This window comes from Pseudomonas sp. m6p (assembly GCF_055760375.1).
On sequence record NZ_CM147084.1, the window covers coordinates 1,305,458 to 1,363,128 of the forward strand.

Annotated in this window: 32 protein-coding genes (1 of these 32 cut by a window edge); 19 read left to right on the forward strand and 13 right to left on the reverse strand. The window is 62.1% G+C overall.

Features of this window, described 5'->3' with window-relative positions; all coding sequences use genetic code 11:
• Both ACYZUM_RS06030 and ACYZUM_RS06035 read left to right on the forward strand, forming a co-directional pair.
• Positions 1-7,626, forward strand: the 3' portion of a protein-coding gene (locus tag ACYZUM_RS06030; RefSeq protein ID WP_473061303.1) for a non-ribosomal peptide synthase/polyketide synthase. It extends 7,371 nt beyond the left edge of the window; the window shows 7,626 of its 14,997 coding nt (coding positions 7,372-14,997); its start codon lies off the left edge, out of view; it ends in the stop codon at positions 7,624-7,626.
• Between the two features lie 67 nt (positions 7,627-7,693).
• Positions 7,694-8,653, forward strand: coding sequence for an alpha/beta hydrolase (locus ACYZUM_RS06035; protein ID WP_108182195.1), 960 nt, complete (start codon positions 7,694-7,696; stop codon positions 8,651-8,653).
• 941 nt (positions 8,654-9,594) lie between these two features.
• Here ACYZUM_RS06035 and ACYZUM_RS06040 read toward each other — a convergent pair.
• From ACYZUM_RS06040 to pvdM, 5 genes are all read right to left on the reverse strand, one after another.
• Positions 9,595-12,057 (reverse strand): TonB-dependent siderophore receptor, encoded by a 2,463-nt coding sequence (locus tag ACYZUM_RS06040; protein WP_108182196.1) that lies wholly within the window; start codon positions 12,055-12,057, stop codon positions 9,595-9,597.
• A 117-nt stretch (positions 12,058-12,174) separates the two neighbouring features.
• Positions 12,175-13,824: a cyclic peptide export ABC transporter gene (locus ACYZUM_RS06045; RefSeq protein WP_108182197.1), complete on the reverse strand. Its 1,650-nt coding sequence runs from the start codon at positions 13,822-13,824 to the stop codon at positions 12,175-12,177.
• A gap of 146 nt (positions 13,825-13,970) precedes the next feature.
• On the reverse strand, positions 13,971-14,879 hold the full coding sequence (gene pvdO / locus ACYZUM_RS06050; RefSeq protein WP_108182198.1) for a dihydropyoverdine dehydrogenase: 909 nt from the start codon (positions 14,877-14,879) through the stop codon (positions 13,971-13,973).
• Between the two features lie 37 nt (positions 14,880-14,916).
• The gene (gene pvdN, locus ACYZUM_RS06055; protein WP_108182199.1) at positions 14,917-16,197 is read right to left on the reverse strand and encodes a pyoverdine-tailoring periplasmic protein PvdN; all 1,281 of its coding nucleotides are present in this window, start codon (positions 16,195-16,197) and stop codon (positions 14,917-14,919) included.
• Positions 16,194-17,564, reverse strand: coding sequence for a pyoverdine-tailoring dipeptidase-like protein PvdM (pvdM, locus tag ACYZUM_RS06060; protein ID WP_108182200.1), 1,371 nt, complete (start codon positions 17,562-17,564; stop codon positions 16,194-16,196). Before pvdM ends, pvdN begins: the two co-directional genes overlap by 4 nt.
• 320 nt (positions 17,565-17,884) lie before the next feature.
• On the opposite strand from pvdM, the gene pvdP reads away from it, so the two are divergent.
• On the forward strand, positions 17,885-19,504 hold the full coding sequence (pvdP, locus tag ACYZUM_RS06065) for a pyoverdine maturation tyrosinase PvdP (RefSeq protein ID WP_108182201.1): 1,620 nt from the start codon (positions 17,885-17,887) through the stop codon (positions 19,502-19,504).
• Between the two features lie 195 nt (positions 19,505-19,699).
• On the opposite strand, the gene ACYZUM_RS06070 is transcribed toward pvdP, so the two are convergent.
• The 3 genes from ACYZUM_RS06070 to ACYZUM_RS06080 are packed head-to-tail and all read right to left on the reverse strand — an operon-like array spanning position 19,700 to position 24,245.
• Positions 19,700-21,091 carry an efflux transporter outer membrane subunit gene (locus ACYZUM_RS06070; protein ID WP_108182202.1) on the reverse strand — a complete coding sequence of 464 codons (1,392 nt, stop codon included), beginning with the start codon at positions 21,089-21,091 and terminating at the stop codon, positions 19,700-19,702.
• Positions 21,092-21,098: 7 nt separating this feature from the next.
• Complete coding sequence (locus ACYZUM_RS06075; protein ID WP_108182203.1) at positions 21,099-23,072, reverse strand: MacB family efflux pump subunit; 1,974 nt, start codon at positions 23,070-23,072, stop codon at positions 21,099-21,101.
• Positions 23,073-24,245, reverse strand: coding sequence for an efflux RND transporter periplasmic adaptor subunit (locus ACYZUM_RS06080; protein WP_108182204.1), 1,173 nt, complete (start codon positions 24,243-24,245; stop codon positions 23,073-23,075).
• Between the two features lie 322 nt (positions 24,246-24,567).
• On the opposite strand from ACYZUM_RS06080, the gene ACYZUM_RS06085 reads away from it, so the two are divergent.
• From ACYZUM_RS06085 to ACYZUM_RS06120, 8 genes are all read left to right on the forward strand, one after another.
• The gene (locus ACYZUM_RS06085) at positions 24,568-25,050 is read left to right on the forward strand and encodes a sigma-70 family RNA polymerase sigma factor (protein WP_047295188.1); all 483 of its coding nucleotides are present in this window, start codon (positions 24,568-24,570) and stop codon (positions 25,048-25,050) included.
• 134 nt (positions 25,051-25,184) lie between these two features.
• Positions 25,185-26,519 (forward strand): lysine N(6)-hydroxylase/L-ornithine N(5)-oxygenase family protein, encoded by a 1,335-nt coding sequence (locus tag ACYZUM_RS06090; protein WP_108182205.1) that lies wholly within the window; start codon positions 25,185-25,187, stop codon positions 26,517-26,519.
• 587 nt (positions 26,520-27,106) lie between these two features.
• Complete coding sequence (gene mgtA / locus ACYZUM_RS06095) at positions 27,107-29,806, forward strand: magnesium-translocating P-type ATPase (RefSeq protein ID WP_108182206.1); 2,700 nt, start codon at positions 27,107-27,109, stop codon at positions 29,804-29,806.
• Positions 29,807-29,992: 186 nt separating this feature from the next.
• Positions 29,993-30,709, forward strand: a complete 717-nt coding sequence (locus ACYZUM_RS06100; protein WP_007968289.1) for an MgtC/SapB family protein — start codon at positions 29,993-29,995, stop codon at positions 30,707-30,709.
• Between the two features lie 343 nt (positions 30,710-31,052).
• The gene (locus ACYZUM_RS06105; protein ID WP_262949524.1) at positions 31,053-32,261 is read left to right on the forward strand and encodes an EAL domain-containing response regulator; all 1,209 of its coding nucleotides are present in this window, start codon (positions 31,053-31,055) and stop codon (positions 32,259-32,261) included.
• A gap of 86 nt (positions 32,262-32,347) precedes the next feature.
• Positions 32,348-32,782: a chemotaxis protein CheY gene (locus tag ACYZUM_RS06110; protein ID WP_108182208.1), complete on the forward strand. Its 435-nt coding sequence runs from the start codon at positions 32,348-32,350 to the stop codon at positions 32,780-32,782.
• A gap of 142 nt (positions 32,783-32,924) precedes the next feature.
• Entirely contained in the window at positions 32,925-33,551 is a 627-nt protein-coding gene (locus ACYZUM_RS06115; RefSeq protein ID WP_108182209.1) for a response regulator transcription factor, read from the forward strand.
• A gap of 8 nt (positions 33,552-33,559) precedes the next feature.
• Positions 33,560-36,778, forward strand: coding sequence for a transporter substrate-binding domain-containing protein (locus tag ACYZUM_RS06120; protein ID WP_108182210.1), 3,219 nt, complete (start codon positions 33,560-33,562; stop codon positions 36,776-36,778).
• Between the two features lie 4 nt (positions 36,779-36,782).
• Here the strand turns inward: ACYZUM_RS06120 and dkgB are convergent, their stop codons facing one another.
• Complete coding sequence (dkgB, locus tag ACYZUM_RS06125; RefSeq protein WP_108182211.1) at positions 36,783-37,586, reverse strand: 2,5-didehydrogluconate reductase DkgB; 804 nt, start codon at positions 37,584-37,586, stop codon at positions 36,783-36,785.
• Positions 37,587-37,909: 323 nt separating this feature from the next.
• Between dkgB and ACYZUM_RS06130 the strand changes: the two genes are divergently transcribed.
• The 3 genes from ACYZUM_RS06130 (at position 37,910) to ACYZUM_RS06140 (ending at position 40,962) form a co-directional block, all read left to right on the forward strand.
• On the forward strand, positions 37,910-38,776 hold the full coding sequence (locus ACYZUM_RS06130) for a pirin family protein (RefSeq protein ID WP_108182212.1): 867 nt from the start codon (positions 37,910-37,912) through the stop codon (positions 38,774-38,776).
• A gap of 205 nt (positions 38,777-38,981) precedes the next feature.
• Positions 38,982-40,424 (forward strand): mechanosensitive ion channel domain-containing protein, encoded by a 1,443-nt coding sequence (locus ACYZUM_RS06135; RefSeq protein WP_041070791.1) that lies wholly within the window; start codon positions 38,982-38,984, stop codon positions 40,422-40,424.
• 97 nt (positions 40,425-40,521) lie between these two features.
• Positions 40,522-40,962 carry a carboxymuconolactone decarboxylase family protein gene (locus tag ACYZUM_RS06140; RefSeq protein WP_047295168.1) on the forward strand — a complete coding sequence of 147 codons (441 nt, stop codon included), beginning with the start codon at positions 40,522-40,524 and terminating at the stop codon, positions 40,960-40,962.
• A gap of 129 nt (positions 40,963-41,091) precedes the next feature.
• On the opposite strand, the gene ACYZUM_RS06145 is transcribed toward ACYZUM_RS06140, so the two are convergent.
• Both ACYZUM_RS06145 and ACYZUM_RS06150 read right to left on the reverse strand, forming a co-directional pair.
• Positions 41,092-42,684, reverse strand: coding sequence for a DHA2 family efflux MFS transporter permease subunit (locus ACYZUM_RS06145; RefSeq protein ID WP_142580025.1), 1,593 nt, complete (start codon positions 42,682-42,684; stop codon positions 41,092-41,094).
• A complete protein-coding gene (locus ACYZUM_RS06150) occupies positions 42,681-43,802 on the reverse strand; it encodes an HlyD family secretion protein (RefSeq protein WP_108182214.1) in 1,122 nt (373 codons plus the stop codon). The genes ACYZUM_RS06145 and ACYZUM_RS06150 overlap by 4 nt, the downstream gene beginning before the upstream one ends.
• 342 nt (positions 43,803-44,144) lie before the next feature.
• Between ACYZUM_RS06150 and ACYZUM_RS06155 the strand changes: the two genes are divergently transcribed.
• Positions 44,145-45,872, forward strand: coding sequence for a ShlB/FhaC/HecB family hemolysin secretion/activation protein (locus ACYZUM_RS06155; protein WP_108182215.1), 1,728 nt, complete (start codon positions 44,145-44,147; stop codon positions 45,870-45,872).
• A 113-nt stretch (positions 45,873-45,985) separates the two neighbouring features.
• On the forward strand, positions 45,986-50,455 hold the full coding sequence (locus tag ACYZUM_RS06160) for a hemagglutinin repeat-containing protein (protein ID WP_108182216.1): 4,470 nt from the start codon (positions 45,986-45,988) through the stop codon (positions 50,453-50,455).
• 138 nt (positions 50,456-50,593) lie between these two features.
• Here the strand turns inward: ACYZUM_RS06160 and nhaA are convergent, their stop codons facing one another.
• Complete coding sequence (gene nhaA, locus ACYZUM_RS06165; RefSeq protein WP_108182217.1) at positions 50,594-51,796, reverse strand: Na+/H+ antiporter NhaA; 1,203 nt, start codon at positions 51,794-51,796, stop codon at positions 50,594-50,596.
• A 214-nt stretch (positions 51,797-52,010) separates the two neighbouring features.
• On the opposite strand from nhaA, the gene ACYZUM_RS06170 reads away from it, so the two are divergent.
• From ACYZUM_RS06170 to ACYZUM_RS06180, 3 genes are all read left to right on the forward strand, one after another.
• Positions 52,011-52,511: a sigma-70 family RNA polymerase sigma factor gene (locus tag ACYZUM_RS06170; protein ID WP_108182218.1), complete on the forward strand. Its 501-nt coding sequence runs from the start codon at positions 52,011-52,013 to the stop codon at positions 52,509-52,511.
• Positions 52,512-52,551: 40 nt separating this feature from the next.
• Entirely contained in the window at positions 52,552-53,535 is a 984-nt protein-coding gene (locus ACYZUM_RS06175) for a FecR family protein (RefSeq protein ID WP_108182219.1), read from the forward strand.
• Positions 53,536-53,633: 98 nt separating this feature from the next.
• On the forward strand, positions 53,634-56,057 hold the full coding sequence (locus ACYZUM_RS06180; RefSeq protein WP_108182220.1) for a TonB-dependent siderophore receptor: 2,424 nt from the start codon (positions 53,634-53,636) through the stop codon (positions 56,055-56,057).
• Positions 56,058-56,110: 53 nt separating this feature from the next.
• Here ACYZUM_RS06180 and ACYZUM_RS06185 read toward each other — a convergent pair whose 3' ends face one another.
• Positions 56,111-57,619: a trypsin-like serine peptidase gene (locus ACYZUM_RS06185; RefSeq protein WP_108182221.1), complete on the reverse strand. Its 1,509-nt coding sequence runs from the start codon at positions 57,617-57,619 to the stop codon at positions 56,111-56,113.
• Positions 57,620-57,671 lie beyond the last annotated feature (52 nt).

The window sequence follows — 57,671 nt, forward strand, 5'->3', positions numbered from 1 at the left end:
GATCTGACCCGCACGGTGGGCTGGTTCACCAGCCTGTTCCCGGTGCGCCTGACACCGGCAGACACGCTTGGCGAGTCGATCAAGCAGATCAAGGAACAACTGCGCTCGATCCCCAACAAGGGCATCGGTTTCGGTGCCTTGCGTTACCTCGGTGATGCCGGAGCGCAGCAGCGCCTGCAGGCCTTGCCGAGCCCGCGCATCACCTTCAACTACCTCGGGCAGTTCGACGGCAGTTTCGCCGGCGATGACGCTGCGCTGTTCGTGCCGTCGCCGGACAACGCCGGCCTTGATCAGAGCCCGGAGGCGCCGCTGGGCAACTGGTTGACCCTCAACGGTCAAGTGTATGGCGGCGAGCTGCGGGTGGGCTGGACGTTCAGCCGCGAGCGTTTTGACAGCGCGGTGATCGAAGCACTGGCCGCAGATTACGCCGCAGAACTCGCAGCGTTGATCGGCCATTGCCTGACCCCGGGCGTCGAAGGCCTGACCCCGTCGGACTTCCCGCTGGCCGGCCTGACGCAGGCGCAGCTCGACCAGTTACCGCTGGCGCCACGCCAGGTCGCCGATGTGTATCCGCTGTCGGCGATGCAGCAGGGCATGTTGTTCCACAGCCTCTACGAGCAGGCCACCGGCGATTACATCAACCAGGTCCGGCTCGATGTCGAAGGCCTCGATCCGCAACGCTTCCAGCACGCCTGGCAAGCAGCAGTGGACAACCACGACATCCTGCGCAGCAGTTTTGTCTGGCAGGGTGAACTGGCGCGTCCGGTGCAGGTGGTGCACAAGCAGCTGGACATGCCGTTCCGCGTGCTCGACTGGCGTGATCGCGACGCTTGCCAGAGCGATCTGAATGCACTGGCGGCTGCCGAACAGGCGCAAGGTTTCGACCTGAGCCAAGGGCCGCTGTTGCGCATGCTCGTGGTGCGTCTGGACGAGCAGCGCTGCCACTTGATCTACACCAACCACCACATCCTGATGGACGGCTGGAGCAACTCGCAGTTGCTCGGCGAAGTCCTGCAACGCTACAGCGGGGTTGCCCAGCCGCCACTGGCCGGGCGTTACCGCGATTACATCGAATGGCTGCAGCGTCAGGACGTGCAGGCCAGCGAACGTTACTGGACCGCGCAACTGGCTGACCTGCAAGCGCCGACCTTGCTCGCGCAAGCGTTGCAGGCGCAGCGCGGCGATGCACCGCGCGACGGCCACGGCGAACATTTCTGCGTGCTCGACGCTGAGCAGACGCGGCGTCTGGGCGAGTTTGCGCGCCAGCAGAAAGTCACCCTCAACACGCTGATTCAGGCGGCATGGCTGCTGCTGTTGCAGCGCCTGACCGGCCAGCCGTGTGTGGCGTTCGGCGCCACGGTGGCGGGGCGTCCGGCCGAGCTCAAAGGGGTCGAGCAGCAGATCGGTCTGTTCATCAACACCTTGCCGGTCATCGCCAGTCCGCATTCGCCATCGAGCGTTGGCGAATGGTTGCAGAGCGTGCAGGCGCAGAACCTGGCCTTGCGCGAGCATGAGCACACCCCGCTGTTCGACATTCAGCGCTGGGCCGAGCGCAACGGTGAGGCGCTGTTCGACAACATTCTGGTGTTCGAGAACTACCCGGTGTCCGAGGCGCTGGCGCAGGGCGCACCGCAAGAATTGCGCTTCGGTGAAATCCACAATCATGAGCAGACCAACTATCCGCTGACGCTGCTGGTGCACTTGAGCGACGAGTTGTCGATGCACTTCAGCTACCAGTGCGAAAGCTTTGCCGCGCACAGCGTGGTGCAACTGGCCGGGTATCTGCAGCGCTTGCTCGGGCAGATGAGCGAGTCGGGGCAGCGTTCGCTTAGCGAGCTGAACCTGATTGAACATAGCCCTCAGGTGAACAGCGATTTCGTCACCGAGCAGTGCATCCATCAGGCCATCGCCCGTCAGGTGGCGGCGACCCCGGATGCCTTGGCGGTGACCTTTGCCAATACGAAGTTGACCTACGCCGAACTGGACGCGCAGGCCAACCGTCTGGCGCACAAACTGCTCGAGCTGGGCGTCGGCCCGGAAGTGCGCGTGGGCGTGGCGATGCCGCGTTCCGAGCAGTTGCTGATTGCCTTGCTTGCGGTGCTCAAGGCTGGCGGTGCGTACGTGCCGCTGGACCCGGATTACCCGGCGGATCGCGTTGCCTACATGCTGGAGGACAGCCGTGCGCGGGTGCTGCTCACCGAACAGGCCGTTGCCGCGATCCTGAGCGTGCCGGGCGATACCCAAGTGCTGCTGTTGGATCAGCTGTCGCTGAGCGACTATTCAGCTGTTGCGCCAAAAACTACGGTGCAACCGGACAACCTGGCCTACGTGATCTACACCTCCGGTTCCACCGGCAAACCAAAAGGCGTGGCGATTGCCCATCGCAACGTCATGGCGCTGATCGACTGGTCGGCCAAGGTCTACCGCCGCGACGACATTCAAGGCGTACTGGCCTCGACGTCGGTGTGCTTCGACCTGTCGGTCTGGGAGCTGTTTGTCACTCTCGCCAACGGCGGTTCGCTGATCATCGCCCGTAATGCCTTGGAGCTGCCGCACCTGCCGGCCCGCGATCAAATTCGTTTGATCAACACGGTGCCGTCGGCAATTGCCGCGCTGCAACGTGCCGGGCAGATTCCGCCAAGCGTGCGCATCATCAATCTGGCGGGTGAACCGCTGAAACAAGCGCTGGTGGAGGCGTTGTATCAGCAGCCGACGGTCGAGCACGTCTACGACCTGTACGGCCCGTCGGAAGACACCACCTATTCGACCTGGACCCGCCGCAGTGCCGGTGGTCAGGCACGGATTGGGCGTGCCCTTGATCACAGCGCCAGCCATCTGCTGGATGCCGATCTGCACGCGGTGCCGCAGGGCGTTTCGGCGGAGCTGTACCTGTCCGGCGCCGGCATCACGCGCGGTTATCTGGGACGTGCGGCGATGACCGCCGAGCGCTTCGTACCGAATCCTTTCGTCGGCAACGGCGAGCGCCTGTACCGCACCGGCGACCTGATTCGTCAGCGCGAGGAGGGCGAGCTGGAGTACATGAGCCGGATCGACCATCAGGTGAAAATTCGTGGCTTGCGTATCGAGCTGGGCGAAATTGAAGCGCGTCTGCTGGCGCATGCCGCCGTGCGTGAAGCGGTGATCGTCGCCAGCGAAGTCTCGGGCAGCCAGCAACTGATTGCCTATCTGGTGCCGAGCGATCCGGCGATCATCGACGCCAACGCCGAACAACAGGCCGCACTGCAGCAAAGCCTCGGCAACTGGCTGGGCGCGACCCTGACGGATTACATGGTGCCGAGCCACCGCCTGTGGCTGGCGCAGCTGCCGCTGACTCCCAACGGCAAGATCGATCGCAAGCGCCTGCCAGCACTGGAGCTGAGTGCCGCGCAGTTGCATGTCGAACCGGTGAATGCCACCGAGCAGGCGTTGGTGGAGATCTGGAAAGAGGTGCTGGGCCTTGAGCAGGTCAGTACCCACGACAGTTTCTTTGCCTTGGGCGGCGATTCGATCATCTCGATTCAAGTGGTCAGTCGCGCCCGTCAGCAAGGGCTGGAGCTGAGCCCGAAAGACCTGTTCCAACAACCGACCATTCAGCAACTGGCCCTGTGCGTGCAGGCTGCCGAAGGGCGTGTGGCGCCGGAGCCGGCGCTGATCGATCTGCCGCTGCACGGCTTGAGCGAGGCGCAAGTGTCGCAGCTGCCATTGCCCACCGGGCAACTCGACGGGCTCTATCGCTTGTCGCCGATGCAGCAGGGCATGCTGTTCCTCGGCCTGAATTCGCCGGAATCGGACCTGTACGTCAACCAGTTGAGCGTTCCGGTGCAGGGCCTTGAGCCGCTGCGTCTGCAAGCCGCGTGGGAAACCGTCAGCCGTCGCCACGACATTCTGCGCACCGGCTTCCTCTGGCAGGACATGGCCGAGCCGCTGCAATTCGTGCTCGCCGATCCGCAGTTGCCGTTCAGTCTGCTTGACTGGCGTGAGCAGGATCATTCGGCCGTAGCCTTGCAAGGTCTGGCGGATGCCGAGCGGGCCAAGGGCTTCGACCTTGACCGGCCACCGCTGCAACGGCTGACGCTGGTGCAAGTCAGCGAGCACAGCTATCAGCTGATCTGGACCTACCATCACATTCTGATCGACGGCTGGAGCAGTTCGCAGTTGATCGGTGAGGTGCTGAGCCAGTATTCCGGACGACCACTGGCCGACGCGGTGCCGTATCGCGGTTACATCAACTGGCTGCAACAGCAGGACGCGAACGCCAGCGAAGGTTTCTGGCGTCAGCACCTGAGCCTGCTCGACGAACCGACCTATCTGGCGGACGCGGTGACGCGCACCGGCAGCGGTCGCGGTCACCAGGCGCTGTACAGCCGTCTGGGCGAGGCCCGCACCGAACAGTTGAAAGCCTTTGCCCAGTCGCAGCAGGTCACCCTCAACACCTTGGTGCAGGGCGCGTGGCTGGTGCTGCTCAGCCGTTACAGCGGCCAGCGTTGCGTGGCGTTCGGCGCCACGGTGGCGGGGCGTCCGGCGAGTCTGCCGGCGTCGGAATCGATCCTCGGCCTGTTCATCAACACCTTGCCGGTGATCAAGGACGTGCCGGCCGAGCAGGCCGTGGGCGCCTGGTTGCGCGAGTTGCAGGATTTCAACCTGGAGATGCGCGAGCGCGAATACACCCCGCTGACCGACGTCCAGCGTTGGGGCGGGCGTGCCGGGCAGTCGCTGTTCGACAGCATCATCGTGTTCGAGAACCACCCGATCGATCAGGCGCTGCGCGAGTGGCGCGATGATTCGCTGAAGTTTGGCGAGATCAATAACTCGGGCCTGACCAACTTCCCGATGGACCTGATGGTCACCCTCGAAGACGGGTTGGTGATCGAGTACATGTTCCTGCGCGAACATTTTGATCTGGCGACCGTGGAAGGCATCCGCAGCAACATGGAAGGCCTGCTCACCGCACTGATTCAGGACGCCGGGCAGGCGCTGGGACGCATCGGTCTGCCGACCGGGCACGTCGCGCCTGCGCCGCACGTTGTCGCGCAAGCGCAGACCACGCTGGTACATCAGCGCATTGCCGAGTGGGCTGCGCAGCGGGCTGAACAAACCGCCGTGATCTTCAATGAGCAAGCCTTCAGCTACGGTCAGATCGACGCGCGGGCCAATCGTCTGGCGCATGCGCTGATCGCCGAAGGTGTCGGTCCGGAAGTGCGGGTCGGTGTAGCCTTGCCACGCAGCGAAAACATGATCGTCGCGCTGTTGGCGGTGCTCAAGGCCGGTGGCGCCTATGTGCCGCTGGACGCGACCTATCCCCGCGAGCGCTTGAGCTATCTGATGCACGATTCGGGCATCGCCTTGCTGCTCAGCGATTCGAGTCTGCGTCAGGTGCTGCCGACCCAGGCCAACCTGCAGGTGCTGGAACTCGATCAGCTGGATCTGCGTGCTCAGCCGGATTCGGCGCCGCAGGTCGCGGTGCAGCCGGGCAACCTGGCCTACGTGATCTACACCTCCGGCTCCACCGGTCAGCCGAAAGGTGTCGGCGTGGCGCACGGGCCGCTGGCGATGCACTGCCAGGCGATCGGTCAGCGTTACGAAATGAGCGCGGCCGATTGCGAATTGCACTTCATGTCGTTCGCCTTCGACGGCGCGCATGAGCGCTGGCTGACCACCCTGACGCACGGCGCTCGTTTGCTGATTCGTGACGACAGCCTGTGGACGGCCGAACAAACCTTCGACGCCCTGCACCAGCACGGCGTGAGCGTGGCCGCGTTCCCGCCGGTGTACCTGCAGCAACTGGCCGAACACGCCGAACAACACGGCAATCCGCCGCCGGTACGGATCTACTGCTTCGGCGGAGATGCGGTGCCGGTGGCAAGTTTCGAACTGGCCAAACGCGCACTGCAACCGCAGTACATCATCAACGGCTATGGCCCGACCGAAACGGTAGTCACGCCGCTGATCTGGAAGGCTGCGGTGGATGATCAATGCGGCGCGGCCTATGCGCCGATCGGCAGCGTGGTCGGCGAGCGCAGCGGTTATGTGCTCGACAGCGATCTCAACCCGCTGCCGGCCGGCATTGCCGGTGAGTTGTACCTGGGTGGCGCGTTGGCGCGCGGTTATCTGGGGCGTGCCGGTGGCACCGCCGAACGGTTCGTCGCCAACCCGTTCAGTGCCGACGGCAGTCGCCTGTACCGCACCGGCGACCTGGTGCGCCAGCGTGCCGACGGCACGGTCGATTACCTTGGGCGGATCGACCATCAGGTGAAAATCCGTGGTTTCCGTATCGAGCTGGGTGAAATCGAAGCGCGCCTCAAACAGCAGCCGGGCGTGCGTGACGCCGCCGTGGTGGCCCGCGAGGGCGTCAGCGGCAAGCAACTGCTCGGCTATGTACTGGCCGCTGCCGAGACGCCGGCCGACGGTTTGGGCGAACGTCTGCGCGAGCAACTCAAGGCCAGCCTGCCGGATTACATGGTGCCGGCACACCTGATGGTGCTTGAGCGCATGCCGTTGACACCGAACGGCAAGCTCGACCGCAAGGCCCTGCCGAATCCGGACGTCGAACAGCGCCTGGCCTACGTCGAACCGCGCACCGAGCTGGAAAAAGCCTTGGCGAAGATCTGGCAGGAAGTGCTGAAAATCGAACGGGTCGGGCTCACCGACAATTTCTTCGAGCTGGGTGGCGACTCGATCCTCAGCCTGCAAGTGGTGGCCCGCAGCCGCGTGCTCAAGGCTCAGGGCCTGAGCCTGAAACTGCGCGATCTGATGCAGAAACCGAGCATCGGCGAACTGGTAGCGAGTGTTCAGGGCACGGCGGAAAAAGCCTCCGGGTTGCTGGCGATGAACGCCGAGGTCAAGGGCGTGGCGCCGCTGTTCTGCCTGCACGCCGGTTTCGGCACGGTGTTCGACTACGAGCCGCTGGCGCGGCGCTTGAGCGGTCAACGCCAGGTGTTGGCGATTCAGTCGCGGATGCTGCTGGATCCGGCGTTCAACGACACCTCGCTGCAGGAGATGGCCAGTGATTACCTGGCGCAGATTCGTCAGAAACAGCCGCAGGGGCCTTACCACCTGCTGGGCTGGTCACTGGGCGGTACGCTGGCGATGTTGATCGCCGCGCAACTGGAGCAGGCCGGGCAACAGGTCAAGTTTGTCGGGCTGGTCGACAGCTTCGTGCCGTCGGCGGCGGTCGACGCCGGGGCTGTCGATGACTGGCAAGCCGACCTGCGCGATTTCCTGCAGGTGACACTGCCGGACGCCGCACCGGGCTTGTCCATCGACGGTGAGGAAACGCCGCACAACCTGCGTGCTCTGTTCAAGCGTGCCATGAGTGCCGAGCGCGGGGCGTCGACTTACGTGGCGCTGGGTGCCGAAGAACTGGCGCATGTGTTCAGTGTGGCGCGCCGGCTCAAGCAGCTGTCGCGCAAGCTTGAGCGCTGTGCGCCGCTGACCGTCAACCCGACGTGCTGGTGGACCTTGGGGCGCGAAGCCGAGGCACTGGAGTTGGCGGCGCAACTGGGCCAGCCGGGCATGGGCGGCGAATGGCTGGATTGCGGGCACTTCCAGATCCCGCGCGATGAAACTTTCCTGTCCGAGGCTGAAGAAATGCTTGGCCAGATCGTTGAATCAGTAGTCATGTCCTGAAACCTGCTGTGAAACCCAAGTAGAACCGATCGGGCGCTGATGGCGCCCGATCGGTTTGGAGATTTGAATGTCATTGAATCCTGATATCGCCGCATTTCTGCAACTGGTCGGCAACGGCCGGGCCACTGGCAAACGCGTCGGCATGCACGAGTTGAGCCCGACCGAGGCCCGTGAACAGTTCGATCAGTCATCGCTGCTAATGGACGCCGGCGGTGAAGAACTGGCCGTGGTGGATGAGCTGCAATTGCCGGTGCGTGACGGCGCACTGTTGCACGCGCGGATCTACAGCAATCATCCGTTGCAGGCGGGCGCCGGCCGTCCGGCACTGTTGTATTTCCATGGCGGCGGCTATGTGGTCGGCAGCCTCGACTCGCATGATTCGCTGTGCCGCGCGCTGGCCTCGCTGGCTGATTGCGTGGTGCTGTCGGTGGCGTACCGACTGGCGCCGGAACATCGCTTTCCGACAGCGGCCGATGATGCCCGCGATGCCTGGGACTGGCTGCTGGCGAGTGCGGCTGATCTGGGCATCGATGCGGCGCGGCTGGCGATTGCTGGTGACAGCGTCGGTGGCAGCCTGGCCACGGTGCTGGCTGCGCAACTGACGGCTGCCGCTGTGCAGCCGCGTTTGCAGGTGCTGATTTATCCCGTTGCAGATGCCAGTCGCAGCACGCCGTCGATCGAGCGTTTTGCCGAAGGCTATCTGCTGGAGAAGGCTTCGCTGCAGTGGTTTTACGCGCACTATCAGCGTGATGCCAGCGATCGTTTCGATCCGCGTTTCTCGCCGTTGCTCGGTGAAGTTCCGGCCGATGTCGCACCGGTGCTGATGGTGTTGGCCGAGTGTGATCCGTTGCATGATGAGGGGGTGGCGTATGCCCGGCATTTGCAGGCGGCGGGGGTTGCTGTGGATTTGCAGGTGTACTCGGGCATGACCCATGACTTCATGCGGATGGGGGCGATTGTTGATGAGGCTGAAGAGGCGCTGGGGTTGATTGCTGGGCGGTTGGTGGAGGTGTTTGCTTTGGCTTGACCGGGGTGGGGGGGAATATCCGTTGCTGCGGTAACGGCCACCTAGGGTTCCGCCCTGACGGCGGGTCACTTTGGCAAACGCCCCAAAGTAACCAAAGGGCTTTACCCTGACGTTCGGCCCTCGCTCAGGCTCGGGTTCCTTCGCTGCGGGATTCATCCGGGGGGGCAGCGCCTACGGTTTGCTTCGCTGCACCTCCTCTCGCTGTGTTTGGCTGCGCCAAACGGTCGCTGCGCTCCCACCCCCGGATAAATCCCTCCACTCAGCCTGCCGACGGGCCCTAAGATCAAAAGCGGTACTCGAGCTAACGCTCATCGTGTTGAGTGGGGCGGCTTCGCCGCATGGGGTGTGCACGAATAAAGTTGTGGGAGCTGGCTTGCCAGCGATGGCGGCCTGACAGTCGACCAATTTCTAACTGAAAACACCCGGTCCCACTGTGGGAGCTGGCTTGCCAGTGATGGCTGCCAGCCAGCCGACCAATTTCTAACTGAAAACACTCAATCCCATGTAGGAACTGCCGAAGGCTGTGATCTTTTGATCTGGCTCTGGCTCTTGATCTGGCTTTTGATCTTCAGCCCCTTCGGCAGGCCGAGCGGAGGTGTCCATCCGGGGGTAGGCGCGCAGCGCCGTGCGGCGAAGCCGCATGCATCGAGAGGAGGTGCAGCGAAGCAAACCGTAGGCGATGCTCCCGGATGGGCACCGTAGCGAGGGAACACTGAGCCTCGGCGAAGTGCCGTACGCCGGGGCAAAGCCTTTTGGGTTACCTTTTCGGCGTCTGGAAAAGGTGACTCGCTGTAAGAGCGAAACCGCCAGCAGCAAAACCCGCAGAAACGGATATTCACCCAAAACCCCAAGAGCCTGGTCGGCCCAAAGGCCGCCAAGCCCCAATCAGCCCGCAAAAAAAACGCCAGCAAATGCCGGCGTTTCATTGAGCGCTAAACGTATTACCAGTTGTAGGTCACGTCAGCAGTCATGGTCCGGCCTTCGCCGTAATAGCAATCGAGGGTACCGTTGCACGCGGCCACGTATTTCTCGTCGGTGAGGTTCTGGAGGTTGGCTTGCAGTTTCACGCCTTTGACATGCAGCGGCGATTTCTCCAGGTCGTAAGAGACCATGGCGTCATACACGGTGTAGGACGGAATCTGGAACGAGTCCGACTCGTAATCCGAACCGTAGCTGCTGCGCACGTAGCGGGCACCCAGGCCCATGCCGAAACCGGCGAGGGCGGTGGAGATGTCGAAGTCGTAGTTGACCCACGCGGAGGCGGTCAGCGGTGGACGCATGGCCAGGGTGCGACCTTCGCGCCCGTCGTTGTCTTTCTCCCACTTGGTCTGGTTACGCGACACTGCCGCCAGCACGCGCAGGTTGCGGGTGACGTTGACCTTGCCTTCCAGCTCGATACCGCGCGAACGCACGGAGCCGCTCTGGGTGCTGAAGCCCGGGTTGTTGAGGTCGGTGGTGAGCATATTGTCCTGGTCGATCTGGTACGCCGACAGCTGAATGAAGCCGTCGATCGACTTCGGCTCGTACTTGACGCCGACTTCGTACTGCTTGCCGGTGGTCGGTTCGAAGGCGCCGCCGCTCATGTCGGTACCGGTTTGCGGCAGGAACGATTCGGCGTAGCTGACGTACGGTGTGATGCCGTTGTCGAACTCGTAGCCGAGGCCGGCACGACCGGTGAACTTCTCGTCCTTCTGGTTGCTGTGGCCGCCGCTCAGCGGTTGCTTGTTGTCGGTTTCAGCGAAGTCATAACGACCGCCGAGGGTCAGGAACCACTGGTTCCAGCGCAGTTGATCCTGAGCGTACAGGCCGGTCTGGGTGATGGTGTTGTCCCACTTGTACGGCTGGCGGAAATTGATCTGGCTGCCATACACCGGGTTGTACAGGTCCAGACCTGGAGCGGTGCGGTCGTACAGGCCGAGGAATTTCGAATTGTAGTGGTAGTAGTCCACACCCAGTAGCACGGTGTGTTCGACATCGGCGGTGTTGAACTTGGCCTGGGCGATGTTATCGATGCCGTAGACCTTGTTGTGCTGCGACCAGTCCACCGCATAACGGCTCTGGTAGCTGCCATCGTTAAGGCCGGTGACCGGGTTGGTCGGGAACGAATAACCGTGCAGCGGCGCCACGTACTGGTCATTGATGTCGGCGTAACGCGCGTTCTGCTTCAGGGTCCAGACGTCGTTGAGTTCGTGGGCGATCTCGTAACCGACCACGAACTGCTCGCGGTGGTACTTGTTCACGTCCGGCTCGCCGAGGAACAGGCTGCGGCTGATGCGCCCGGCCTGGCTGCGATGCACGGTGCCGTTGGCCGGCAGGCCCTGGGCTTCCGGTACATCGTGGTCTTTCTGGTACTGACCGAACACAGTGATGGTGGTCTGGTCGTTGGGCAGCCAGGTCAGGCTAGGCGCCAGCAGCATGCGGTTCTGGCTGGCGTAGTCGATGGCCGAGCCGCTGTCGTTGACCACGCCGGTCAGGCGATAGAGGAATTCGCCCTGATCATCGATCGGGCCGCCGAGGTCGAAGGCGCCGTATTTGCGGTCATAGCTGCCGCCACCGAGCTTCACTTCGTGCAGCGGGGTCGCGGTCGGACGCTTGCTGACCATGTTGACGATACCGCCCGGCTGGTTCTGGCCGTACAGCACCGAGGCCGGACCCTTGAGCACTTCGACGCGCTCCAGGGTGTACGGGTCGATCTGCAGCGAACCGCCGGTGCTGCCGCCGCCGTAAGGCATGTGCAGGCCGTCGAGGTACAACGGAGTAGGTGAGAAGCCCCGGGAGGTCGGTTCGTCGAAGATCTTCACCCGGTCCGAGAAACCGCCGCCGGTCATGCCCGGCGTGTATTGCAGGGCTTCGGTGACGGTCTTCGAGCCGCGCATCTTGATTTCGTCTTGAGTGACGACGTTGATGGTCTGCGGGATTTCCTTGAGCGACGAATCGGTTTTCGAACCGGTGGCGCTGCGCTTGGCGACGATCCCGTCGACCGGGCCCCAGGCCGATTCGGCAGTGGCGGAAATGCTGGTCGGGGCCAGATCGAGGCTGGCGCCACCGCTGCTGCGCGAACGCAAGGCGACGTTGTTGCCCTCGACGCTGTAGGCGATGTTGGTGCCTTGCAGCAGTTGCGCGATGGCGGCGGTCGGTTCCAGGTTGCCACTGACCGTGCTGCTGCGCAGACCGCTGACTTCATCCGGGCTGTACAGCACTTGGAGGTTGGTCTGGCGACCGAATTCCTGCAAGGCGCTCCCCAGCGACTGTGCAGGAATATTGATCGCCACGGCGGCGGCCTGGGCCTGGCCGGCCATCGGCACGGTCAGGGCCATGGCGCAGAACGCGGGCAAGGTGCAACGGAAGGAGCGGCGGATCAGCAGGGCCTTGGCGAGCGGGTGGAGTCCGTGCGGTGCGGGCATTGTTCTTCTACTCTTCAAAGTGTTGACTGAGAACTATTTCTATTAACTGTTAGTAAGACGTTGAGCCTTCCGAAAACCGGAAAGCTCAACGCCATTTTTTTTACAAAATTTTCACAGTCAGGCGGGTTGCAGCTCAGTGACCACTTTGCCGGCGCTCATGCGCACCAGTTGGTCGGCGACATCGAAGTAACGATCGTCGTGGGAAATGACAATGATGGTCTTGCCCAGGCGCTTCAGGTCCGGCAGCAGCTCGGTGTAGAAAATCCGCCGGAAGGTCGGGTCCTGATCGGCGGCCCACTCGTCGAACACCAGCACCGGACGCTCCTCCAGCCAGGCGTTGATCAGGGCCAGACGCTTGCGCTGGCCGGTGGACAGGTCGGTGGTGGTGAACGAGCCGTCACGCACGCTGACCTTGTGCGCAATTTCCAGGCGCTCCAGGTATTGGTTGGCGTCTTCCGGGATATGGGTGTCGCCCTGGACCACGTCGTCGAACAGGTAATAGTCGGCGAAGATCGTGGTGAACAACTGGCGGTAATCGTCGCGGTTGCTGGCGTCGACGAGCTGCTGATTGAGGTGGATTTCGCCTTGCTGTGGCGCGTACAGGCCCAGCAGCAACTTGATCAGCGTGGTCTTGCCGCAGCCGTTTTCGCCGACGATGAAAATGATGTCGCCCTGTTCGATTTTCAGGTTCACCGGCCCCAGCCGGAACGGCTTGGCGCCTTCTACCGTCGGGAAACTGTACGAGACATCGGTCAGTTCCAGGCTGTGCACCGGGGTCTTTTGGTGGCCCTGATCGCTGAGCAACAGGTGCGGTTCGGGCGAGGAAAACTGCTCGGAGAGATCGGCAATCCGGCGGAACGCAATCTGCGCGCGACTGACGATCGGCAAAGTGCCGATGATGTGTTCCAGCGGCCCTTTCATGTACAGCAGCACCAGCACGAAGCCGCTCATGACTGCTTTGTCAGCACTCGGCCACAGCGATTGCAGGCCCAGCGCCAGGCCGATCACCACGAAGAACAGCATCGACCCCAAGGTCTTGGCGACCACGAAAATGTTCACCGAACGCACCTGCGTGTCGCAGATCTTGTCGGCCGTGCCTTCGATGCCCGAGACGAACATGCGATGCCGGCGCGGGCGGTGGATGCGCAGTTCCTTGGCGCCCTCGGCGACAGCGTGGTAGTGCTTCTGCAACTCGTCTTCGTAGTCGCGGGCCTTGAGGAAACCCTGCATGCCGCGCCCGCGTGCGATGTACTGAATGACCGTGCCGATCAGGATCGCCACCGCCATCATCAGGAACATCGGCCACGACAGCATCGCCAGGTAGCCCATGCAACCGAGGGTCACGGTCAGGGAAATCGCCAGCGGCGCAAAGGCGAAAGCGAAGTCGCTGATGGTGTCGACGTCGTGGGTCAGCACCGGAATCAGCCGATGGCTGCGATAGCGCTCGATCTGCTCGATCGGCGCCGAGAGGACTTTCTCGCCCAGCTCTTTGCGCAATGTGGCAATGATGTGCTGGCCGACGAAATTGGTGCCGATGTCGGAAAAGATCGAGCTGGTCAGGGCCAGCAGGCACAAGCCGGCAAACACCGCGACCATGGTGCTGGTCAGTGCGCCCTCGGCGTGCAGCACGTTGTTGATGGTCGCCAGCAGCGCGGTGACGCTCAGGCCACCGACCATGCCGAGCAGGATCGACACGCTGACGATCAGTCGAAAGGGTTTGAGCAGGGCGAACAATTCATTGATCACCCCGCGTGTTGGTTTGCTCATGGAGGTTCCCTGCTTGAAGGAGCGGCGAACACCGGCACTGCGCGTGGGGTTCGCCTGGATGACATAGAGGGCGGTGGGCGCACCATGGAGATCGCGCCCAGTTGTAGAACGACTGGCGAGATGGCTAATTTAGCCGGGCGATGGCCTTACAGATCGCGGGCGACCCGGAAGCCGATCCAGTCGCCACGGGTGTCGGTGTAGGTGGCATTGCGGTTGCCCGAACGCGAGAACACCGGGGCCTCGCCCCAGTCGTTGCCACGGATGCGCCGCACTTCGCACTTGCCGCTCAACCAGGCGCTGCCATCGCTAGGCGCGCCGACGTAGTTCTCGTTGTAGCAATCGGCGGTCCACTCATAAATATTGCCGTGCATGTCGTAGACGCCGAAGGCGTTGGCCGGGAAGCTGCCGGCCGGCGCGGTGAAGTTGTAGCCATCAGCGGCGCCGTAGGTGTTGGCGTGTTTGGCGATGCTGTATACCTTGCCTTCGTCGAACGGGAAGGGGAAGGGCCCCGTGCTGCCGGCGCGGGCGGCGTATTCACGCAGCGATTCGCTGACCAGTCGATAGGGCTGGCCGGTCTTCTTCGACAGCCAGGCCACGTACGCTTCGACCTCCGGGAAATCCATGCACACCGCCGGGTGCTTGTCGGTGTACTGCTTGCGCGGGTCGCTGCCCTGATAATCCGGGATCCCGGCCTTGCACGCGCGACCGGGGCGCGTGTCGCCGTCGGGCATCTTGTAGCCGCTGTCCTTGAGGTAGGCGTCCCACTCGCCGCGCAGAATCTGGAAACGGCTGATCGCCAGCGGTTTGGCAAACGTCACCGGGTGCATCGGCCCTTCATCCGGCTCGCGGCCAACCTCATCCTCCGGGGTGCCCATGGTAAACGTGCCGGTGGGCAGCACGACCATTTCCGGGCAGTCCTTGCAGTCCTTGAACACCTTGCCCGGCGCAGGCGGGGTGGCGGCCTGCGCGGCGCCCGGCAGCAGGCCGGCGGCGAGGGCGGTGAGCATCAGCGCCGGCAGCGCCTTCAAGGAAAATCGACGCAGTTCACTGTTCATTGTGAGTCTCGCTAAAAGGAAAAAGGGAGCGTCCGGGTCAAAGGGCCTGATCGAGCACGGCCAGCAAACGGTCGATTTGCTCTTCGTCGTTGAGCAGCCCCGGCGCGGTGCGAATCACTGGGCCGACGTCGCGGTGCACGGCATCGGCCACCACGCGGTTGGCCATCAGGTGCGCGGCGATCTTGTCGCTGTCCTTGCCCTTGACCCGGAAGAAGGTGAAGCCGGCGGACAGCTCAGGGCTCAGTGGCGTCACCAGTTCGATCTGCGGCCGTTGCTGCAGGCGTTGTTTCAGGTAGCTGTTGAGCGCGTGAATGCGCGCCTCGACCTCGGCCTTGCCCAGCTCAAGATGCAATTTGAACGCTTCGTCCAGCGCCCAGCGGTGTTCGAACGAGTGATAGCCGCCGGGCGTCATGGTGGTGGAAAACGCCGTGGCTTCGGAGAACGTTGGAATGATCGGGGTGACGTACCTGACTTCGGCGAAGCGACTGCAGACGATGCCGGTGCCGCGCGGGCCGAACATCCACTTGTGGGTGCCGGCGATGAAGAAGTCGCAGTTCATTTGCGCAAAGTTCAGGTTGTCCACGCCGAAGCCATGCACCCCGTCGACCACGTAAACGATGCGGTCAGCGTCGCTGCGACCGCGGTTGTGCCGGTCGACGATGGCGCCGATTTCACCGATGGGCAGTTTCATGCCGCTGCCCGAATGCACCCAGCACATGCCCAGCACCCGGGTTTCGGGGCGGATGGCGCCGTCGATGGCAGCGAGGATTTCTGCTTTGCTGGCGCTGTACGAATCCTTGAACAGACGAATTTTGCGCACTCGGGTGCCGTCGCGTTCGCTACGCAGGGCGAGGATGGTGTGGGTCGCGTAGTGCTCGTGCTCGGTGGTGAGGATTTCCTGGTCGGGGCGCACGTGCACGCCGCCGTAAATCATCGCCAGACCTTCGGTGGTGCTGCCGGTCAGGGCGATCTGTTTGGCATCGGCTTGCAGATAGCGACCGGCCCAGACCCGCACGTTCTCTTCGCGCTGTTCGATTACGCCGAGGTCCCAATCCATGGCCAGGCCGGGATTTTTGTCGAGGGCGGCGCGGTGCCGCTCAATCGCCTCGCGCACCGGTTTCGGGTGTGAGGTAATCAGGAAATTGGAGAAGTGCAGATATGCCGGATCCTGGTCGAACAGCTGCTGCAACCGCGTCCACTTGTTGCCGGTCGCGGGCGCGGCGTTCGCGGCGCCGGCGACATTCGGCAGGCTCGCGCCCAGTGGCAACGCCGCCGCGAGAATCCCCGCCTGCTTCAAGAACTCACGACGATTGCTCATGGCTGGGCAGTTCCCGGCGCGGCGGCCAGGGCCGGTTTCGCGGCTTTCTCGACTTGATCCCAGACCCGCAGGAAGTTGCCGCCCCAGAGCTTGGCGATGTCCGCTTCGGAGTAACCACGTGAGATCAGCTCGGCGGTGACGTTACGGATGTCGCCGACGTTCTCGAAGCCTTTGACGCCACCACCTTCGTTGAAGTCGGAGCTGATGCCGACATGGTCGATGCCGATCTTGCGCACCGCGTAATCGATGGCATCGCCCAGATCCTTGAGGCTGGCTTTCGGTTCCTCTTCGAGGATCGCGTACAGGCGACTGGCGTACTGGCCGAACTTCTGCTCCGACCACGCGGCAATGATCGGGTCGCCCGGCATCAACGCCATCGCCAGGTTCGGCAGCGGCGGCAGGTCGAAGTCCTTGCGCATCGCGTTGAGCTTGTCCTGGGTTTGCTGGGTGAGCGGACGCAGGTACTGCGAAAACGCAACGATCTGCACCACGCCGCCGCTGTTTTTGATCAGTTGCATTTCCTTGTCGCTGAGGTTGCGCGGAATGTCGACCATCGCACGTGGCGCCGAATGCGAGGCTACCAGCGGCGTGCGGCTCAGTTGCGCAACTTGTTCGAGGGCTTTGGTCGACATTTGCGAGACGTCGATGATCACGCCCAGATCGTTGAGGCGCTTGACTGCCTGCTTGCCCAGATCCGAGAGACCGTCGAGGGCGTCCGGCGAATCATTGAGAAATGGCAGCGGCCGCGACGAATCCGCCCAGTCGTTGTTGCCGATGTAGCTGAAACCGAACATGCGCATGCCGCGCGCCGTCCACAGGTCCAGCAGGTTGAGGTCGTGGCCCAGCGGATAGGCGTTGAGCATGCTGATGAAAATCGCGAATTTGCCTTCGCCGTGCAAGCGCCGGAAGTCGTCGGGGGTGTAGGCGATGGCCACCTGATTGGGGTAGTCGCGAACCATCCCGGAGATGATCTTGAAGCGGATTTCCTGCTGATTGCGCGCCTCGTCGACGAAGCCGGGGGTTGGCTTGTGCGGGGCGTTCGGGCCGTTCCACATTTCCGGCCAGCCGAAGATGGTCAGGGCGGCGCCGGACAGGCGTCCACGGTTGGCCTTGGCGAGATCGAACTGGCCGTCGCCGTCCTTGTCGGCTTCGTGGCCGTCGGTGCCGAAATTTTGCGTCAGGCTGACATGGCTGTCGAAAGAGAGCATGCGTTCGTGCAGCTCATCGGCCTGCTTCATGACTTTGGCCGGGTAGCCGAGGTCGTCCTTGAACCAGTGATGCCACACGGCAAAGCCTGCGCCGGCGCTGATCGCCAGGGCCAACGGCAGGCCGATGAATAGAGCCTTTTTCGAACGTGGTTTTGTCATTGCCATCTCAGTCAGGTTCGCCATCGAGGTGCAGGCGCGGGGGCCTTCGCTATCTGGGAAGAACGAGTGGATGGCGGCAAAATTTAAGCCTGGCACTGTGGCGAGGGGATTTATCCCCGATCGAGTGCGAAGCGCTCGCAAAGCCTGCGAGCGCTGTCCCTTCTGGTGTCGCCGCCAAGGTCGGATGGGAGTTGCTTCGCAACTCATCGGGGATGAATCCCCTCGCCACGGGTCATCAGCGCCGGGCGCGTTAAATTTGCCGGGGCAACAAACGTTCTAGCTTGGATAAAGCCTGCTTCATGGCTGACACAGGTAGGGCAATGAAGATTTCTCGACGATGGTTCATGGCGGGCCTGGCGCTGACCGGCGCTGCCGTGCCTGCGGCGTATTTCGGGCATCGTGAATGGACGAAGCCGGACCCGACGATCACCCCGGGCGAAGCGTCTTTCGATGTCGCGGATATGGCCGGGCAGCGCCTGGCGAATGCGTTGCGCGGGGTGTGGGATATCCGTTTTGAAGGTGCCGATGCCGGCCTCGAAGGCTTGCAGCCCAAAGGCCTGCAAGTGTTTCTCGACATTGGCCAGAAGGGGCGCGGGGTGTGCGGTTTTCTCGACACGTCCGAGCGCCTGCGTTCCGCTGAAACACCGCGTTACCGGATTCTGGGCGACCTCGCAAAAGCCGATGCGGCGAAACTGAGCTGGCGCCTGATCGGCGCCGACGGCCAGATCAGCTATGAGCTGGAGATGATCCTCGATGAGGTCTGGGCCGACTTCGGCAATGCCGGCAGTGGCACCCTCAGCGGCAAGGCCTTGCGCCTGGATCGCTCGCTGGCCTTGCCGGCGCAGGACAACCGCTTTGTCGCCGTCAAACGGCTGTTTCCCGAAGCCCGCGAGCGCACGCCGCTCAACCCGACGCTGCTGGCGTGGCTGATCTCGCCCGAGCACCGCCTGTTTCACCAGTTGTGGCATGCGACCCGGGACAAGTGGCACAAACTGCCCGAGGACAAACGCGAAGCCTTGCGCGGCATTGGCTGGCAGCCCGGCCCGCGCGACAAGGAGCGCGATGCCCGTGGCCCGCGCAAGGATCGCAATGGCTCGGGTGTGGACTTTTTCTTCATGCACCGGCACATGCTCGGGACGGCGCGCTCGATGCAGGAATTGCCATCCTGGGAGTTTTTCCCGCTGCCGCAGCCGGAGCTGATCCGCGACCGTGTCGGCTTCGCCCGCTATTTCGACAACCACGACGGCTCAGCCTTGCCGCCGACCTGGACGGCGGCGGGCGATGACGAATTCAGTCAGTGGGTCAGCGACATCAAGACTGCCGAGACTTACGAAAGCAACTTTCAGGTCTGGGAGTCGCAGTATCGCGATCCGGCGTATCTGGCCCGGCTCACCCTCGGCGAGTTCGGCTCCGAAGTCGAACTGGGCCTGCACGACTGGCTGCACATGCGCTGGGCCTCCGTGCCGCGCGATCCGTCCAACGGTCAGCCGGTGCCGTTTGCCCGCGATCCGGCGGACTTCGCGGCCCGCTGGTACAACGCCGAAAACGACTTCCTTGGCGATCCGTTTTCTTCCCACGTCAACCCGACGTTCTGGCATTTCCATGGCTGGATCGATGATCGCATCGAGGACTGGTTCCGCGCCCACGAGCGTTTTCACCCGGGCGAAGTCACGCGGCTGCAGGTCAATGGCGTGCCATGGTTTGCCCCGGGGCGCTGGGTGGAAGTCGATGACCCGTGGCTCGGACCGATCACCCATGGCTGCAGCTCCACGCCGGGATTGCAGAAGGGCAAAACGGTGGAGATGGATCCGGAAACCATGAAGCTGGCGCTGCGCATCACCTTTATCACCGACGAGGAAAAACTCGCCGGCCTGTTCCGTCGCGTGCCGCAACGGCCATGGTATGCGCGCAATCTGAAGGCTAAAACCAGCCCGGCTTGAGGGCTGCGTCATCGATCATTCGCGAGCAGGCTCGCTCCCACAGGTTCAGGTGTCAGGCCGAGAGAGCGGCAACATCGTCAATCAATGTGGGAGCTGGCTTGCCAGCGATAGCATCGGGTCAGGCAACGTTGATGTTGGGAGTGCTGGCCTCATCGCTGGCAAGCCAGCTCCCACAGGGTTGTTGTGTTGATTCGATTACAGCGTCTGCCACCCGCCGCCAAGTGCCTTGTACAGCGCAATGCTCGCCTGCACTCGTGACAGCCGTAGTTGTGCATGCTGATCCTGGGCCGCGTACAGCGTGCGCTGGGTTTCCAGCACGGTCAGCAAGTCTTCGGCGCCGGCCTGGTAACGGCTCTGCGCGATGTCGAATGCGGTCTGCGCCTGATTCAGTTCTTCGTTCTGCCACAACCGCTGCTCATCCAGGCGACGAATGCTATTGAGCGCTTTTTCCACATCGGCAAACCCGTTGATGATCGCCCCACGGTAGGTGTCCAGCAGCTCTTGCTGGCGCGCCATGGCCTTGTCGCGTTCAGCACCGAGACGACCGTTATTGAAAATCGGCGCGACCAGTCCGGCGGTCAGGTTGTAGAAAGGGCTGCGAATCAAATCGTCGAACTGATTGGCGCCCGAGCCGAGTTGGGCGGTCAGGGTCAGTGCCGGCAACATGGCCGCGCGAGCGACTTTGACGTCAGCTTCGGCGGCGGCCAGTTGGGCTTCGGCGCGTGCGATGTCCGGACGATGCGTGAGCAACTCGCTGGGCACGCCGGCGTCGATATCTGGCCATTGCAGGTGATCGAAGGACTCCGTCGCCGACAGTTGCTGCACCGGTCGGCCAAGCAGGGCGGCGAGGCTGATCAGCGCGTCCTGGGCTTGCTGTTGCACGCGCGGCAGTTGCCATTGCTGGGCGGCGACCAGGCTCTTCTGTTGCGCCAGTTCCAGCGCGGTGGCTGAGCCTGAATCAAACCGCGTCTGCACCAGTTTCAGCACGCTTTGCGCGTTGGCCAGATTGAGTTCGGCGATGCGGCTCTGCTCGCGTAGCGACAAGGTTTGCGCATACGTGCTGGCAACGCCGCTGAGCAATGTCAGTTCGACCGTCGCCCGGTCGAATTCGCTGGCCTGCAGAGCGAACTGCGCACTGTCGCGCGAGGCGCGTTTGCCGCCCCAGAAATCGATTTCGTAGGTGGCGCTCAGGTTGGTATCGAAATAGTCCACCGCCTTGTTGCTGCTGTTGGCATCGAGTTGGCTGTAGCCATTGCCGCGCAGCAGTTTCTGCCGATTGGCATTCAGGCCGGCTTTGACCTCCGGCAGCTGTGAGCCGCCAGCGATGACGGTGCCCGCCTGCGCCTGACGCACGCGAGCAACGGCAGCCGCGAGGTCGAAACTGCCGACGCGCGCCTGCTCGATCAGACGATCCAGTTCCGGGCTGCCAAATTGCGTCCACCATTGCGGGTTGTTGCGGGCAACGCTGGCGCTATGGGGCGACTGCCAGGCAGCTGGCGTTTGCACGCCACTGTCCGGGCGCTGGACGGGACTGCCGCAGGCGCTGAGCAACAGGCACACGGTCAACAGGCTGAGACGCGGTTTCATAGATCGATCATTCACTGGTAAGGGCCGTGACCGGGTCGAGCCGGGCAGCTTTGCGGGCAGGCATGAAGCCGAAGACAACACCGGTGACCAGGGCGCAGCCGAAGGCGCCGAGTACCGCCATCAAGGAAAAAGCCACGGCCACTTCGCTGAGGATCAGCACGCCGCCGACGAGCAGCGCCAGGGCGATCCCGGCAAGGCCGCCGACCACCGAGAGCATCACCGCTTCGGTGAGAAACTGGCGGAGGATGTCGCGCTGGCGGGCGCCGGTGGCCATGCGAATGCCGATCTCGCGGGTTCGTTCGCGCACTGTCATGAGCATGATGTTCATCACGCCGATACCGCCAACCAGCAGCGAGATCGCGGCAATCGAGCCGAGCATCAGCGACAGGGTGTTCTGAGTGCGCGCCTCGGCCTGGATCATCGCGGCGTTGTTGGTCAGTTCGAAATCCTTCTTGCCGTTGTGCAGGCGCAGCATCAGTTGCTCGATGGCGTGCTCGGTGTCCTTGACCTTGCGCGCGTCCGCAGCGGCGATGGCGACGTACTCCGGGTTGCGTGTACCGAACAGCCGGACGCTGGCCGCCGAATAGGGGATGGCGATGCGATTGTCACTGTCGGAGTCGCCGGAGCTGGCGCCTTTTTCCGCGAGCACGCCGACCACCTGGAACGGCACATTCTCGATCAGGATGAATTGGCCGATCGGGTTCGGCACATCCTTGAGCAGTTTGCTGCGGACTTTGTGGCCGATCACCGCGACGGCTGCAGCGTTCTGCTCATCGGCCTCGGTGAAGTAACTGCCTTGCACCACCGGCCAGTTGAAGATCGCCGGGAAGTTGGTGTCGTTGCCGCCGACGTAACTCAGGTGGTCGGCATTGCCGTAACGTACGCCGGCCTCGGCGCCGTTGACCGGCATGATCCGCTGCACTTGCGGCAGGCTGGCCAGCGCGTGCACCTCGTCGAGGGTGATGATCCCCGGCGGCGTGCGCGGGTTGGGCGCCGAGCCGCTCAGGTAAATGATGTTCGACCCGAAGGCGCCCATCTGCGCCATCACCTGGCGTTTGCTGCCTTCGCCGACCGCCAGCATCACCACCACCGACGCCACGCCGATGATGATCCCGAGCAGGGTCAGCGCGGTGCGAAAGCGGTTGATCCACATCACTCGCCACGCCGCGTGCAGGGCATCAACCAGTTCACCTTTCCAGGCGCCGGTGGCGTCCGCGCCCACGGCCAGACGCTGGCGCAGATCCACCGCTTGCAGGGCGCCGGGGTTGGCGCTGGTCTGGGCATCTGGGTTGTCGCGGGCGCTGTCGCTGATGATCAGGCCGTCGCGGATTTCGATGATGCGTTTGGCCCGGGCTGCGACTTCGCGGTCGTGGGTGATGAGGATTACCACGTGGCCCTGGCTCGCCAGTTCATCGAGCAGCGCCATCACCTCTTTGCCGCTGTGGCTGTCGAGTGCGCCGGTGGGTTCGTCGGCGAGGATGATGTGGCCACCGTTCATCAACGCCCGGGCAATCGACACCCGTTGCTGTTGGCCGCCGGACAACTGATGCGGACGGTTGCCGGTGCGCGAGGCCAGACCGAGGCGGTCGAGCAGGGCGGCGGCGCGGACGTGACGCTCGGCGGCCGGGGTGCCGGCATAGATCGCCGGCATCTCGACGTTTTCCTGGGCCGAGCCGGACGGAATCAGGTGATAACCCTGGAACACAAATCCAAAGGCTTCGCGGCGCAGCCAGGCCAGCTCGTCGCTGTCGAGGCCGGCAACGTTTTCCCCGGCAAAGCGGTACTCGCCGGAGGTCGGGCGGTCGAGGCAGCCGAGGATATTCATCAGGGTCGATTTGCCGGAGCCGGAAGCGCCGACAATCGCCACGAATTCACCAGCGTGAATCGACAGGTCGATGCCGCGCAACACGTGAACTTCAGGCGCGTCACCGCCGCCGTAGGATTTGCGAATGTCCTGCAGGTCGATCAGAGGCGTTTGCATTCAGCCTCCGCTGCCGTCGACCGGGCCGATCAACAGGTGATCGCCTTCGTTGAGGCCGTCGACAATCTGCACCTTGAGCCGGTCGCTGATGCCGGTGCGTACCTCGCGTTGCTGGATGTCGCCGTTGGCCGCCACCACCTGCGCGGTTTGCAGGTTGGCCGTGGTGCTGCCCTGCAACGCGGCGACCGGCGCGGTGAGCACGCCTTTGGCCTGATTGGCGACGAAAAACACCTGGGTGGTCATCTCGGCCATCAAGGCGTTGTCGGCGTTATCGACGTCGAGCAAAACCGTGTACAGCACAACGCGGGCGCTGCCGCTTTTGCTGGTGCTGGCCGGGCTGCCGCCGCCCTGGCTGGTCTGATCCAGAGGCTTGGGCGGCACCGGCAGAATCTGCCGCACGGTGCTGCTCCAGCGCCGCTGGCCGCCGCTGAGGGTGGTGAAGTAGGCGGTCATGCCCGGTTTGACGTGACCGATGTCAGCCTCGGAAACCTCGGCCCACACGGTCATCGGTGACAGCTTGGCGATGCGCAGGATCAGCGGCGTCTGCTGTTGCGCGTTGAGGGTCTGGCCTTCGCGGGCGTCGAGGGCAACCACGGTGCCGGCCATCGGCGCGTAGATCCGCGTGTAGCCGAGTTCGGCCTGATCGCTGCGCAGGCTCGCCTCAGCCTGGCGGATCTGCGCCTGGAACATGTCGACGCGGGCCTGAGTGGCTTTCAGTTCGGCGCGGGCGGTTTGCACGTCTTCTTCACGGGTGGCGCCGCCGGCCACGAGATGCTGCTGCCGCTGATACTTCTGCCGCGCCAGCTCATGCTGGGCGCGCTGCTCCTGCAATTGCGCCTTGAGGTTTTCGATCGAGAAGCGCCCGGCGTCGAGTTTGGCCTTCTGCGTGGACGGATCGATTTCCACCAGCAGTTGACCCTCCTTGACCATGTCACCGACTTCGACGTGGATTTTCTGGATCTGTCCGGAGGCTTGCGCGCCAACATCGACATAACGGCGCGGTTGCAGAGTGCCCAGCGCGGTGACGCTGCTTTCGATGTCGCCGCGGCTGACTTGCACGGTGGCGAAGCGCTCGCGGCCCGGCGGCATGATTTGCCACGCGGCGAAGGCAACAACGGGAATCAGACAGAGGGCTGCGAGCAGGGCGCGTCGGGCGGGGCGGGGACGTTTCATGCAGGGTTCCGGCCAGTGGAATTCGGCCCGTCGTCCGACTGCGCGGCACAGCGCGCAGCCGCTGAACGCTGTCGCAGGGCACGACAGACACGGGGAGCTGTCCTGTAAACGAGGAATGCGCAGGGGAATTTAAGCGAAGACACAGGATGTTACAGGTATAGAACGGCACTATTTGGCGGGCAACGACAAACGCCACTTTAAATCTATATGAGAATTACTATAAATTACGCACCTCAAGTTGCCACTATCTTGCTACCCGTGTTTGCGGGGCCGTCGATCAGTGTGCTCAAGGATCGAATCCGCATCGAAGCGGCCGGGAGTCATGTTGGAAAACTACTATCGCGAGCTGGTGTGTTTCCTGAACGCCAAGCTCGGCAACCGTCAGGTCGCCGAAGATGTGGTGCATGACGCTTATGTGCGCGTACTGGAACGCTCCAGCGACACGCCCATCGAGCAGCCCCGGGCGTTTCTCTATCGCACTGCGCTGAATCTGGTGATCGACGATCATCGGCGCAACGCCTTGCGTCAGGTCGAGCCGCTGGAAGTGCTCGACAGCGAGGAGCGCTATTTCACCCCGTCGCCCCACGGCACCCTCGATCACGGCCAGCGTCTGGAGATGCTCCAGCGCGCCTTGGCAGAATTGCCGCCGCTGTGCCGCGACAGTTTTCTGCTGCGCAAGATCGAAGGCCTGTCGCACCCGCAGATCGCCGAACAGCTGGGGATTTCCAAGGCACTGGTGGAAAAACACATTGTGAATGCGATGAAGCATTGCCGCCTGCGCATCAAGCAATGGGATGCCCATTGAGCCGCCGTCGCTAAATTTTATTTCCCTGTCCTCGTTCCTACTCAACAGACGACCTGCTGTCCTGCTCAAGGCCAGTCGGGTCACTTAGGCTCTCCTTTCCCCTTGTTGAGGGGTTCATCCAGAGGACACTGGAAATGACTCAGGCAATTGCATCGCCCATCGTTCACGACCTGATCGGCGTCGGTTTCGGCCCTTCGAACCTGGCGCTGGCCATCGCTCTGCAAGAGCGCGGCCCGACCCACGGCGAGCTGGATGTGCTGTTCCTCGACAAGCAGGCCAACTACAGCTGGCACGGCAACACCCTGTCGACCCAAAGCGAATTGCAGATTTCCTTCCTCAAGGATCTGGTGACCCTGCGCAACCCGACCAGCCCGTACTCGTTCGTCAATTACCTGAAGGCTCACGGCCGCCTGGTGGACTTCATCAACCTCGGCACCTTCTACCCGTGCCGCATGGAGTACAACGACTACCTGCGCTGGGTCGCCGGGCAGTTCACCGAGCAGAGCCGCTATGGCGAAGAAGTGCTGACCATCGAACCGGTGCTGCACAACCACCAGGTTGAAGCGTTGCGCGTGATCTCCCGCGACAGCGAAGGCCAGCAGTTCGTGCGCACCGCGCGTTCGGTGGTGGTCAGTGCCGGTGGTACGCCGCGTATTCCGGAGGCGTTCAAGGCGTTGAAGGGCGACATCCGTGTGTTCCATCACTCGCAGTATCTGTCGCAGATGGCCAAGCAGCCTTGTGTGAACAATCAACCGATGAGCATCGCGATCATCGGCGGCGGGCAGAGCGCGGCGGAAGCCTTCATCGATCTGAACGATTCGTTCCCGTCGGTGCAGGTCGACATGATCCTGCGCGGCTCGGCCCTCAAGCCTGCGGACGACAGCCCGTTCGTCAACGAAGTGTTCTCGCCGGAGTTCACCGATCTGGTGTTCCAACAAAACAGCGCCGAGCGTGAGCGGCTGGTCAACGAGTACCACAACACCAACTATTCGGTGGTGGACATCGACCTGATCGAACGCATCTACGGCATCTTCTATCGGCAGAAAGTTTCGGGCATCGCCCGTCATGCGTTCCGTACGCTGACCACCGTCGAGAGCGCCACCGCCACCGAACGCGGCATCGAACTGGCGGTGCGCAACAACGCCACCGGCGAAGTCACCGTGCGCCTCTATGACGCCGTGGTCCTGGCTACCGGTTACGAACGGCAGATGCACCGCAAACTGCTGGCACCGCTGGAAGAGTACCTCGGTGATTTCGAGGTCGATCGCAACTACAAACTGATCACCGACGAACGCTGCAAGGCCGGCCTGTACATGCAGGGCTTCTGCCAGGCCAGCCATGGTCTGAGCGACACCTTGCTGTCGGTGTTGCCGGTGCGTGCCGACGAGATTGCCGGGTCGTTGTATGAGCATGGCAAGAACCGTGGGCATCGTTCGGTGGCGGATCTGTTGTTGGCGACGGCAAGCTGAATCTGCTTTGCCTGATACACCGCAATCGCTGGCAAGCCAGCTCCCACAGGATCTGTGTCGGATGCAAAACTTGTATTCACTGGAGATTCTTGTGGGAGCGGGCTTGCCCGCGATAGGGCCCTGGAGGCCAGCGAAAAATCTGAATCCTGAACCCTTCCTGAACACCCGCCACATTCCCCGACACACTTCCTTTTGCGGGTTTACTCTCCAATCATCGAGGCGTAAGCTTCGCGCGTTTTCATCAATAGCGGAGACCCACAGTGGGTACTTGTTCGAGTGACAGTTGTCGGCCGGTCTCGGTAACCGGCAGATTCTCGGCAAGATAACGCGCAGCCTTTCTCTGCCGTTGTCTCGCCGTAAAGCGAGCAGCGGCATCCCGATCATGGTCAGTTGAGACCATGTCCCGACGTCCTTCTCATCGACACTGAAAGTATGTGATTTCGACCGTGTGGTCGTGATCGCAAACCTATCGACACGCCTGTCTTTTCTGACCGGCGCGCCAAGCCTTGCCGTGCCGGATTTTCCGGTGAACGAGGCGTGGTCGTACCTGCTCGACGGTTTCCCGGCTGACCATAGGGGCAACAGCCATGAAACTTACGCTCAAGGAATTTTTCGCAGGCTTCCTGCGCACACGCCACATCGCCCGGCACTTCCGCCGTCTGGCGCTGCTGGAATCGATCAACGACACCACGGTCAGCCGTGAAGTCCCGCCCACGCTGGCCAACACCCTGGTCGATGCGGCCCATCGCGACAGCGGTGAACTGCTCTCGTCGCTGGGCACTCACACCGACGGCCTGACCGATTTTGAAGTCGACGCACTGCGCGCGCAGTACGGCCTCAACGAAGTCGAACACGAGCAGCCGCTGCCATGGTGGACTCACCTGTGGCACTGCTATAAAAACCCGTTCAACCTGCTGCTGACCCTGTTGGCGGTGATCTCCTGGCTGACCGAAGACCTGAAAGCCGCCACGGTGATTTTCTCCATGGTGGTGCTGTCGACGCTGCTGCGCTTCTGGCAGGAAAGCAAATCCAACCGGGCCGCCGACTCGCTCAAGGCGATGGTCAGCAACACCGCCACGGTGATGCGCCGCGACGAGCCACGCATCGAGCTGCCGATCAAGCAACTGGTCCCGGGCGACCTGATCGTGCTGTCGGCCGGCGACATGATTCCCGCTGACTGCCGGGTGCTCAGCGCCAAGGACCTGTTCGTCAGCCAGGCGGCAATGACCGGCGAATCGATGCCGGTGGAAAAGTTTGCCCGTCAGGCCGACCGCGACACGCGCAATCCGCTGGAGCTGGAGAACATTCTGTTCATGGGCACCAACGTGGTGTCCGGCACGGCGGTGGCGGTGATTCTCACCACGGGCAACAGCACCTATTTCGGCGCGTTGGCACAGCGTGTGGGCTCAACTGACCGCGCGGTGACCTCGTTCCAGCTGGGCGTGAACAAAGTCAGCTGGCTGCTGATCCGCTTCATGTTCGTCATGGCGCCGCTGGTGCTGTTCATCAACGGTTTCACCAAGGGCGACTGGACCGAAGCGCTGCTGTTCGCGCTGTCGATTGCCGTGGGCCTGACCCCGGAAATGCTGCCAATGATCGTCACCTCGACCCTGGCCAAAGGCGCGGTGTTCCTGTCGCGCAAGAAGGTCATCGTCAAGCGGCTGGATGCGATCCAGAACTTCGGCGCGATGGACGTGCTGTGCACCGACAAGACCGGCACCCTGACCCAGGACAAGATCTTCCTCGCGCGCAATGTCGACGTCTGGGGTGAAGACTCCGACGATGTGCTGGAAATGGCTTACCTCAACAGTTACTACCAGACCGGGCTGAAAAACCTGCTCGATGTGGCGGTGCTGGAGCACGTGGAAATCCATCGCGAATTGAAGGTTGGCACGGCGTTTCGCAAGGTCGATGAGATCCCGTTCGACTTCAATCGCCGGCGCATGTCGGTGGTGGTCGAAGGGCGTGGTCAGCCACATCAACTGATCTGCAAAGGTGCGGTGGAAGAAGTGTTGGCGGTGTGCACCCGTGTGCAGCACGGCGAAGTCGAAGAAGCCTTGAGCGATGAATTGCTGACCCGGATTCGTCAGGTCACCGCAGCATTCAACGCTGAAGGCTTGCGCGTGGTGGCGGTGGCTGCCCGTTCGATGCCGGAAGGTCGCGACACTTACAGCCTGGCGGATGAACAGGAACTGACGCTGATCGGTTACGTGGCGTTCCTTGATCCACCGAAGGAAAGCACTGCGCCAGCGCTCAAGGCGCTGGCCGAGCACGGCGTGGCGGTCAAAGTGCTGACCGGTGACAACGAACTGGTGACCGCGAAGATTTGCCGCGAAGTCGGCCTCGCGCAACAGGGCTTGCTGATGGGCAACGACATCGAGCGCATGAGCGATGCCGAACTGGCCGTGGCGGTAGAGAAAACCAACGTGTTCGCCAAGCTCACGCCGTCGCACAAGGAGCGCATCGTGCGCATCCTCAAAGGCAACGGCCATGTGGTCGGTTTCATGGGCGATGGCATCAACGATGCGCCGGCGCTGCGTACCGCCGACATCGGTATTTCGGTGGACAGTGCGGTGGACATCGCCAAGGAGGCCGCCGACATCATCCTCCTGGAAAAGAGCCTGATGGTGCTGGAGGAGGGCGTGCTCGAAGGGCGTCGGACCTTCGCCAACATGCTCAAGTACATCAAGATGACGGCCAGCTCCAACTTCGGCAACGTGTTCTCGGTGCTGGTCGCCAGTGCGTTCATTCCGTTCCTGCCGATGCTGCCGATGCACCTGCTGGTACAGAACCTGCTCTACGACATTTCGCAGATCGCGATTCCGTTCGACAACGTCGATGACGAGATGCTGAAAAAGCCACAGCGCTGGCAGCCGGCGGATGTCGGTCGCTTCATGCTGTTCTTCGGGCCGATCAGTTCGATCTTTGACATCACTACGTTCGCCTTGATGTGGTACGTGTTCGATGCCAACACCCCGGATCACCAGACGCTGTTCCAGTCCGGCTGGTTCGTGGTGGGCTTGCTGACCCAGACGTTGATCGTGCACATGATCCGCACGCCGAAGATTCCGTTCCTGCAAAGCCGTGCAGCCATGCCGCTGCTGGTGATGACCGGGATCATCATGGCGGTCGGGATCTTCCTGCCGATGGGGCCGCTGGCCAACTACTTCAAATTGCAGGCACTGCCGTCGCTGTACTTCGTGTTCCTGCCGATGATCCTGCTGGCATACATGGCGCTGACCCAGGCGGTGAAAGGTTTCTACATCCGCCGATTCGGCTGGCAATAACAGCAGGCTGCAATCTTCACCTGCCACCCTGTAGGAGTTGTCGCAGGCTGCGATCTGTCGATTGTGTTTTTAAAAGACAAGATCAACAGATCGCAGCCTGCGGCAGCTCCTACAGGGAACGGGTAGTTCAAGTGAATTGGCAGCAAGCCCAACAAAGGGACTGTGGACTATTCAAGGAGCTTCATCATGCAAGCCATCAACAACCTCAACCTCACCTCGCTGCTCGACACCCTCGTCAGCCTCAGCGCGGCGTTCATCCTCGGTGGCCTGATCGGGTTCGAGCGCCAGTACCGGCAACGCACCGCCGGCCTGCGCACCAACGTGCTGGTGGCGGTCGGTGCGGCGATTTTCGTCGACATGGCCAACCGTCTCGGCGGCGCTGAAGGCGCAGTGCGGGTGGTCGCGTACGTGGTTTCCGGCATTGGCTTTCTCGGCGCGGGCGTGATCATGCGCGAGGAAGGTAACGTCCGTGGCCTCAACACCGCCGCGACCTTGTGGACTTCCGCCGCCGTCGGCGCTTGCGCCGGGGCCGACCTGTTGGCCGAGGCGGTGCTCGGCACGCTGTTCATCCTCGCCGCCAACACCTTGCTGCGACCGATCGTCAACAACATCAACCGCCAGCCACTGGACGTGGTCTCGGCGGAAGTCACCAACATCGTTTACGTGATCGCCCGGCGCTCGCAGCAGAAAGCCGTGTTCGCCCTGCTCGAAGCCGAGCTGGAACGCAGCAATTACCCGGCCAGCGACGTCGATGTACACGCCTTCGGTGCCGACGAAATCGAGATCGAAGCCACGCTGGCGACCACCTCGGTCGACGGTGATGAACTCGATGCGCTGGTGGCGCGGATCTCGACGTCGGCGCTGGTGGTGCAGGCGTTCTGGAGTCCCAGCACCACCGAATAAGGCAACCACATTGCACCGCCATTGGGCGTGGCTCTCAGCGTTCACAGTCGCTGGTGCTGTCATGAACATCGCCGCATCGGCCAATGCCTGTGCGGCATGTTGTCTGCTTTCAAGAGATTTCCAGCTGTTTTCAGGACGTTTCCTACAGCGTTTCTGGTGAGTTCTGGATAGCGTGCTCAACACATTTTCTTACGCCGTCAAACTCTAAGTCCTACACGCTCTGCGATCCGGAATCGCCAGGGCCCTGGCACCGTGCTGGAACATCTCGATGGTTAAGCGACCACAGACGCTCCCTCGCGAGCTCCATTCTCATCCGTGCGTCACCCACAGCGAGCCGACCCTCATGCCCAACCTGCCGCTTCGTATCCTGGTGCTGGAAGACCACGCTTTTCAGCGCTCTGTGGCGGTGAACCTCCTGCAAGGGCTGGGTTGTCAGCAGGTGCTGGAGGCCAGCGATGGTGCGCAGGCGCTGGCGTTGCTCGATGAAGTCGGTGCGGTGGACATCGCCCTGTGCGACTTGCAGATGGAGGGCATGGACGGGCTGGCGTTTCTGCAACGGGTCGGCGCCTCGGGGCAGGTCAGGTCGGTGATCATCTGCAGTGCGCTGTCGGCGGACCTGCGGCGCGCGGTGCATCAGATGGTCGCACTGCTTGGGCTGGACCTGCTCGGTGATGTCGGCAAACCGCTGCACGTTGAGGGACTGGCCGAGTTACTCGACACATTCGTCAACCGGCAGATCAACCCGCCGCAGCCGCTGCGCGCGATGACGCTGGCCAGTGAAACGACGGTCCGCCATGCGCTGGCCGAGGGCCAATTGCAGGCCTGGTATCAACCCAAGTTCGACCTGCAGAGCGGCGAGGTCCGAGGCGTCGAAGTGCTGTGCCGCTGGCAGCACCCGACACGCGGGCTGATTTCGCCAGCATTGTTCTTGCCGGTACTCGAGCGTTGCGGGCTACTCGACGAGATGCTGTTGGCGCAGATCGACGAGGCCTTGCAGATGCAGCGCAGCGCCCGGGCGCAAGGTTTTGTCCTGAACCTGGCGTTCAACCTGCAAACCGTGCAACTGGCCAATGCGCAACTGACATCGACGTTGAAAAGCCTGTTGGCCGAACATACAAGCAGCGGTTCGGGCCTGACCTTCGAGCTGACCGAAAGCGGCCTGCTCGAAGCACCGGCCACCAGCCTGGAGACACTGGTGCGGTTGCGGATGATGGGCTGTCGCTTGTCGATCGATGACTTCGGCGCCGGATTCTCTTCGTTGCAGCGTCTGTGTCAGTTGCCCTTCAACGAGATCAAGCTCGACGCCGATTTCATTCGCAACCTTGCGCATGAACCCCGTTGCCGCGCGGCCATCAGCAGCACCCTGGCGTTGGGCGAAGCCTTGGGCATGAGCGTGGTCATCGAAGGCATCGAAACCGCCGCGCAACGTCGTGAACTGCTGGCGCTGGGCTGCACGCAAGGGCAGGGCTACTGGTACGCACGGCCGATGGCCGGGGCCGATCTGTTGAACTGGCTGCAACGGCGCAACCACGGCAAAGGAACAGACGAATGAGCGGATTTTTAGGAAAGATCCTACAGAGCTGTTCCGGCGAGATGCGTAGTCTTGGCGCGCCACCTCCGAGCTTCGGGACATCGAGCATGATCAATAAAACCCTGCGCATCCTGATTGCCGATCCGCAGCATTTTCACCGAATGAAAATCGAGCGGCTGTTCAACCATCTCGAATACTTCCGCGTCGCTCCGGTGCAGAGTCTGCTGGAGTTGCTGACGCTGGTGGAATACGGCTGCGAACCCTTCGATGCCTTAGTCATCAATGCCGAACTGACGGCCGGGTCGCTGGACCTGTCGGACTTTTTCCTGAACAACCCGCATGTCCGTCATGTTCTGATCTACAACGAACCTTCGGCCCCGGTGCAGACCCCGGCAGGTTTTGCTCAGGAGAACATGCAGATCAGCCATGTCGCACTGCCCGACCTGGCAGCGATCAAACACCTGATGGATCGGGTTGAGGGCCCGCCGCAGTGCGCAGCGAATGCCCGGGACCCGGCATCGGCCCTGCAGTGCCGGGCTTGAGCACGGTTTGGCGTTTGCTGCAACTGTCAGATCTGACAGGTAGATCCCGCAGGCTTCCCGTGTAACAGTCTTTGCACAGCAGCGGCGTCCGCAGCATCCGACGTCGTGGCACCTTTGTCATGTGGTTGCACGGGGAGCCGTCATGAAGTCAGCGCTGATCGTCGACGATCATCCGGTGGTGCGCGCAGCCGTGAGACTCGTACTCCAAACCGAGCGATTCAAGGAGATTCACGAGGCCGCGAGCGCCAGCGAGGCACTGGCCCTGAATCGTGAGCACAAACCCAAGCTGGTGATACTCGACCTCAAGTTACCGGGGATCGGTGGCCTGGAGGTGCTGGAACGGCTGAAGGCCATCGACCCCAAATGCAAGGTGCTGATCTTCACCTCTCAGGACCCGCAGTATTATCAGGACCGCTGCCTGCGTGCCGGTGCCTTGGGCTTCGTGGCCAAAACCAACCAGTTGCTGCAATTGCACAAGGCAATTCAGGCGTTGATGTCAGGCTATTCCTACTTTGCGGCGCCGTCTGACAAGGACTATACGTCGACCCCTATGCACCGCAGCGAAAAGCAGATGATCGACGACTTGTCCAATCGTGAGCTGAATATCCTTGAGCAATTGGCCCAGGGCAAAGCCAACAAACTGATCGCCGAAGACATGCACCTGAGCCATAAAACCGTCAGCACCTACAAAACCCGTTTGATGAAAAAACTCGGGATCAACTCGACGGTGCACTTGCGCGAATTCGCCAAACGCAATCATTTGCTCTGAGTGACCTGATGAATCGGCAAGGCTGGTGCTGTGTCCTGTGGTTGAGCATCACGGCCACCTCTTGGGCCAGTGACCCGGCGCAGCACCTGCAACTGTTGCCCCAGGCAGAACTGGACAATGTCCATGTTGCGCTCGATGGGCGTGACCGTCAGTGGTTACGCCAGCATCCGGTCTTGCACTTGGGCATTTCCGGTGCGGACTATCCGCCGTTCGAAATCACCCGCAATCAACAAGAGCTGGAAGGGCTCACCGCCGATTACGCCGAGCTGCTGGCGCAACTGCTCGGGGTGCGCATCGATGTGCAGCGTTTCGCCAATCGCGAGCAAGTCATGGCTGCGCTCAAATATGGCGAACTCGACCTGCTCGGCACCTCCAACAGCTTTGAACTCGCCGACCCTGATTTCGTCCTGTCGCGACCCTACGCCGACGATCAGCCGATGCTGGTGACCCGGTTTGACGAAACGTTGCCGGTGGATCTGGCCGGCAAACGCATCGCCATGGTCGGGGATTATCTGCCGCTGGCCAGTGTGCAGGCGTTCTATCCCGAGGCACAGGTGCTGCGCTATCCCTCGGCGATGGACGCACTGGGGGCGGTGGCTTTCGGTGTCGATGATGGCTATCTCGGCGATCTGATCAGTGCCAACTACCTGGTCAACACCAATTATCGCAATGACCTGCAATTGGCCGGACCGTCCGGGCTGGATGCCAACGCCTTCGGTTTCGCCCTGCGGCGCAGTGAAGTACGCCTCAAACGCATCATCGACAAGGCGCTGGCGGCAATTCCCATGGAGCGTCGTCATCTTATCGAACAACGCTGGAGCGCAGGACGCGCGCAGATGGCCGCACAGTCGCGGGTACACCTGAGTGCCAGCGAGCAGGACTGGTTGGCGCAGCACCCGGTAGTGCGGGTGGGGGTGATCGAGGACTTCGCGCCACTGAGTTTTTTTGATGCCGAGGGCCGTTTCAGTGGTCTGTCGGCACAGCTGCTCAACCTGATCAGCCAGCGCACCGGTTTGCAATTCGACGTGGTTCGGGGGCGTTCGCTGGATCGCCAGATCGAACAGCTCAAGGCCGGTGAACTCGACGTGTTGCCGGTGGTGACGCCCAGCAGCGAGCGTGAAGCCGAGCTGCAGTTCACCCGCGCCTATCTGAACAACCCGTTTGTGCTGATCAGTGCGACAACGGCCGGCAGTCCGCGCAGCCTCGACGATTTACAGGACAAGCGCCTGGCAATTTATCGCGGGCATCCGTTGCGCGACTACATGGTGCGGCGCGAGCCACGAGTCCGACTGGTGGAGGTGCGCAGTCCCGCCGAGGGCATGGAACTGATTGTCAAGGACCAGGCCGATGCGACCGTCAGTTCACTGCTGGTGGCGCGCTTTCTGCTTGCCCGCCAGTACCGCGAGCGTTTGCGCATCACCAACACCGTCGGCGATCAACCGGCACGCATCGCATTGGCGACCGCACCGCAGGCCACGGCGCTGCACACAATGCTGAATAAGGCACTGCTGAGCATCGCGCCTCAGCAGATGGACGAGTTGGTCGAGCGTTGGAGCCATGATGTGGTGGTGGAGGAGAGCTATTGGGTGCGCCACCGCCGCGAGATTGTCCTCGGGTTTGCCGCCGCGGCGGGGTTGCTGGTGCTGGCGCTGGCCTGGATCGGTTTTCAGCGCTGGCAGTTACGTCAGCGTCAGCAATGGTTGCATCAGTTGCAGCAGGCCAAGGAGGCGGCTGACGATGCCAACCGCGCCAAGACGACTTTCCTGGCGACCATGAGCCATGAAATCCGCACGCCGATGAACGCGTTGATCGGCATGCTCGAACTGGCGCTCAAGCGTGCCGAGGAGGGTGTCACTGACCGGTTGGCGATTCAGGTTGCGTCGGGCGCCGGTCAGCAACTGCTCGCGCTGATCGGCGATATTCTCGATATCGCGCGCATCGAATCCGGGCAGTTGTCCCTCGCGCCGCAGCGGGCCAACCTGCGTGAACTGGTGGCTTCGGTGTGCCGGGTATTCGAAGGGCTGGCGCGACAAAAGTGCCTATCCTGGCACATCGAGCTGGGGGCGGGGAGTGACGTTGATGTGTTGATTGATCCGGTGCGCTTCAAGCAAGTGCTGTCGAACCTGTTGAGCAACGCGATCAAGTTCACCGAGCAAGGCGAGATCAGCTTGCGGCTGTCAGTGCGCGCGATGCCGCTTGCAAGCGTGGGCGTGACCGTGCTGATCGAAGACAGTGGCATCGGCATCAGCGAGCAGGACCGCCAGCGCCTGTTCAGCCCGTTTGTTCAGGCCGGCAACCCCGGGCAGTCCGCGCGCAGTGGCTCGGGGCTGGGCTTGGTGATCAGCCGTGAGCTCTGCGAAATGATGGGCGGTACGCTGCGCCTTGACAGCGAGCCGGGGCATGGAACAGAGGTCGAGGTCAGTCTGCAATTGCAATCGTTGGCCGCGCTTGCCACCGAAGCTGCAAGCACCGCGGTGGCGGACACGCCGGCGCGCTCACTGAGCGTGCTGGTGGTGGATGACCATCCGGTCAACCGGCTGCTGCTCTGTTGGCAGTTGAGTGAACTCGGCCACCGCACCGTCGATATCGAAGACGGTGAACAGGGGCTGCAACGCTGGCGGGCACAAGCGTTTGACGTGCTGATCACCGACTGCAACATGCCCCGGCGCAACGGCTACGAACTCGCGCAGGCCATCCGTGGCGAAGAGGCGGCGAGCGGCCGGGCACGGTGTCTGATTCTCGGCTTTACCGCCAATGCGCAGATCGAAGAAAAGGTTCGCTGTCTTGAGGCCGGTATGGATGATTGCCTGTTCAAACCGATCCGCCTGGCTGATCTGGCGCTGGCGTTGCAGGGCGCCAGGCACAGCGAAAATGCGGGCGAGCCGAAGCAGCCACGGCCCTTGACCGAACTCGACCTGAGTGCGCTGGAGCAAATGGCCGGTGACGATCATGCGCTGATGCAACGATTGCGAGAGCAAGTCTTGTGCAGCCTGCAGGACGACCTGCAACGGCTGGACGTCGCACGCCGGCCCCTCAATCCGAGTGAATTGCGCACGCTGGCGCATCACATCAAGGGCGGCGCGCAGATGGTCGGTGCCGCGCGAGTGGTGGCAGCCTGTGCGGATCTCGAGCAGGCCTGCCGAGACGCCGAAATCCCAGTGGTCGAGCGCTCGGTCCAGGTGCTGTGCGAGGCCATGCTCAGTCTCGCGCAGCGCCTTCAGACCTGAACGATCAGTCCCACTGCGGGGCAATGCCTTTCGGGCTGGTCAGGCGCTGGCCGCGCTCCAGCGTGGCGATCAACGCCATGTCGGCGTCGCTCAGGGTCAGCGCCGCAGCACCGAGGTTGCTCTGCAGATTGGCGCGTCGGGTCGACGATGGAATCACCGCGTAGCCCTGTTGCATTGCCCAGGCCAGAGTGACTTGCGCCGGGGTCGCTTGCAGGCGTGCGGCAATCTGCTGGATCAGCGGGTCCTTGAGCACTTCGCCATAGGCGAGGGTCATGTACGAGGTGATCTGGATGCCTTGGCTTTGCGCGAACTCGACCACTTTGCGGTTTTGCAGGTACGGGTGCAGTTCGATCTGGTTGGTGGCGATGTTTTCTGCGCCGACCGCTGCAATCGCCTGTTGCATCAGCTCGATGGTGAAGTTGGAAACGCCGATCTGCCGAGTCAGGCCCAGACGTTTGGCTTCGAGCAGCGCGCCCATGAACTCGGCGACGGGCACTTGATCTTCCGGCGATGGCCAGTGGATCAGCGTCAGGTCGAGGTAGTCGGTCTGCAGCTTGCGCAGGCTTTCCTTGAGGCTGTCGATCAAGCGATCCTTGGCGAAGTTGGCGATCCAGATCTTGCTGGTGATGAACAGCTCTTGGCGAGCAATGCCGCTGGCAGCGATGGCTTGACCGACCTCGGCTTCGTTCTCGTAGATCTGCGCGGTGTCGATGACGCGGTAACCGAGATCCAGCGCATTACGCACCGAATCGATCACCACCTGGCCTTGCAGGCGAAACGTACCCAGACCAAAAGCGGGAACAGACATTGATGACTCCAGGGTTGCAGTGAGAATGGGCGGGAGTATCCGCGTCTGAGTTCTTGAGAAAAACCGCTGGTGGGGCAAAGCACTGTTGAGCAGAAGTCACGAATCTTGTAGGCGCTGCGGCACGCTGCGATCTTTTGATTTTAAACAACAAGATCAAAAGATCGCAGCGTGCCGCAGCTCCTACAGGGGGTTGTGAATTGCTCGCGAAAAGTGCACTACTGTCCTGCAGATGGAACACTTAAGCTGATTTTTGCCGTCTAGTCCTCCGACCGTCATGGATTTAAGCTTAATCCATTGCGTCACCCACTTTTCTGGAGGCAACCATGAAAAACATCATCGGTATCTACACCAGCCCTCGCGGCCATTGGGTCGGCGATGGCTTCCCGGTTCGCACTCTGTTTTCCTACGACAATCTGGGCAAGCACATCAGCCCGTTCCTGCTGCTCGATCACGCAGGACCTGCGCATTTCACCCCGACCACCGAGCGCCGCGGTGTTGGCCAGCATCCGCATCGTGGTTTTGAAACCGTGACCATCGTCTACGACGGTGAGGTGCAGCACCGTGACTCCACCGGCAGCGGCGGCACCATCGGCCCGGGCGACGTGCAGTGGATGACGGCTGCGTCCGGGATCCTGCATGAAGAGTTTCATTCGGATGATTTCGCCAGAACCGGCGGCAAGCTCGAAATGGTGCAGCTGTGGGTCAACCTGCCGGCCAAGGACAAAATGGCCGCGCCCGGCTACCAGACCATTCTCGACGGCGATATTCCGAATATCGCGCTGAAGGACGACGCCGGCAGCCTGCGGCTGATTGCCGGTGAGTTCGAAGGGTATACAGGCCCATCGCGCACGTTCACGCCGATCGACGTCTGGGACCTGCGGCTCAATGCCGGCAAATTGTTGAGCCTGGATCTGCACGAAGGGCGCAACACTGCACTGGTGCTGTTGAAAGGTTCGGTCAAGATAAACGGTGTGGAAACTGCGGGTGTCGGGCAGTTGGTGCTGTTCGAGCGCGACGGTCGTCAGTTGACTCTTGAGGCCAATGAAGACGCGGTGGTGCTGCTGCTCAGCGGCGAGCCGATCGACGAACCGATTGTCGGCCATGGTCCGTTCGTGATGAACACCGAGCAGGAAATTCATCAGGCATTCGCCGACTTCCAGTCCGGGCGTTTTGGCCAAATGCACGGGTAAATTTCACCCCTGTGGGAGCGGGCTTGCTCGCGAAAGCGCAGTGCCAGTCAATGCGTGTCTGACTGATCCACCGCCTTCGCTAGCAGGCTCGCTCCCACAGGGGGGCGGTGTTTTTGCGCGGGCGTTCTGCCTCTGAAATCAATTGCTCCTACACTGAGCCAATCTGTGCGATCTTCTCGCGATTGGCCCGTATCGGAGTGGTTTGATGCTGTCTTTCTTGACCGAACATCCGTTGTTTTGCGCGTTGATCCTGATCCTGCTCGATCTGGGCCTGTGGCGCCTGATCAGTTCCCGTGGCAGCGCGTGGAAGCTGTTGGTGCGGGTGCTGATTTTCAGCCTGTTCAGCGCGGTGCTGTTCAACGAAGGCCTCAACCCGATGGAGCCTGCGCCGTGGGCGGACAACGTGCCGTTGCATCTGGCGGCGACCGGGTTGCAGATCGGCTGGTGGCTGTTCGGTGCGCGCACCCTGACCGTGCTGATCGGCGCGGTGATGATGCAGCGGGTCGGGCACACCGGACGGCTGTTGCAGGATCTGCTCGGTGCGGTGATTTTCCTGATCGCGATTATCGCGGCCCTGGCCTACGTGCTGGATCTGCCGGTCAAAGGTGTGCTGGCGACGTCCGGGGCCTTGGCGATCATTGTCGGTCTGGCGTTGCAGAGCACCCTCAGTGATGTGTTTTCCGGGATCGTGCTCAACACCACCAAGCCGTATCAGATCGATGACTGGATCTCCATCGACGGCACCGAAGGCCGGGTCATCGACATCGATTGGCGCGCTACGCGTCTGCAGACCAGCCAGGGCAGCATGGCGGTGATTCCCAACTCGCTGGCGGCCAAGGCCAAGATCATCAACTTCAGCCGGCCGAGCAACATGTTCGGCCTGGCCGTCAGTGTCCAGGTCAGCCCGCATGCCCGGCCCAATACGGTGATCGATGCGCTGGAACGGGCGATGCAGGGCTGCCGTCCGCTGCTGGACAATCCCGCGCCGAGCGTCGCACTGAAAAGCGCCAGCAGTACCGGTGTCGAATACGAAATCAGCGGCTTTGTGTCGTCGATGGACCAGAAACGTCCGGTGCGCAATCAGCTGTTCGATCTGGCTTACCGGCATCTGCAGGCGTCCGGGGTCAATCTGTTGTCGAGTGTCGAACCGATCGTCACCGGCAATCTTTCGCGGCCGCGGGCGCTGCTCGACAGCTCACCGATTTTCTCCACGCTGCGCCAGGAAGAGAAAGACACCTTCAGCCAGAACATGACCCTGCAAACCTTCCGTGCCGGCGAGACGATCCTCGAAGCCGGGGAGGTCAGCGATCATTTGTTCATTATCGAATCGGGCGTGGTCAGCGTGACCCTGACCCGCCATGGCAGCCCGTTCGAATCCGGGCGCATGGGGCCGGGCGAAGTGATTGGCGAGGCCGGGATTCTGTCCGATTCGTCGGTGCCGGCGACCTTCGCAGCAAAAACCTTTTGCGCGCTGTATCGCATCGAGAAGACCTACCTGAAGCCGTGCCTGGATGCCCGCCACGACATCAACGAGGCGATGAAAGCCTTGCTCGATTATCGCCTGCACAAGGCCCAGACCCTGACCCAGGACGTGCCGACCGTGGTGGCGAAAACCGGGTTCCTGCACTGGTTGCGTCAGCGCGTGTGACGGGGTGGTCTACTCGTCTTCCGGGAGATTGGCTATTTGTCCGGGGCAGTGGCGGGACTACCTTAGTCACACATTCACAGGCCCCGGAAACTCCACCATGAAAGCTCGTACCGATTTCTACACCGCCTCCCCAGACGCCCTGAAAGCGATGATGGCCCTGGAAACTGCGGTCTCGAAACTGCCGCTGGAAAAGACCCTGATTGAACTGGTCAAGCTGCGCGCTTCGCAGATCAACGGCTGCGCATTCTGCATCGACATGCACACCGCTGACGCTATCAAGGGCGGTGAGACCCCGCGCCGGTTGTTCGCGGTGACCGCCTGGCGTGAAGCACCATTCTTCACTGAGCGCGAACGCGCCGCGCTGCTGTGGACCGAGTCGCTGACCCAACTGAGCCTGACTCACGCGCCGGACGAAGACTATGACATCGTCGCCGCGCAATTCACGCCCAAGGAAATGGTCGACCTGAGCGTGGCGATCAACACCATCAACAGCTGGAACCGTCTGGCCGTGGGCTTCCGCAAAACCCCGCAGCTCTAACCCCTAACCCCTAACCCCTGTAGGAGCTGCCGCAGGCTGCGATCTTTTGACTTTGATTTTAAAAACAAGATCAAAAGATCGCAGCCTGCGGCAGCTCCTACAGGGGGAGGGGCGTTTCGGAAAGGGTGATCAATGCGCATCCGCACTCGGCGCAGCCGGTGGTTGTACCTTGCGCATCAAGGGCACCATCGCCGTGGCGATGATGAAGCACAGCATGATCATCAAAAAGGTATCGCCGTAGGTCTGGGTCTGCGCCTCGCGGTAGGTCAGCAACCACAGTTGACGCAGGCCGGCGGTGGTCCCGACATCACCGCTCTGGCCCAATGTCGCCAGGTTGCCACCGACCTGCGACAACCACTGATTCAGCGCCTCGTTGCTGCTGTTCAAATGCTCGGCCAGGCGGGTGAAGTGCAGGTTGGTGCGGTCATTGAGAATGGTCGCGCAGGCGGCAATGCCGATGGCCCCGCCCAGATTGCGCATCAGGTTGAACAGCCCCGAAGCGTGCTTCAAGCGTGCCGGTGCCAAGCCTCCCAGAGTCAGTGTCACTGCCGGCGGCACCGCCAGTTGCTGGGCGATCCCGCGCAGCGCTTGCGGTAGCATCAACTGGCCGGCGCCCCAGTCGTGGGTGATTGGACTGAACTCCCACATCGATACGGCAAACAAGCCCAACCCAAGCATCATGATCCAGCGCAAATCCATGCGATTGGCGAGAAAGGCGTACAACGGAATCGCCATGATCTGGAACACCCCGGTGGAAAAAACCGCCAGACCAATGTCCAGCGCGCTGTAGCCTCGCACCCGGCCGAGAAACAGCGGCGTCAGGTAAATCGTCGCGAACAGACCAATCCCGGTGACGAAGGAAAAGAAGCAGCCGAGGGCGAAATTGCGATCCTTGAGTGCGCGCAGATCGACGATCGGATTGGCCACGTGCAAGGTGCGCCCGATAAAGGCCAGACCCGCCAGACCGCTGATCCATGCCGTGGTCAGAATCGTTTGATCGCTGAACCAGTTCCAGCGCGGGCCTTCTTCGAGGGTGTATTCCAGGCAGCCGAGAAACAGCGCGAGAAACACCATGCTCAGGTAGTCCGCGCCCTTGAGCAGCGCCAGTTCCGGCTGGTCGATCTTTACCAGCATTGGTACTGCGACGGCGACGAAAATCCCCGGCACCAGGTTGATGTAGAACAGCCAGTGCCATGAGGAAATGTCGGTAATCCAGCCGCCGATTACCGGACCCAGGGTCGGCGCCAGTGACGCCACGGCGCCGATGGTTGCGGCGGCGATCACCCGTTGTTTGCCGGTGAAGAAAAAGAACGCGGTGGTGAACACCAGCGGAATCATCGAGCCGCCGAGAAAGCCCTGCAGCGCCCGAAAGGCGATCATGCTCTGGATGTTCCACGCCACACCGCAAAGCAAACTGGCCAGGGTGAAGCCGACCGCCGAAGCACAGAATAGCCAGCGGGTGGAGAACACCCGCGACAGCCAGCCTGACAGCGGGATCACGATGATTTCGGCGATCAGGTAGCTGGTCTGCACCCACGCGGTTTCATCGGTGCCGGCCGAGAGCCCGCCGCCGATGTCGCGCAGCGAGGCCGAGACGATCTGGATGTCTAGCAGCGCGATGAACATGCCGATGCACATCGTGGCGAAGGCGAACACTTTGGTCGCGGTGGCCATGTCGGCGGCGTTGAACGGTTGCGCCGGGGCGGTGAGGGTGGTGCTCATGGTGCGACGGCCACGGCGCTGGATTCAGCGGGCGCGCGGGTGTCGACTTCAGCGGTGACCGACAAGCCTGGCCGCAGATGCCCGAGCACGCCGTCGGCCGGATCGAGCAGAATTCGCACCGGCACCCGCTGGACGATTTTGGTGAAGTTGCCGGTGGCGTTCTCTGGCGGCAGCACGCTGAATTGCGAGCCGGTGGCGGGGGCGAGGCTGTCGAGGCGGCCGTGGAACTCCTGGCCGGAAAGCACGTCGGCGCGGATGCTCACCCGTTGCCCGGGTTTCATCCGCGCCAGTTGGTCTTCCTTGAAATTGGCATCCACCCACAGACCGCTGGCCGGCACCACCGACAACTGTTGCGACCCCGCCTGGGCATAGGCGCCAACCCGTGCGCGGCGATTGCCGATCACGCCATCAACCGGCGCGCGCAGTTCGGTGTAGCCGAGGTTCAACTGCGCCAGATCACGCTCGGCCCGGGCTTGTTGCAGGGCGGCGCGGGCCTGTTGTTTCTGGGTGTCGATCACCGCCAGTTGGCGCTGAGCGGCGAGCAGTTCGGCCTGGGCACGGGCACTCAGGGCCTGGGCGGTCTTGAAGCTGGCGTCGGCGCGTTGGGCGCTTTCCACCGACACGGCATTGCTGCTCACCAGGCGTTTGTAGCGCGCGTTATCATCCCGCGAGCGGGCGGTTTCGGCACCGGCGGCATCGATGCCGGCGCGGGCCTGGCCGATCACCGCTTGCTGCAGTTGTTCAGTGGCATCGAGGTTGGCCAGCAGCGCCTCTTCGGCGGCAACCGCGCCCTCGGCTTTGGCGAGGCTGGCGCGATAGTCACGTGCGTCGAGGCGGATCAGCACGTCGCCGGCCTTGACCGACTGGTTGTCGCTGACCAGCACTTCTTCGATGTAGCCGGCAATCTTCGGCCCGATCACCGTGACGTCGCCACCGATGTAGGCATCGTCAGTCTCCTCGAGAAAACGCCCGGTGCTCCACCAATGACTGGCGTACACGCCGACCACGACCAGCGCGATCAGGCCAGAGCCGGTCAGCAGCAGGCGCTTGCGCAATGGCGGTTTGGCGGGGGTGACCGGGGCTGACAGGTCGGGCTCGAGGGTGGACATGGCGGTCATGGCGTAATACCTGCGGGAACGAGTAGTTATTACAGTCGTAATATGACGCAAGTAATATTTTGTGGCAATTATGTTTTTGTGCCGGTCGTCAGTTGCTTACCCGGCCTCGGGGTTTGGAGCGGTTTCGATGAATGACAGCCCTGGTAATGCGGGGCAGGTCTTCGAGTACTCGATGAAAGCCCTCGGGGAAACCCTGAGGGCCTAGCGTTGAACACAGCAAAATCAAATGTTTAAGAAATGTAAGCGCTGTAGGAAGCGTCTTGCATTTGTGTAGGAAGGCTCTGACTATCACTCGCATTGATGAAGTGGCATTACGCCATTTCATGCTTGCAAGGATGTTGCGTGCCGTATTTGCTTCGCGCTGTTTCTCGTCGTCGCTTCACGCTTTGCCCGCTGTTGTCGGCCTTTGTGTTGAGTGTGTGTGCCTCCTCGATTCAAGCGGCGGACCCTGTTGCGCCGGGCCAGGAAGTGCTGCGCCAGCAGCAACAGCAACAGCGCGATTTGCAACAACTGCAGCTTGAGCAACGCAAGCGCCAACTGGAGCGCGGTGCGTTCAGTCCTGCGCCCGCCACCCCCGCGCTCCCGCAAACTGTAGCTGCCGATGAACGCTGCTGGCCACTGAGCGGCACGCGCATCGGCGGCGTTACGCTGCTCGACAGCAACAAGCTCAACACGCGGATCAAACCGCTGCTGGCGCCGTGCATGGGCGTCGGCCAGATCAACCATCTGCTGGCGACCATCACCGCGATCTATGTCGAGCAGGGCTACATCGCCAGCCGCCCGTACCTGTTGAGCGCGCCGGCGGCGGGGCAGTCGCTGGACATCATGATCGACGAGGGCTACATCGAGTCCATCGAACTGGCCGATCAAAGCCTGCCCGTTTCGCTGGGCGGCGCGTTCCCGCACATGCTCGGCCAGCCGCTGAACCTGCGCGATCTGGAGCAAGGCCTCGATCAGTTGAACCGCTTGCGCTCGCTTGACCTGACCGCCGACATCGCCCCCGGCAGCCAGCCTGGCGCGTCGCGAATCATCCTGCGTTCGCGCACGGCCGGGCCGTCGCGCTGGGCGTTGGGGCTGGGCATGGACAACCTCGGCAGCGCCAGCACCGGGCGGGATCGCAACAGCGTCAGCCTGAGCGTCGACAGCCCGTTGCAACTCAACGACCTGCTGAGCCTCAGCGCCAGCGACACGTTGAATCAGGGCGACCGCTACAGTCGCAACGCCAGCCTGTATTACGCGATTCCCTATGGTTACTGGACCTACAGCGCATTCGCCAGCCACGCTGAATATCGCGCGCCGTTCAAACTGCCCAGCGCGATCCTGTACAGCACCGGCATCACCGATCAACTGAGTCTGCGCGCCGACCGCGTTTTGTGGCGCGACCAGAGCCGCCAGCTCAGCGCCAACCTGCAACTGGCACACAAGGACGTCGACAGCTACCTGGAGAATGTTCGCCTGGGCATTCAGAGCCCGACCCTGACCGTGGCCGAAGCCGGACTCAATCTGTTCTGGCTCGACCGTGCGGTGTGGAACCTCGACTTCACCTACTCGCAAGGCCTGCGCTGGCTGGGCGCCGATGACGACGCCAATCACGCGGTCAACAACCTGCCCAAAGCGCAATTTCACAAGTACCGCGCCGGCCTCAGCCAATGGCGCAATGGCCAGTTCGGCGCGCAAGCGTGGCAGTGGCAGAGCCAGCTCAATCTGCAATACAGCCCCGACCCGTTGCCGGCCATCGAACAGTTGCTCGGCACCGATGATTCGGCGGTGCGCGGCTATCGGGTCAGCAGCGCATCCGCTGCCAGCGGCGCGATCTGGCGCAACACCTTGCGTCTGCCCCTGCGCAACGACTGGCCGGTGCAGCTCACCCCGCGCGTGGCGCTGGACAACGGCTGGCTCAAGGCCGACCACGGTGCCCAGGGCCAACGCCTGAGCGGCGCCAGCGTCGGGCTGAATCTGGGCTGGAAGAATCTGCAAGTGGACGTCGACTACCAGCGCGCCCTCAACACCCCCAACGGATTGCAGCACGAGCCAGAGACCTGGCTGATGCGCGTGGGGTTGCAGATATGAGCACCACCGAGACTTATCAAGCAGTGAATAAACAGCCGTCGGATCTGAGCGCGACAGCCACGGCCAATACTCAATCGCGCGCCGTGATGCCGTACTTACATGGAGACGTTTTTATGCCAGCACACACCTTTGCATTTCATCTTTCTCCTCGGGGCAAACTGCGCTGGGCGATCGCCAGCCTGTTCTTCGCCGTGCACCTGCCGACCGCTCTCGCCGGCGGTGTGGTGGTCGCACCCGGCCCCGGCGGCACCGCGCAATTGCAGACTCAGAGCGGCGTGCCCATCGTCAATATCGTCGCGCCCAACGGCTCGGGCCTGTCGCACAACCAGTTCCTCGACTACAACGTCGACCGTCAGGGGCTGGTGCTGAATAACGCCTTGCAGGCCGGGCAATCGCAGCTCGCCGGGCAACTGGCGGCCAACCCGCAACTTCAGGGGCAGGCGGCGAGCGTGATCCTCAACGAGGTGATCAGCCGTAACCCTTCGGCGATCAATGGCGCCCAGGAAATCTTCGGCCGCGCCGCCGATTACGTGCTGGCCAACCCCAACGGCATCTCGGTGAACGGCGGCAGTTTCATCAACACGCCGAACGCCAGTCTGCTGGTCGGTCGTCCTGAATTGAACGACGGCAAACTGCAAGCACTGAACACCCGCGATGCCAGCGGTCAGTTGCAGATTCAGAGTGGCGGCCTGCGTAATGCCGAGGGTTCGGTCAACCTGATCGCCCCGCGTATCGACAGCCAGGGCCGCATCGACGCCCGCGATCAACTGAACCTCACGGTCGGACGCAATCAGGTCGATTACGCCAGCGGTCAGGTAAAAACCGTGGACCCGGCGGGCAACACCACCGATCAACGCATCGACGCCAGCCTGTTCGGCGCGATGCAGGCCGGGCGCATCAACATCGTCAGCACCGCCGAAGGCGCGGGCGTGCGTGTGGGTGCGGTGCATGTGGCCGGGCGTGACGGCGTGCAGATCCGTTCGGCTGGCGACCTGAGTGTCAGCGGTGAAGCCGTCCCCAACAGCCTCGAAGTGACCCGTGCCGGTATTCGCAGCAGTCAGGGCGATGTCGGCCTGCACAGCGGCAACGATCTGACACTGGCCGCCACCGACGTCAGTGGTCGCGACGTCAGCGTCAATGCCAAGCGCAATCTGACCCTGAGCAGCGTCGAAAGCCGCAAGCTTCAGCAGACGCGAGAAAACTGGAGCAACAGCACCATCGGCATCACTTGGGAAACCTACGACCGCACCCAGACCGACAGTGAAACTCGCCAGCACGGCAGCCAGATCGTCGCCAGCCGCGATGCGAAATTGTCTTCCGGCAAAGACACCGAACTCAAAGCGGCCAAAGTTGAAGCGGCGAAAAATCTCGATTTGCACAGCGGCGGTGATCTGCGCCTGACTGCGGCCACCGAAAGCCACACTCAGACCGATCAGGGCAACCATCGCAAGCATTTGTGGAAGGCTGACTGGAACAGCAGCAGCGAAGAGCAGCGCAGCCTCGGCAGCCAGTTGCAGGGTGGCAATATCGCGCTGCAAACCGCCGCGTTGTTGCGTTCCGAAGGCGCCGAACTGAACAGCGCCGGCGATGTGAAACTGACGGGCAAGCAAGTGGACGTCACCACCGCCACGCGCACCAGTCGCAGTAATAACAACAGCTACTCCGGCGACCTGGTTGGCGGCGGATTCTTCGGCAAGACCGGCGACGCCGACAAGGGCCAGACCCGGCATCAGGGCAGCAAAATCAATGCGGCCGGCAAACTGATCGTCAAGGCTGATGACGTGCGCATCAGCGGCAGCCAGGTCCGTGGCGGCACCGAGGCCAGCGTGATCAGCGATCAGGGTTCGCTGGTGATCGACGGCGTGCAGGACACCTCGCACAGCAACAACCACGACAAGGACAGCAAGTTCTTCGGCATCAGCAAGGACGAATCGCGGCAGAACGCCAGGGACAGCACCACGCTGCGCAGCGAGCTGGTCTCCGACAGCAACCTCAAGCTCAAAAGCGCCAAGGACATCGAAGTGGCCGGTTCCACGGTCAAGGCTGGCGGCGCGCTGACGGCGGACGCTGCCGGTGATGTGAACGTGCATTCCACGCAGAACAGCCACGACAGCAGTTCGACCACCGAGACCCGTGGCTTCGATGCCTACGCCAAAGAGCAAACGCCGGAGCAATACCGCGCCGGGGTGCACTATGAAGACAAGCAGCAGACCGTCACCCGCAACGACGTCAACCAGCAAGGTTCGAGCCTCAGCGGCGGCAGCGTGCAAGTGAAGGCCGGCGGCGATCTGACAATCAAGGGCGGTGAAGTCAAATCCACCGCCGGCGACACCACGCTGGGCGGCAAAAATGTGTCGTTGCTGGCCGAACAGGACAGCCACAAAACTTCGACCGACACCTCCAGCACCGGCGGTGGTTTCTACTACACCGGTGGCCTCGACCGCGCCGGCAGTGGTGTCGATTTTGCCCACAGCACCACGCAAGACAGCAGCAGCAAAACCACCGCGCAAACCACCAACGTGCAGAGCAGCGGCGGCTTGACCCTCAACGCCGACAAGCTGGTGACCGAAGGCGCGCAGGTCAAGGCTGGCAACAGTCTGAACGTCGCGGCCAACGAGATCGACAACCGCGCGGCAAGCAACACCGAAAGCAGCAGCCATAACCAGAGCAACTGGTCGGCGGACATCGGCGCCAATGTCGAGTACAAGGACATCGCCCGCCCGATTGCCGGTGCGGTCAAGGATGTGCTCAACGGCAAGGTGCCGGACAAGGAAGGCCTGAGCAATCTTGGCCAGCCGAACGTCGGCCTCGACGTGGCGATCGGTCACGGCAGCGCCGACAAGACCGAGCAGAGCAGCAACGCGGCAGTCAGTCGTTTCGATGGCGGCAGTGTCGACGTGAAAAGCGCCGGCACCCTGCGTGACCAGGGCACTCAGTACAGCGCGAGCAACGGCAAGGTCAACATCAGCGCTGACACACTGGTTGCCGATGCCGCGAGCAACACTCACAGCAGCACCGATAACTCAGTGGACGCCAAGGTCGACGTGCGCGTCTACACCAAGACCGGCGAAGACGTAAACGTCGCCGGCAGCGGCGCGGGCGGCAACCGCTACGCCAGCAAGGACAGCAGCACGGCGGTGGTCGGCGGTTATGCCGGCAATCAGGGCGTGAACATCAAAGTGGGCGGTGACGCGCAGTTCGCCGGCAGCCGTTTCGACGGCGCGCAGGGCGGTGTGAACATCAAGACTGGCGGCGATCTGGCGCTGAATCAGGCCAATGATCGCCAGAGCAGCAGCGACTCCAGCCTGCGCGGCAACGGCTCGCTGACGGTCGGCACCATGCCGGGCACCGACGGCACCAACGTCGACCTCGGCGCGGGCTTTCAGCTCGATCATACCGGCAAGCAGACCACTGACACTCAGGCTCATGTGGCGAGCATCAGCGGCAACGGCTCGGTGCAACTGAGCAGCGGCGGCAATCAGGTTCAGCAAGGCACGAAGATCGACAGCGCCGGCGCTATCGATCTGCACGCTGACGGCAAACTTGATCTGCAAGCGGCCACCGATACCCACACCGCGACCGGCAGCAATCTCGGCGGCGGTTTGAAGGGCGGCGGCAGCAAATCCAGCAGCGAGAAGAGTCGCGATCAGGGCGGTAATCTGAGCGGCAACTTCAATATCGGCCGGATCAACGAAAGCTCGCAGACGTTGACCGGTGGTCAGCTCAACAGCCAGAGCAACGTCGCGTTGAGCGGTGATGCGGTGCACCTGCAAGGCACGCAAGTCGGCGCGCCGAACGTCAGCATCGATGCGCAGAAGGGTGGTTTTGTTCAGGAGTCGGCGCAGTCTACCGAGAGCCGCAACAACTGGAACGTCGCGCTGAATGCCGGCGGCAACCTGAGCAGCAAGACCCCGACCACCGCCGATGAACAGGCCAGCAGCGACCACGGCTTCAACGCCGGGGCCAAGGTCGGCGTCGATTACCTGCAAGACACCACCCAGCAGAACAGCCAGATCAAGGCTGACAGCGTGGTCCTCAACAGCGCAGGCGATGCACAACTGTCGGGGGCGCGGATCGACGCGAACACTGTCAGTGGCAAGGTCGCCGGTGATCTGACCGTCGACAGCCGTCAGGACTCGAAGACGCAAGCCAGGGTCGATGTCGATCTGGGCCTGACGGCGAAGAAGAACCCACCGAGCGACAAGGAAAAACTCGCCGGCACTGACTACAAACCAACGTTGAAAGCGCAGGGCGAATACGCGCACAAGGACAGCGTGGCGCAGGCGTCCGGCATCAGTGGCAATCAGGGTGTGAAGTTGAACATTGGTGGTGGCACGCAGCTGACCGGCGCGCGGATTTCATCGACTGAGGGCAAGGTCGATCTGGGCGGTTCGAAGGTCGGTAGCAGCGATCTGGTCAATCGTGAATATGGGGTGAAAGCCGGGCTGGACCTGCCGCAGAAAACCGAGGAGAACGCACCGAAGGTGTCGTTCGATAACGGCAATCTGAAAGTCGGTCCGGTGACCCTGAGCGGGAATCTGGACAGCCAGACCCTGCAGGCCGGGATCGACGAAAAAGGCTGAGCAGCACAGCTGTAAAAACTGTGGGAGCGAGCCTGCTCGCGATAGCGTCAGTTCAGTCAGCGAAGCTGTTGACTGAACCGGTGCCTTCGCGAGCAGGCTCGCTCCCACATTGTTTTTTGTTTCGATGAGACTTTGAGGTCAGCTCGAAGCCTTCGCCTTACCCGCATTCATCAGCACGACCACCGCCAGCAGCGCCGACAGGATCGAACCCAGCAACACACCGACCTTCACCGAATCGACCAGATGCGGCGCGCCCGGAAAGGCCAGTGCGCCGATGAACAGGCTCATGGTGAAGCCGATCCCGCAGAGCAGGGCGACGCCGTACAGTTGCAGCCAGCTCGCGCCTTGCGGCAGTTGCGCCAGACCACTGCGAATCGCCAGGGCGCCGAGGCCGAGGATGCCGATCTGCTTGCCGAACAACAGGCCCAACGCGACGCCCAGCGGCACCGGCTCAAGCAGGTTGCTCGGGGAAATACCGCTCAATGACACGCCCGCGTTGGCGAAGCCGAAGATCGGCACCACGGCGAACGCCACCCACGGATGCATTTTTTCTTCGAGGTAGAGCAGCGGCGAGTTGTGCTCGTCTTCCGGGTTACCCAGCGGAATGCACAGGGCCAGAATTACCCCGGCGAGGGTCGCGTGGATCCCCGATTGCAGCATGAAGAACCACAGCAGGGCACCGGCGATCAGGTACGGCCACAGCTTTCTGACCCCGCAGCGGTTGAGGATCACCAGCAGCGCAATCACCGCCAACGAGGCCAGCAGCATGCTTATCGACAGGCCGCTGGTGTAGAAAATCGCGATGATCACCACCGCGCCCAGGTCATCGAGGATGGCCAGCGCCGAGAGGAAGATTTTCAACGAGACGGGCACCCGTTTGCCCAGCAGCGACAGCACGCCCAGGGCAAAAGCAATGTCGGTGGCAGCGGGGATCGCCCAACCGCTCAGGGTCTGTGGATTGCCCCAGTTGATCGCGACGTAGATCAAGGCGGGCACCAGCATCCCGCCCAAAGCGGCGAAACCCGGCAGCGCGCGCTGACCCCAGGTCGACAACTGACCGGCGAGCATTTCGCGCTTGATCTCCAGGCCCACCAGCATGAAGAAGATCGCCATCAGGCCATCGTTCACCCAATGCTCGATCGACAGACCAGCGACTTTGATGTGCAGGGTCGAGAAGTAGGTGGCTGCCCAAGGCGAGTTGGCGACCAGCAGCGCGGCGAGGGCGGCGGCCATCAGGATCAGGCCACCGGCGGACTCGGCAGCGAAGAATCGGGTGAGAAAGGCCAAAGCAGACGGCGACTGCTGACGGGCAGCCTGCAGGCGTGACGGATCGTGGCTCATAGGCACGGGAACTCCGCGCGGCGGCCCGACCTGCGCTGAATTAAACCTGCCCTGCCGCGTTGTTGCGGTGGCACCCGGGCGGCATTTTACACAATAGGTGGGGGAAGGCGCGGTTTTACTGACGATTACCCTTGAATCGAGCGTTTCCAAGGAATGAATTGCCGGGCTTAATAGGAACCATTACTATTCGAACCCCTTTCCACAGCACGCTGTCATGACCCCCATGCTGCCCCGCAGACCCGGCTTTTTCGAGCATTACGAAGAGTTGATCGGCACTTGGACCCGGCGTCTGCGCAATCGCGCGCAGGCCGAGGATCTGGCGCACGACACCTTTGTGCGGGTGCTCGAATCCGATTCGGCAGCGGTGCAGCAGCCACGGGCGTATCTGCACCAGACCGCACGCAACATCGCGGTCGACGGTTATCGGCGTGAGGATCGGCGGGAAGCCATGGAGTCGCAGGCGATCGATCACAGTGTGTCGTCCACCGGCGACCCGGAGCATTACATGCAGGCGATCCAGTTGGCCGACTCCATCGAACGGGCGCTGCAGGAACTGCCGCTCAATTGCCGGAGGATTTTCGTCTGGCAGAAGATCGAAGGGCTGACTCAGGCAGAGATCGCCGAACGCCTGGGACTGTCCAGGAACATGGTCGAAAAATATATGATTCGCACCCTGCGGCATCTGCGCGACCGTCTCGACGGCATGCAGTCATGAGCGACCACCGCTTTTCATCCTCAGCCCGACAGGACATTCCATGATGGATACCCGTGATTGCGCGTGCGGGCAAACAACGGTGCGCGATGAAGCGGCACGCTGGTTTGTGCGTTTGCAGGAACCGCTGATCAGCGCCGACGAGCAGCAGCGCTTCGACGCCTGGCTGAACCAGCATCCGCAGCACCGTGATGAATTCCAGTCGCTGCAAGGCCTGTGGACCGCCGCCGATCTCTTACCGGCGCCACGCCTCAAGGCGCTTGTTGAAACACCGTCAACCCGCCGCGAGCGACGTCCTTTACTGCGTTATGCCGTGGCCGCCAGCGTGTTGGCGGTGGCGCTCGGGCTCGGTCTGTTCAGTGGTTTGAATCATCCGGGCGGCTATCACGCCGAGTTCGCCACGGCGCTGGGCGAACGCAAGCACGTGGCGTTGCCGGACGGTTCAGTGATTGATCTGAACAGCCGCAGCCGTCTGCAGGTACGTTTTGAGCAGGATCGACGACTGATCGAATTGAGTGAAGGCGAAGCGATGTTCAGCGTTCAGCACGACACCGCGCGCCCGTTCGTGGTTGAGGCTGGCAGCGGCAAGGTCACGGTCACCGGCACGCGTTTCGATGTGCGCCGCGATCTTGCGCAAACCCGGGTCGCGGTGGAGCAGGGCACGGTCAAGGTGCAGGGGCGCAATGCACCGGACAATGCTTTCATCAACCTCACCGCAGGCCTCGGCACCCATGTCGACGCCGAGGGCAAAGTCGCTGCTGCCTACGCGATTAACCCCGCCGAACTGACGGCCTGGCGCAGCGGAAAACTGGTGTTCAACAACGCCAGCCTCAGCGAAGTGGTGGCGGAGGTTTCGCGTTATCGCGACAAACCGCTGAAGGTCGCCAACGCGACGGTGGCCAACCTGCGCCTGACCAGCGTGTTCAAATCCGACAACACCGACGCCTTGCTCAAGGCCCTGCCAAACATCCTGCCGGTGGCCGTGCGCACCTTGGCCGACGGCAGTCAGGAAATAATTTCAAAATAACATTCAGGTTTTTTTCGAGTTCATCGTCTTCCTGTTCAACTGCAACTGGTTTGCATTAACAGACGCACACTCTTGCGATCCACAGGACTACGTTCGACGTGAAAAACACCTCAGCCCACAACAAAAAATCCCCTTGGCTGCCGCTGGCTCTCGCGCTGGCGGTCAATGCCGCCGTGCCGCTGGCCTTCGCCGCTGAAGCCATTCACATCCGCGCCCAGCCGTTGGGCCAGGCCCTGAGCGAACTTGGCCAGCAAACTTCGCTGCAGGTTTTCTTCAGCCCGGATCTGGTTGCTGGCAAACAGGCACCGGCGGTCGACGGCAACCTTTCCCCCGAGCAGGCGTTGCGCCAATTGTTGCAGGGCAGCGGCCTGGAGTATCAGATTAACGAAGGCTCGGTGACCCTCGCACCGGCCGCAACCGCTGCCAACAATGGCCCGCTGGAACTGGGCGTGACCGACATCAAAGTGGTCGGCGACTGGCTCGGTGACGCCGACGCTGCGGTGGTGCAGAACCACCCGGGTGCGCGTACGGTGATCCGCCGCGAAGCCATGGTCGAGCAGGGCGCGATGAACGTCAGTGATGTGCTCAAGCGCGTGCCCGGCGTGCAGGTGCAGGACTCCAACGGCACTGGCGGCAGCGACATCGCGCTGAACGTTGGCGTGCGCGGCCTGACTTCACGACTGTCGCCACGCTCCACGGTGTTGATCGACGGCGTGCCGGCCGCGTTCGCACCGTACGGCCAGCCGCAACTGTCGATGGCGCCGATCTCTTCCGGCAACCTCGACAGCATCGATGTGGTGCGTGGCGCCGGTTCCGTGCGTTATGGGCCGCAGAACGTCGGCGGCGTGATCAACTTCGTCACCCGCGCCATCCCGGAAAAAGCCACCGGGGAAATCGGCACCACTTTGGAAACCTCCCGTTACGGCGGCTGGAAACACATCGACACGGCATTCCTCGGCGGCACCGCCGACAACGGCATGGGCGTGGCGTTGTTGTATTCCGGGGTCAACGGCAACGGTTACCGCGAGCGCAACAACGGTAACGACATCGACGATGTGCTGCTCAAGACCCATTGGGCGCCGACCGATCAGGACGATTTCAGCCTCAACTTCCATTACTACGACGCCAGCGCCGACATGCCGGGCGGTCTGACGCAGAAACAGTACGACGACAAGCCGTACGACTCGGTGCGCGATTACGACAACTTCAGCGGTCGGCGCAAGGACGTATCGTTCAAGTGGATCCGCCAGATCGACGAGCGTACCCAGGCAGAAATCCTGACCTATTACACCGACAGTTTTCGCGGCAGCACCATCGCCGCCCGCGACCAGAGAACCCTCAGCTCGTACCCGCGTTCCTACTACACCCTCGGTGTCGAACCGCGTGTGTCGCGGGTGTTTGATGTCGGCCCGACCACGCAGGAAGTCAGCGTCGGTTATCGCTACCTGAAAGAGGCGATGCACGAACAGTCGAGTCGTCTGGCGCTGGTCAACAATCAGCCGGTGGTCACCCCGACCTCCGATGGCCATGTGTTCCAGGATCGTACCGGTGGCACCGAAGCCAACTCGGTGTACGTCGACAACAAGATCGACGTCGGCAACTGGACCATCACCCCGGGCATTCGCTTCGAACACATCAGCACCGACTGGCATGACCGCGCCGTGCTCGACACCGCAGGCAAGCGCGTGCCGGAGAAAAACCGCAGCATCGAAAGCAACGAACCGCTGCCGGCACTGAGCGTGATGTATCACCTGTCGGACGCGTGGAAACTGTTCGCCAACTACGAAACCTCGTTCGGCAGCCTGCAGTATTTCCAGCTCGGCCAGGGCGGCTCGGGTGACCAGACCGCCAACGGCCTGGAGCCGGAAAAAGCCAAGACCTACGAGATCGGCACGCGCTACAACGATGATGTGTGGGGCGGGGAAGTGACGCTGTTCTACATCGACTTCGATGACGAGCTGCAATACATCAGCAACGATGTCGGCTGGACCAACCTCGGCGCGACCAAGCATCAGGGCATCGAAGCGTCGGTGCATTACGACATGGCCGCGCTCGATCCGCGTCTCGACGGGCTGACCGCCAACGCCGGTTTCACTTACACCCGCGCGACCTACGAGGGTGAGATTCCGGGCTTCAAGGGCCGTGATCTGCCGTTCTATTCGCGGCAGGTGGCGACCGTAGGCTTGCGTTACGACGTCAATCGCTGGACCTACAACATCGATGGTTTCGCCCAATCGAAACAACGCTCGCCGGGCACCGGGGTCAACGCCGATGGCAGCTTCAACGGTAACTACATCACCGAAGGCACGGCGGACGGGCAGTATGGCGACATCCCGGGTTACGTGACCTGGAACGTGCGCGGCGGTTATGACTTCGGGCCGCAAGTGTCGAATCTGAAACTGGGTGCCGGGGTGAAAAACGTCTTCGACAAGCAGTACTTCACCCGCTCCAGCGACAACAATTCGGGGATGTATGTCGGCGCGCCGCGTACGTTCTTCGTGCAGGCCAGTGTAGGTTTCTAAGGCGCTGTTGTGGCTGAACCGGTTTCACACGGTTCAGCCACAAAAGCCTGAAGCTATTGAGGGATCAGAAACTCGATGGTCGGCCCGGGATTCCCGGCCAGGTCTGCGCCTTTGAGGCAGACGTTCTGTCGGCCATTGGCAATGGAAACATGGAACACGCCTGTGGAGGGTGATACGCGTTGAAATCCCTGCCCGTCATTGCAATTGATGCTCCCTGGCCGGCCGTACTTGTATTGAAACCGGGCGGGATCCAGATCCGGTGAAACCGGAAATACTCTGATGTCGTATTCGTCGCCACCTACCGCTTCGACCTTATAGGCAGGCTTCAGCGGTGCGGGCGCGTCCATCATCCAGCGCCAGTAGACGCTGGGTGTTCTTCCGGCCCATTGCTTGGGCACGTCCGTAGGCCGCTGTTGGCCAATCAGGCAGAGAAAGTACAAGCCTGAGCCGTCTTTAAGTTCATGACTCAATTGATTATCGGCGTCCGGTGCAGCCGTTCGCACTTGGCTATAGCCATCAAGGTTCTGACATTCGTCCAGCGTGCGCGTAAAGCGATAGCGGTAGTAAGGCGCGGTTGTGGTGAACGTTTGCAGCCATCGCCAAGGCACGACTTGTCCATGTTCGTCGCGCTCGAGCTTGATGTAATCGCTGTTTTGCGACGAACCAGGAAACGACCAGTTCTCGCCCAGCGAACAACCGCCCAGACGTGGATTGAAATGTCCCTTGGCGAAACAGGCGTCCAGCCCATCGGTTGTGGAGGCGTAATTGGTATTGCTGCGTTTGTTGACCTGTCCCGCCACGACTTCGCAGGGCGAGCCCTTGTCGCAGCGATTGCGGTCACTCCCGCGAGTGGTGGTGCCGAGCACACCCACAATTTCATTGGTGTAACGCGCAAGCAGTGGCGAGCCTGACAGCCCGCTGACAACATCGAGACAACGGTTGCTCAGTTGTCCGACCCAACGCCATGGACCTTCAATAATCGCCGCCGAGTGTTCTTGTTTGCAGGCCATGCGCTGAATGAAACCGTTCATGGGCGCGCCGGTGATCAGAATGTCGTCTTCACTGACCAACGGGGTCCGCGCCAGTTTCAACGGCTGGATACCGTCTCTGGTCAACTGTTCCAGAGGCTGTTCAAGCTCAATGATAGAGAGGTCTTGACCGCGCAGCGTGCTCCAGCCAATGCGACTGACCGTGTAGGAATGGCTTTGCGGTTGCGTGTCGAAAAAATAATTGAACGTCACCCGACCCTTTGCTGGTTGATTGACGATGATCTCGTTATTGCCTATCTCCGGATGTGTGCAGTGTCCGGAGGTCAGTACGTAGGCGGGTTGCGATACTGCTCCGGGTTCTCGAGTGTCAATCAGCGTGCCGGAGCAGGTCATGCCGCTTTCAACTTCAACACGGCCAATGGCTTGCCAATGCGCATAGTTTCCGCCGGCATTGGCCAGGCGCTCAGCGGGCGCAAAATTGGCAGTGCCTTCACCCCAGTCGTATCGATTGACGGAGGCACATCCCTGGAGAAGCGTGATTAGCGCGATAACCGATCCGGTTCCAATGTTCATGACAGATTTCCATTTCCGCTGAGCTGGAAATCAACATGATGCCTGGGGGCAA

Bases quoted from the DNA above. Each gene is read 5' to 3' on its own strand.
- ACYZUM_RS06070 (WP_108182202.1), bottom strand. From the start codon at position 21,091: ATGAAACCGCGTCTCAGCCTGTTGACCGTGTGCCTGTTGCTCAGCGCC.
- ACYZUM_RS06100 (WP_007968289.1), top strand. From the start codon at position 29,993: ATGCAAGCCATCAACAACCTCAACCTCACCTCGCTGCTCGACACCCTC.
- ACYZUM_RS06135 (WP_041070791.1), top strand. From the start codon at position 38,982: ATGCTGTCTTTCTTGACCGAACATCCGTTGTTTTGCGCGTTGATCCTG.
- pvdN (WP_108182199.1), bottom strand. From the start codon at position 16,197: ATGAGCAATCGTCGTGAGTTCTTGAAGCAGGCGGGGATTCTCGCGGCG.
- ACYZUM_RS06045 (WP_108182197.1), bottom strand. From the start codon at position 13,824: ATGAGCAAACCAACACGCGGGGTGATCAATGAATTGTTCGCCCTGCTC.
- ACYZUM_RS06085 (WP_047295188.1), top strand. From the start codon at position 24,568: ATGTTGGAAAACTACTATCGCGAGCTGGTGTGTTTCCTGAACGCCAAG.
- pvdO (WP_108182198.1), bottom strand. From the start codon at position 14,879: ATGAACAGTGAACTGCGTCGATTTTCCTTGAAGGCGCTGCCGGCGCTG.
- ACYZUM_RS06185 (WP_108182221.1), bottom strand. From the start codon at position 57,619: ATGAACATTGGAACCGGATCGGTTATCGCGCTAATCACGCTTCTCCAG.
- ACYZUM_RS06170 (WP_108182218.1), top strand. From the start codon at position 52,011: ATGACCCCCATGCTGCCCCGCAGACCCGGCTTTTTCGAGCATTACGAA.
- ACYZUM_RS06150 (WP_108182214.1), bottom strand. From the start codon at position 43,802: ATGACCGCCATGTCCACCCTCGAGCCCGACCTGTCAGCCCCGGTCACC.
- ACYZUM_RS06175 (WP_108182219.1), top strand. From the start codon at position 52,552: ATGATGGATACCCGTGATTGCGCGTGCGGGCAAACAACGGTGCGCGAT.
- ACYZUM_RS06140 (WP_047295168.1), top strand. From the start codon at position 40,522: ATGAAAGCTCGTACCGATTTCTACACCGCCTCCCCAGACGCCCTGAAA.
- ACYZUM_RS06115 (WP_108182209.1), top strand. From the start codon at position 32,925: ATGAAGTCAGCGCTGATCGTCGACGATCATCCGGTGGTGCGCGCAGCC.
- ACYZUM_RS06040 (WP_108182196.1), bottom strand. From the start codon at position 12,057: ATGCCCGCACCGCACGGACTCCACCCGCTCGCCAAGGCCCTGCTGATC.
- mgtA (WP_108182206.1), top strand. From the start codon at position 27,107: ATGAAACTTACGCTCAAGGAATTTTTCGCAGGCTTCCTGCGCACACGC.
- ACYZUM_RS06120 (WP_108182210.1), top strand. From the start codon at position 33,560: ATGAATCGGCAAGGCTGGTGCTGTGTCCTGTGGTTGAGCATCACGGCC.
- ACYZUM_RS06035 (WP_108182195.1), top strand. From the start codon at position 7,694: ATGTCATTGAATCCTGATATCGCCGCATTTCTGCAACTGGTCGGCAAC.
- ACYZUM_RS06105 (WP_262949524.1), top strand. From the start codon at position 31,053: ATGCCCAACCTGCCGCTTCGTATCCTGGTGCTGGAAGACCACGCTTTT.
- dkgB (WP_108182211.1), bottom strand. From the start codon at position 37,586: ATGTCTGTTCCCGCTTTTGGTCTGGGTACGTTTCGCCTGCAAGGCCAG.
- ACYZUM_RS06145 (WP_142580025.1), bottom strand. From the start codon at position 42,684: ATGAGCACCACCCTCACCGCCCCGGCGCAACCGTTCAACGCCGCCGAC.
- ACYZUM_RS06130 (WP_108182212.1), top strand. From the start codon at position 37,910: ATGAAAAACATCATCGGTATCTACACCAGCCCTCGCGGCCATTGGGTC.
- pvdP (WP_108182201.1), top strand. From the start codon at position 17,885: ATGAAGATTTCTCGACGATGGTTCATGGCGGGCCTGGCGCTGACCGGC.
- ACYZUM_RS06075 (WP_108182203.1), bottom strand. From the start codon at position 23,072: ATGCAAACGCCTCTGATCGACCTGCAGGACATTCGCAAATCCTACGGC.
- nhaA (WP_108182217.1), bottom strand. From the start codon at position 51,796: ATGAGCCACGATCCGTCACGCCTGCAGGCTGCCCGTCAGCAGTCGCCG.
- ACYZUM_RS06090 (WP_108182205.1), top strand. From the start codon at position 25,185: ATGACTCAGGCAATTGCATCGCCCATCGTTCACGACCTGATCGGCGTC.
- ACYZUM_RS06110 (WP_108182208.1), top strand. From the start codon at position 32,348: ATGATCAATAAAACCCTGCGCATCCTGATTGCCGATCCGCAGCATTTT.
- ACYZUM_RS06080 (WP_108182204.1), bottom strand. From the start codon at position 24,245: ATGAAACGTCCCCGCCCCGCCCGACGCGCCCTGCTCGCAGCCCTCTGT.
- pvdM (WP_108182200.1), bottom strand. From the start codon at position 17,564: ATGACAAAACCACGTTCGAAAAAGGCTCTATTCATCGGCCTGCCGTTG.
- ACYZUM_RS06160 (WP_108182216.1), top strand. From the start codon at position 45,986: ATGCCAGCACACACCTTTGCATTTCATCTTTCTCCTCGGGGCAAACTG.